The sequence below is a fragment of the Streptomyces sp. NPDC054770 genome (assembly GCF_053611985.1).
The window spans coordinates 1-54,831 of the sequence record NZ_JBSHBL010000070.1 but is presented as its reverse complement, the minus strand read 5'-3'; the positions used below and the strand labels follow the sequence as shown (position 1 = coordinate 54,831).

The window sequence follows — 54,831 nt, the reverse complement described above, 5'->3', positions numbered from 1 at the left end:
CGACGAATCCGCGGCGGGCCCCGGGGCGTCGGCCGGTGCGGGCCGGTGTCCGGTCAGGCCTCGTTCGGGACCTCCGGGGCCAGCAGGATCGCCGTGTTGGTGCGGTGCGCGACGGCGTCGCTGACCCGCGGGTCGAACAGTGCCTCGACGGAGCTGCGGTGGTGAGGGCTCAGGACGATGAGGTCGGCCCCGAACTCCTCGGCGGTCTCGGCGATGGCGGACGCGACCTGAGTGGTCAGCCCCCTGACGAGGGTCCCCTCGGCCTTGACGCCCTGGTCGCGCAGCACCGTCAGCGCCTCGTCGAGGACGGCCTTGGCCTCGGCGTCCTCCTCCAGGGGCACGACCGCGGCGATGGAGGCGGCGGTGGCGATGACGTGTACGACGCGGACCTCGGCGTTCGTCAGCTGCGCCAGCTCGCCGGCCAGCCGCACTGCGGAGCCGCGGGCGGGGCCGGGATCGACGGCGACGAGGATGCGCTGGAACACGGACACGGTGTTTCCCCTTCCGGGGGCCTGGAAGGCGTACTCGGTGGTCAGGGACGCCGGATCACGGCGTGACGGGTCGGCGCGTCCGGCGCCGAACGAGTTCTTCCAGCCCCACCCTATGATCATCGCACCGGTCGTCGTCGGGTCGGACGGCGGCCCGTGTAACGGCCACTGAACTGCCGCGACCCGGACGGTATCGACCGGGCGGCCGGGCCCGCGGCCTCCTCACCGCATGACGTCGACGAGGTGCGGGACCACGCGGGTCAGCCGGGTCACGCCCCACAGGATCAGACCGGCACCGGCCACCTCGGGCAGCAGCCACCACCCGGTGCGGACCGACTCGTCGAACAGGGCGACGCCCAGCAGCAGACTCACCGCCGCGTCGCCGATCGTCAGCGCGGGCTGGGAGGCGACGAGCGGGCCGGCCTGCAACGCGTTCTCCAGGAGCAGCAGTGCCGCGATCCCGGTGACCGCGAAACCGTAGGTCTGCCAGGTGGTGAGGAACGCGGTCAGGCCCCCGTCGGCGAGGCGGCCGGTGGCCGACTTCATGAGGGCGGCGGTCAGCGCGTTGCCGACCGCCGCTCCCGCGGCCAGGGCCGCCGCACGGAACAGCGGCGACGAGGACGACCGTACGAGCAGCACGGCGACGGCGATGGCGCCCAGGGTGAGGGCGAGAACCGGGATCCAGCGCTGCATGGACGCCTGCTGCCGGCCGCCGGACGGGGCCGCCGAGGCGAGCAGCAGGGCCAGCCCGGCCACCACCACCCCGATCGTCCGCCAGCCCTCCGGGCTCGGCCGGCGATGCATCAGCGGTACGGCGATCAGCAGCGCGAACGGCAGTTCCAGCATGAACAGGGGCTGGACGAGCGCCATCGGCCCGTTGACCAGGGCGAGCGCCTGGAAGACCGCGGCTCCCGTCACCCCGGCGATACCGATGGCCCAGGCGGGCCGCCGTACCAGGGTCAGCAGCAGGCGCAGTCCGCTGCGGCCGGGCACCGTGGACGCGGCCTTGCGCTGGAAGGCCGTGCCCGCCGCATTGCTGACGGCGCCCAGGACGGCGAAGAGCACGGCGAGCACCATGGTTCCAGCATGCCCTCTGCGCTCCGACCGCTCAGCCGGGACTACGGCCGGAGCACGATCTTGCCGTGGGCATGCCCCTGTTCCAGCTCACGGAACGCGTCCCGCACCTGTTCCAGCGGGTAGACGCGGGCGATCGGCACGTCCAGCTCGCTCCGGGCGGCGAGCCGCGCGAGTTCACCGACCACGACCGCGCTCGCGGCCGAGCCCTCGCCGTAGGTCCGGGCGCCGACCCTGGCCGCGGCCTGCCAGTCGCGGATGGTGTTGATCCGGTCGGGCCGTACGCCCAGGTCCACGCCCAGGTCCACATAACCGTCGCCGAAGGTGTCGATGAACGCGTCGATCCCCGCGCCCCCGGCGGCCTTCCGGATCCGTTCGGCCGCGCCCTCCCCGTAGGCGACCGGGACGACGCCGTGGGCCGCCAGCCACGCGTGGTTCGGCTCGCTCGCCAGCCCGATGACAGTGGCACCGCGCCGCCGTGCGAGCTGCACGGCCAGTGACCCCACGCCGCCGGCCGCGCCGGACACCACGACGGTCTCGTCCGGCCGGGGGTCCACCGCGAACACGGTCGCGTACGCCGTGGTCCCGGCCACGTACAGCGATCCGGCCACCTCCCAGGGCAGTCCGTCCGGACGGAACACCAGGTTCACATCCTCGGCCACCACGTACTCCGCGTGGCTCGCCCTGCCATGGGTGAACCCGAGCACCTCGTCGCCCACCGCGAAGCCGCGCACCTCGGGTCCGGCTGCCACCACGACGCCGGCCAGATCGCTGCCCTGCCCGGAGGGGAACGTCGCGGGCCAGCGGCCGTGCCGGGCACCTCTGCGTATCATCACCTCGCCGGGCTGGATCCCGGCCGCGCGAACCTCGACCAGCACCTGCCCGGGCCCGGGCACCGGCCGCTCGACCTCCTCCACCCGCAGCACGTCGATCTCGCCGTACGCGTGGAACCGCACCGCCTTCATCGCGTGATCACCGCTCTTCCTCGCTGGGACAAGCCTTCGCCGACGAGCCTTCGAGCCGGTAACACACCGACCGTGGCTAGGCGTTCAACGACCGGGCGGCGCAACTCTCTTCCCCTCTGCGGGATCGACGGCCATCGAGGCACGACCGCCTCAGGAGAGCCGCTCGGCGAGGGGGTCGCCGGCCAGGAACGCGGCCAGTTCCGCCCGGTCGGGCGCCGTGGCCGGACCGCGCCGGGTCACCGCACAGGCCGCCGCCGCGTTGGCGCCCCGCGCGGCCGTCAGCGGGTCCAGTGCCTCGCCGAGCAAGGCGAGGAACGCACCGACGTGCGCGTCGCCCGCGCCGTTGCTGTCCACGGCGGTGACCGGGAAACCCGGGACGTGCACGGGCGGTCGACCGGCGGTGGCCAGCCAGCAGCCGTCCTTGTCGGCCCGTACGAGCACACCCGCCCCGGGGGCCAGCCGCTGCCCGAGCACCGCCGCCGCGCTGCGGGGATCCTCGTAGCCGGTCATGAGGCGGGCCTCGCGGGCGTTGGCGCTCAACCAGTCGGTGCGGGCCAGGACGGGGGCGAGGACGCGCTCGGGGATGTCGGCGACCAGCGGGCCCGGATCGAGGCAGAGGGTGCTGCCGGCGGGCAGTCCGGCGGCGAGGCCGGACAGCAGCGGGCCGTTGCCCGGCAGCGCCAGCCCGTAGCCGGAGAGCTGGACGAGGTCGTCGGGACGCAACTGGGCCCGGACCGCGGCCACATCGGCCGCCGCCAGCGTGGCCTCGGCTCCGAAGCTGGTCACGAAGGTGCGTTCGCCGCCGGAGTCGACCAGGGCCACCGTGAAGCCGGTGTCGCCCTCCGCGCGGGCCGGCAGCATCGTCCCGACGTCCTCGGCGGCCAGTGCCGCGCGGACCAGATCGCCGTGCGGCCCGGTGCCGTGCAGACCGGCGTAGACGGCCTCCGCGCCCAGCCGGCGGGCCGCCACCAGCGTGTTGAAACCGCCGCCGGCGGTCGTCTCGGTGCGGGTGCCGACGACGTCGCCGCCGCGTTCGGGCAGCGCGGGGATCTCGATCACCACGTCGGCGATCACGTTCCCGGCGAGCACGATCCGCCGGCTCATCGCTCGGCTCCCTGGAGGCGGGCGCCGACGGGTTCGCCGCTGTCGTCCGGGGCGGGCGGGACACTCCGGCCGCACAGCGCGTACACCGCGGCGGCCACGGCCATCGAGACGGCCCAGCCGAGGCCGTTGACGCCGAACCAGGTGTCCGAGAGCGGTCCGGCGAACCAGACGTCGTCCGCGCTGGTCGACGCCTTGGTGAAGAGCAGACCGGCGACGATGGCGAGCGCCCAGCCGAGCACCGCGGGCAGCCGGAAGCCGCCCGAGTACCAGTAGGCGCTGGAACGCGTGGTGTCCATCAGGGCCCGCGGGTCGTAGGTGCGGCCGCGCAGCGAGTCCACCGCGATCACCCCGATCCAGGCCGAGATGGGCACGGCCAGCAGCGTCAGGAAGGTCGAGAACGGCCCGTAGAAATCGTCGGCGACCAGCATGAAGTAGATGCCGCCCGCGAACATCAGCACGACGTCGAGGGCGACGGCGTACGCGCGCGGGACCCGCAGCCCGAGGGTGATCATGGTGAGACCCGCGGAGTAGGTGGAGAGGTGGTTCGACATCAGCAGTCCGCCGAACGCGGCGACGAGGTACGGGATCGCCATCCACGACGGCAGCATCGCGTTGACCGCCGCGACCGGGTCGGAGGCGGTGGCCAGCGTCCGGTCGCCCGCGGAGAGCAGCGAGCCGAGCGAGATCAGCAGCACCAGCGGGATGCCCGCGCCGAACGCCGAGGCCACCACCAGCCGGCGGCCCGGGATCGCGCGCGGCAGGTAACGGGCGTAGTCCGCACCGGCGTTGGCCCAGCCGATGCCCGTGCCGGAGGCGATGAAGCCCACCCCGGCGACCACCGCGCTGACCGGCCCCGCCGGGGCGTCGAGCACCTTGGACCAGTCGACGGTCGAGATCAGGAAGCCCATGACGACCAGGTTCAGGACGCCGAAGACCACCGTGGCCCACTTGTTGATCCACATGATGGTGGCGTGCCCGAGCCCGCTGATGAGCAGCGTGCAGGCGATGAAGACCAGCAGGCAGACCAGGGTGAGCACGGTGTTCTGCCGGACCCCGAACGCCGTGTCGAGCAGCGCCAGCAGCGCGTAGGCCGCGGTGGTCGTGGAGATGGTCTCCCAGCCGACCCGGCTCAGCCAGGTGATCAGGGTCGGCCCCGCGTTGCCCCGTTGTCCGAAGACCGCACGGGACAGGGTGAGAGCCGGCGCGCCGCCCTTCTTGCCCGCCAGGCTCAGGGCGCCGACGAGAGCGAAGGAGCCGAAGGATCCGAGGACGGCCACGAGGACCGCCTGCCAGATGTCGAGGCCGCGGAACGCCACCAGGGTGGCACCGAGCGGCAGCCCGAGGATGCTGATGTTGGCGGCGAACCAGGTCCAGAACATCTGGCCGGCATGACCGCGCCGTTCACTGTCGGGGACCGGTTCGATCCCTCGGGTCTCGACGGTACCGACGCGATCGTTCGTCTTCGAAACGGCCATGGCGGAACCTCCTTGCAGGGTGCGGAAGGGCGGGTGGCGGGGCGGAACGTCGGTGGGCCGACGAGGGTGACGAGGGTGACGAGGAAGGATGGGACGGTTCAGCGGTAGGTGAGCAGGTGGGCCGTCAGGGGTTCCAGCTCCAGGGAGTTGACGGTGCGCAGCGTGCGGACGGCATCGGCGGGCAGCGCGGAGAGTCCGGCGACCGAGCCGGCGACGGCGCCGGCGATCGCCCCGATGGTGTCGCTGTCCCCGCCGAGGTTGGCGGCGAGCAGCGCGGTCCGCCACGGGTCGCCGTCGGCAAGGGCGAGCACCGCGAACGCGGCCGGCACCGACTCCTGGCTCGCCACGCTGGTGCCGACGAGCGCCACGACCCGGTCCAGGGCCTCGGCCTCGGGAAGGCCTCGCACCAGCTCCCGGGCCCACTCGATCCGGGCGGCGATGTCCGCCCCGGCGATCCAGTGCCCGCGCCGCGCACCGGCGCGGGCGGCGGACACGGCGGCGGTGACGGCGTCGTCGAGCGAGCCGCCGCCGACTCCCGTGCTGACGGCCGCGGCCACGGCGGCCGCACCGGCGATGCCGATGGTCGTGTCATGGGTGACCTGGCACGACTCCACGACCCGGTCGACGAACGGGTCGAGCGGGTCGGCGGCGAAGGCGATCCCCACCGGGGTGACGCGCATCGCGGCGCCGTTCGTCGTACCGTTGCGGCCCGCCTCGCGCGGCGGGACACCACGGGCCACCGCGTCCAGCGCGGCCTTGGTGGACGGACCGAGGAGGTCGAAGGACCCCTTGGCCTTCATCTCCTTCTCCCAGTCGAGCAGTTCATGGGCCAGCCGCAGCGGATCGATCCGGCCGTGCCCCTCGACGAGGAGCCGGCCGACGATGACGGCCTGGTCGGTGTCGTCGGTGACGGACCCGGCGGGCATGCCCGCGCTGACCGGGTTGTCGGGACGGGCGGCCTCGAAGCCGGTGACGGCGCCGTACACCCGTACGACGTCCGGCCGGGACATCACCTGGGTGGGCATCCCGAGGGCGTCACCCAGGGCGAGTCCGTAGAAGGCGCCCAGGGCGCGGTCGAGTCGGTCGGTCACGAGCGGCCTCCGTTGCCCGAGCGGACGTGCAGTTCGAAGCGGGCGGGGTCGAGCAGACTGCCGACCTGCTCGACCACCGAGCCGTCGGCGGCCCGGTACACCTGGTCGAGGCGGAGGAAGAACTCGCCGGGGGAGCGGTGCAGTACGGCGGCCTCGGCCTCCGCCAGTCCGCGTACCGAGACGACACCCTCGCCGGAGTCGGTGACCCGGCCGGCCGCGATCAGCGTCCGGCTCAGCGAACCGCCGTCGAGGCCGCGCTCCGGCAGCCCGGCCAGGCCCTCGGTGACCGGCACCCGGCTGCGCTCCAGCGACACGCCCCGTCCGTCGGGCAGTCGCCGGACCCGGTCCAGGGCGATGAACGCGTCGGACGCGAGCGCGAGCCGGCCGGCCAGCTCCGGATCGGTGATCTCCTCGAAGCGGAGGACCTCCGCCGTCAGCTCGGTGCCCTGCGCGGCCAGCGCCCGGGTCCAGCCCAGGCGGTGGTCGAGCGGCGCCCCGTCGAAGGTGACGAACGAGCCGATGCCCGCGTGGGTGGAGATGAGGCCCTCCTCGCCGAGCACCTGAAGGGCCTGCCGAAGGGTGGTGCGGCTGACGCCGAACCGCTCCCTGAGCGCGTGCTCCCCGGGGAGCCGGCTGCCGTCGGCGTGGACCCCTGCTCGGATCTCCTCGGCGAGAACACGGGCGATGCGATGGTGTTTGTGAACCTGTCCAGGCATGTCTAGACAGTAGGTGAACAAGTCCCGGCGGTCCAGAGTTTCCGACCGGGTCTCTAAAGTTGACTCTGTCAAAACTAGCGGGTTATGTTCGATGTGTGCCGAGGTGGCGAGAGCCGGTCGGCGCACGGCCACCGGACATCACGCACCCCACCGCACAGGCGAGTGGGCCCTCTCATCGGGAATCGAAATGCACTGCTACGACTGCGCCCAGGCCGGGCGCCACGACAGCAACGGGATCGGCGCCTGCACCCGCTGCGGCCTCTTCACCTGCGCCGACCACTCACGGGTCGTACAGGCCACCGTCCAGCGACCCGTCGGGGTGATCCCCATGACGAGCCCCCTCCCGTCCCGGCGCCTGGTCTGCGGCACCTGCCGTACGGCGGAGGCCGCTTAGAACTGACTGAGTCAACTCTGGTTGTATCGTGCCCTCACGGGGGCGGAACGGTCGGTATGCCGTAGGAGAACGAAATGACCACGGAGCAGCTTGCGGGTGACCTGCTCAAGCGCAAAGGACTGCGCAGCACGGCCCAGCGCAGGGCCGTGCTGGCCGCGCTGCAGGGTCATCCGCACTCCACGGCGGCCGACCTCGAGACGCGCATCGGCACGGACCGGGCCAAGGCCGGCGGCCTCTCCCGGCAAGGCCTGTACAACGTGCTGGAGGACCTGACGAAGGCACAGCTCGTCCGCTGCATCGAGCCCGCCGGCTCGCCCGCCCGGTACGAACTGCGCGTCGGCGACAACCACCACCATCTCGTCTGCCGCCGGTGCGGTCTGATCGAGGACGTCGACTGCACCATCGGCGCCGCACCGTGCCTCACCCCCGACGACGACCGGGGCTTCGCCGTCGACGAGGCCGAGATCACCTGGTGGGGACTGTGCGCGGCATGCCGTCAGGCCACCGCACAGCAGTAGCCCCCACCGACCCCGCCCCACGTGACGCAGCTCACCCCGCCGCGTGGGCCGATCCAGGAATGCGCGCTCGCCGCATCCCGCTGCAACGTTCTCGGGGCTGGACTGGGCAAGGGTGCTCGGTGCGGCCGGCCACGGAGGGTGGGGACATCCTTCGGCGCCGTCCCGCTTCCCCCTTCCCCGGACCCGTCGTCCCCGAAAGGTCTTCCCGCTCACCATGCCTCTGGCTCTGCTGGCCCTTGCCGTCGTCACGTTCGGCATCGGCACCACCGAGTTCGCCACCATGGGCCTGCTGCCCCAGATCGCCGACGGCGTCGGGGTGTCGGTGCCGCATGCGGGCAACCTCGTCTCGGCCTACGCCCTCGGCGTCGTCGTCGGCGCCCCCCTGCTGACCGGCATCGGCGCGCGCGTTCCCCACAAGCGGCTGCTGCTCCTGCTGACCGGGCTGTTCGTGGTGGGCAACACGGCGTCCGCGCTCGCCCCGAACTTCGGCCTGCTGTTCGCCGCCCGCTTCCTGGCCGGACTGCCGCACGGCGCCCTGTTCGGCGTGGGCGCCGTCGTCGCCTCCCGGCTGGTGGCCCCCGACCGCGCGGCACGCGCCGTCTCCCGCATCTTCCTCGGCCTCACCATCGCGAACATCGTCGGCGTCCCCGCCGGCACCGCCCTCGGCCAGCACCTGGGCTGGCGGTACGCCTACTGCGCGGTCGCCGTCATCGGCCTCGTGGCGCTCCTCGCCCTCGCCCTCCTCGTGCCCGACCAGCCGCGCGGTCCGCAGGCGGGCATCCGGCGGGAACTCCGGGCGATGGGCAACCGGCAGGTCTTCATCGGCCTGGCCACCGCCGTCGTCGGGTTCGGGGGCTTCTTCGCCGTCTACAGCTACCTCGTCCCCATGCTCACGCACCTGACGGGCATCTCCGACGCCTCGACCACCTGGGTCCTCGCCCTCTACGGCGTCGGCATGACCCTCGGTACCCTGCTCGCCGGCCCCCTCACCGACCGTGCCCTGCGGCCGACCCTGTACGCCGGGATCGTCCTGCTGGGGGCCGCACTGGTGACGTTCTACTTCACCGTCCACAGCACGGTGCCGGCCCTGGTGACGGTCACCTTCATCGGTGCGATGGGCGCGCTCATCACCACGCCCGTCCAGATGCTCCTGATGATCAACGCGAAGGACGCCCCGACGATGGCGGCGGCCTCCAACCACTCCGCCTTCAACATGGCCAACGCGGCCGGCGCCTGGCTCGGCGGCCTGGTCATCTCGGCGGGCTGGGGCTGGGCCGCGCCCAACCTGGTCGGCGCGGTCCTCGCGGCGGCCGGTCTGGGACTGGCCGTCACCGGCGGCCTCCTGGACCGCGGCAACCGCTCCTCGAAGGTGGTCACCGGACAGGACATCGCAGAGCCGGGGCAGATCGCCGCGGAGCCGGAGCCGGGGCAGGCCGCCACGGCCGCACCGGGTCCGACCGAGCAGAACCGAGGCTGAACCGCCGCCCGCCGTTCACCATGTTCCAGCCCCCGGATCAGGCCGGCCGCTCCCGCAGTTCGACAAGCGTCGACGCGGTCAGCCGCAGCGGGGCGTCGGCCGGGTCGACCAGGACGACCGTGCAGGTCGCGGCGTGGGCGAGTGCGGTGGTGAGGCTGCCGTCGGCGAACTGGGCGAGCGGTCCGCGCGGGGAGCGTCCGACGGCGACGGCACGGGCGTGGACCTCGGCGGCGTGCCGGGCCAGTACCCGGCCGGCGGCGGCATGGTCGCCGACGCTGTCCAGGATCTGACCGGTGGCGGCGAACCCCTGGGCGGCGAGCCGGTCGAGATGGGCGACGACGGCGGCGCGGGCCTCGGCGCCGCTCTCGGTGTCCGCCGCCGACTCCTCCACGACGGCGGTCCGCTGGACGTGGACCACCTCCAACGGGCTGCCGGTGTCCCGCGCGAGCCGGGCGGCGGTGTCCACGACGGCGGCGGCCCGCTCGTGGGCGCCGACGGCCACCCCGAGCGGACCCGACCCGGCCGCGACCCGCCGCCCGACTGGGGTGAGTGTCGGGACGACCGGCTCGCCGTCGGCCAGCCGGGCCTCCGCGTCCCGCAGCAGCCGGTGCCCGCTCGCCAGCACCGGGATCGCCAGCAGGAAGGTACCGGCGCCCAGGTAGAACGGCACGCTCAGGTCGGTCGCGTCGGCCAGCTTCCCGGCGACGTACGGGGCCAGGCCGCCGCCGATGAACCGCAGGAAGCCGTAGGCGGAGGAGGCCACGGGACGCTCGACCGGCGAGACCACCATCACCGCCTGCGTGGTCAATGTGTTGTTGACGCCGATGAAGATGCCGCTCACGATGACGGCGACGATCACGACCGAGGGCGTACCGACCCCCGCGGCGATGACGGCCATCACCGCGCCGAGGCCGACGAGGTTGGCGTAGAGCACGGGCGCGGTGCCGAAGCGGGCCTGCAGACGCGGCGCGAAGAGGACGCTGAACGCGGCCACGAGCAGACCCCAGCCGGTGAAGACCAGACCCAGTTGATGGGCGTTCAGCTCCATCGGGTAGGGCGCGTAGCCGAGCATCGTGAAGAAGCCCCAGTTGTACAGGAGGGCCATGATGCCCATGGTCAGCAGTCCGCGGTGGCGCAGCGCCGCGATCGGCGCCAGCGGCGAGGTACGGCGCTCCGGCTTGGGCAGCGCGGGGACGAAGGCCAGCGTCGCGACGAGCGCGATCGCCATCAGGACGGCGACACCGAAGAACGGCCCCCGCCAGCTGACGGCGCCCAACTCGCCGCCCAGCAGCGGGCCGACGGCTATGCCGAGGCCGAGGGCGGTCTCGTACAGGATGATCGCGCCGGCGAAACCGCCGCTCGCCGAGGCGACGATGACGGCCAGCGAGGTGGCGATGAACAGGGCGTTGCCCAGTCCCCACCCGGCGCGGAAGCCGACGATGCCGTTGATCGAGCCGGAGGCGCCGGCGAGAGCGGCGAACACGACGATGATCGCGAGCCCCGTGACGAGGGTGCGCTTGGCGCCGATCCGGCTGGACACCCAGCCGACGATCAGCATGGCGACCGCGGTCACGATCAGATAGCTGCTGAACAGGAGCGAGACCTGACTGGGCGAGGCGTGCAGGCTCTTGGCCAGCGCGGGCAGGATCGGGTCCACGAGACCGATGCCCATGAACGAGATAACACAGGCGAACGCCACGGCCCACACGGCCTTCGGCTGCCTGAAAGGGCTCGCGGCCCTCGGGTGCGGAGCACTCATCGACGGTCCTCTTTCCGGGTGCGGACGGGGTGGTTTCTCCAGGGGGCCAGCGGGCCAGGGGGCCAGGGGTTCAGAGGGTTCAGTCGCGGGCCCGGCGGTCCTCGATCGCGCGGGCCAGGGCGGGGAGGGCGAGCCGTACGGCCCGCTGTTCGGGCTCGGTCAGCTCCTCGATCAGTTCGTGCAGGGCATGGGCGCGTTCGGCGCGCCGCTGCCGGAAGACGTCGAGGCCGGTCGGGGTGATCTCCACGCGGACCCCCCGGCCGTCGGTGCTGTCCGCGCTGCGCGCCACCAGCCCCGCGCGCTCCAGCCGGCCGACGAGCTGGGTCATCCCCGGCTGCGAGACGCCCTCGGCACGGGCCAGTTCGGTCAGCCGCAGCGGCCCCTCCCGGCCCAGCCGGGCCAGCGTCGCGGAGGCGGCGGTGCTCAGACCGCCGGCGGTGGCGCTCTGCCGCACATGCCGCACCAACTGCTCTACCGCGATCATCAACTGCTCGGGCGCCCCCGTGGCGCCCTCCACACCTGACCTGCCGACGACCCGCTCATCCATAATGACATTATGCATATAGCTGTACTGTGAAACAAAGAGCCCGGTGTCCGGGGGTTGGTTGGTTCACTGTCCCGCACCGGCCGGGGCGGCAGCCCATCCGCCGCCCCGGCCGGCGGGTGCTCACTGGCCCGGCGTGAGGATGTACGTGTTCAGGGTGCCCACCTGGGCCAGCGGGGTGGGCGACCCGGTGTCGTACCGGTCCACGGCTATGTAGTTGGGCTTCTTCCGGGCGGCCGGAGTGCAGAAGTTCTGCGCCCGGTTGAGGACCTTGCCGTTGTCGGTGGCGGCGGTGCCGGCGATGGGATAGTCCCGGAACTGGTTCATCACGAACAGCGGGTGGAAGGCGGACGAGTCCGTGGTGAGCGGTCTGTCGGTGCCCCAACGGCTGTAGCAGGACCAGTCGGAGTCCCCGAGGCCGCCGCCCATCGACCAGTAGTTCTCCACGGTCCACTCACGCTGGTACATCACCCCGAAGGTGTCCCGGGTGGTCCAGCCGTTGGCGGTGTCGCTCGCCCGGGTCCGGTCGCTGAAGATCAGCAACTGCTTGCCGCGGGCCGCGAGATCGGCCATGGTGGGCCAGCCCTTGGCGGCCACACCGTCCTGGTCGGGCCGGTACAGCACGTCGGACAGGCCGTTGACGGAGGCGAGGGAGGACTTGAGCACGTCGGAGGAGGCGTAGTCCTCCAGGAAGACGGTGGCGAACTGGCCGGGGTTGGCCTTGAGGAAGTCGACGATGCGCTGGAGGTCGGTGGCGAGCGGCACCGGGCTGCTGACGCCGTCGCAGCTGTTGTGGCAGAGCACGGCCTGGCCGGAGACCGTGTAGTCGTCCAGCATGAAGCCGCGCACCCCGTCGGACAGTTGCCTGCTGATGCCGTAGTTCTGGTTGGGGAAGAGGCTGACCGGGAAGGACGCGAAGTTGCCGTCGGAGCTGTTGGCGAAGGCGTTGTGGGCGGTCAGGAAGGTGACCTGGTCGAGGGTGCGGGTGTCGGCGGAGGGCATCGCCGTGGTGGCGTAGGAGACCGGGGTGAGGTACCAGCGGGCGAGGTCGCCGGAGGAGCCGATCTGTACGGCACCGGAGTCCGAGGAGGAGCCGGTGAGGTACTGGGAGGTGCCGGGAACGGTGACCGAGTAGGTGCTGCCGGCGCCGGCGCTGATCGTCCAGGTGGTGCCGTCCGCGCCGCAGGCGGCGGTGACCGCGGCGGTGCCGCTGCGTCCCAGGCAGGTGCCGGACTCGTCGGCGTTCTGGAGCTGGTAGCCACCGCTGACCGCGACGGCGGTCCACTGCTGGTGGTCTTCGTTGCCCTTGGGGTTGTGCGCGGCGACGGTGCCGCCGCTGTCGGCGGCGTTGAGGCCGGTGACGTAGTTCTGGAGGTAGACCGAGGAGGCGGGGACCGCGGCCGAGGCGGTGCCCTGGAGGAACACGGGCGCCGAGAGGGCGAGGGCGGCGGAACAGCACAGGACGCGCAAGGGGCGCAGACGCACGGGGAAATCCCTTCGCTGTGGCACGAGTTGCCGATGGTGACAGAGCCATGACTTACCCGCCGGTAGGTGCGCCGCGCCAGTCGTCCCACCTGAATTCCTCGTCACACAACAGGATTTGACTTGCCGTCATGGATCTCCGTCTCCTGCCTGCCGGAGATCCTCGGCCGCATCACGGACCTGTCCTGAGGGCCGCACCGGGCATCGCGGCCGACAGGGACTGGACGCGTCGCTCACCGGCACCGATCGTGGGAGCTATGAACGATCACGAGGAGACCGACGAGATCCGCCGTTTCCGGGAACGCCTCGGTCTGCCCGGACTGATCGACGTCCACACCCACTTCATGCCCGAACGCGTCCTGCACAAGGTCTGGAACTACTTCGACACGAACGGACCGCTGATCGGCGACCTCGAGTGGCCCATCACCTACCGGCGAGAGGAGGCGGAACGCACCGCTCTCCTCCGGGAGTTCGGCGTCCGGTCCTTCACCTCGATGCTCTACCCGCACAAACCCGGCATGGCGACCTGGCTGAACGCATGGGCCGCCGACTTCGCCGGCCGTACCCCCGACTGCCTGCACACCGCGACCCTCTTCCCCGAGCCCGGCGTCGAGACATACGTCCGGGCGGCCGTCGAGGCGGGCGCCCGGGTGTTCAAGGCACACGTGCAGGTGGGCGGATACGACCCCGGCGACGAACTCCTCGACCGGGCCTGGGGCCTGCTGGCCGACGCCGGGATCCCCGTGGTGATCCACTGCGGCTCCGGTCCCGCCCCCGGCAAGCACACCGGCCCCGGTCCGGTCGCGCGGGTACTGGCACGGCATCCGAGGCTGCGGCTGATCGTCGCGCACATGGGGATGCCCGAGTACGAGGAGTTCCTCGGCCTCGCCGAGCGGTACGCGGAGGTGCGGCTGGACACCACGATGGCGTTCACCGACTTCACCGAGCGGTTCATGCCGTTCCCGCCCCCGGCCCTGTCCCGGGTCGCCGCGCTGGGCGACCGTGTCCTGTTCGGCTCCGACTTCCCCAACATCCCGTACCCCTACATGCACCAGCTCCACGCCCTGGAGCGGCTGGATCTCGGCGAGGAGTGGCTGCGGGCGGTGTGTCACGACAACGCGGCACGCCTGTTCCGGCTGTGACCGGCACCCGCCCGCAGCGTGGCGGAACGCCGGGCCGGCACGGTCAGGCCGACGGCTCCTCGGGCGCGGCGACGACCACGATGCCCGCCTCCTCCCTCTCGAACAGACTCACCAGTTCAGTAAGGGCGACCGGCTCGTCGCCGTGGTCGACGTTGTGGTCGATCAGCACGACGGGCTGCTGGAAACCGTCCCGCTCCGCGGGCACGAAGTCGGTGACGGTCTCCCGGCGCACCAGGACGACACGGCCGTCGTGCAGGGGATCGCGGGGGAGCCGGTCGAGATGAGCGCGCAACGCGGCCGGACGGGAGGCCAGGTCCTGGGCGAGCACGTCCCGGCGGGCCAGCAGGGACACGGAGAGCCGGTTCCCGGTCCGCTCGTACCGGGCCGAGAGATCCTCCGGCAGCAGGTAGAACACTCCCGCCTCGCCTTCGTGCCCCCGGTTCAGCAGCAGGCAGGCCATCCGCTCGGCCGGATCGTCCAACGTGTGGTCGAGGTCGAGGATCACCTCCCGGGCGTCCGGGTCGAGTGAGGGGATCTCGCTGATCCACATGCGGGCGGAGCCGTCCATGCGCGGAATTCAAGCACACCGCCTCACCCGGGCTCGCAGGCCCGCTCACCCCCCGATGAACCGCACCGTCTCGGTCACTTCGGCCCGGCCGGTGCGGACCCGTGGCACACCCTCCCTCTCAAAGCCCACCGCGAGACCGCACAGCAGCACCAGGTGGTCGTCGGCCCCGACCAGCCGGCTGACGGACCCGCGGTACATCGTCCACATCACCTGGGGGCAGCTGTGCAGCCCTTCCGCCCTCAGCAGCAGCATGACCGTCTGGAGGTACATCCCGGCGTCCGCCCACTGCCCGGGACCCATGGCCCGGTCCAGGTAGCAGAACAGCACGACCGGCGCCCCGAACGCCTCCGTGTTCAACGCGGCGATCTTCACGGGCCGTTCCGGGTCCCGGCGCTCGATGCCCAGCGCCGCGTACCGCTGGGTGGCGGCCTCGGCGAACCGGTCGAGATACGGCGACGCCAGCTCGGCCGGGTACATCGGGTACTCCCGCTCGTCGCCCGGGTCTCCGGCCCGGGCCCTGGCTGTCGCCTCCCGCTTCAGTTCGGCCAACGGCTCGCCGGTGACGACGTACACCTGCCAGGGCTGGAGGTTCCCGCTCGACGGCGCCCGCCGTGCCGCGGCCAGCACCCGTTCGAGTACGTCCCGGGGTACCGGCTCGTCGCTGAACGCGCGCACCGCCCGCCGGCTGTCCACGGCCTCGTAGACGTCCACACTCACTCGTCCCCTCACCACAGCCCCGACGGGCGGCGGACTCAAGAAAGTTCAACGCTGATGAGGCCGCGCAGCAGTGTGCGCAGGTGCCCCGGCATGTCGATGGCGTCCGGGCTCAGCAGCCACTGGATCTGCAGCCCGTCGATGAACGCGATCAGATCCGCCGCCAGCCCCGACGCCTCCACGTGCGGACGCAGCAGCCCGCGACGTGCCAGGTCGTCGACGGCCGACTGCATCTGCCCGCGGGCGCGTTCGTAGCGGGTGACGAAGTACGGGCGCGCCGGGTGGTCGGCCGCGGTGGCCTCGCTCGACAGCACCGCGAACAGGCTCACGATCAGCGGGTTGGCCTGGTTGTGCGCGACGAGCCGGATCATGCTGGCGAAGTACTCCAGGCCGTCCTGGGTGACCGCACCGGACTGGAAGAAGTGCTCGTCGTCCTGGCGCTCGCGTTCTTCGAGGACCGCCTCCAGCAGCGACTCCTTGGTCGGGAAGTGATGCAGCAGGCCCGCGCGTGAGACACCGCAGGCGGCGGCGAGCTGCACCATGCTCGCGTTGCGGTACCCCACCTGCCCGAACGCGGTGAACGCGGCCTCGATGATCTGGGCGCGCCGCCGTTCCCCCTTGGGGTAGTTCCGCGGGGCCGTCGCCTGCCGAGCAGTGTCCCGTGCCATGAACGAAATGCTAACGACCTATAGAAACCATCACCCCTGTCGGTATTCTGTTTCCCGGCCGTCCGCCCCGAGAGGAGTCCCATGTCGACACCACAGTTGTCGGTTCAGCTCTACTCCGTACGCCACGCCCTGGAGGCCGACCAGGACGCGACCCTCGGCCGCCTGGCCGCTCTCGGCCTGAACAACGTCGAGGCCTTCGCCTTCGTGCACCGCGCCGACGAACTCGCCGACGCGCTCGCCCGGCACGGCCTGTCCGCGCGCACCGGCCACGCCGGCTTCCTGTCACCCGACGGCGCGGCCGCGGCCTCCCTGGACGACACGTTCCGGGCCGCCCGGCGACTGGGCGTGGAGATCCTCTTCGACCCGTTCGTCCCCGCGTCCCGGTGGGCCGACGAGGAGGAGATCGCCCGCACCGCCGCCCTCCTGAACGAGGCCGCCGAACGCGCCGCCGACCACGGGCTGCGCGTCGGCTACCACAACCATTCGCAGGAGTTCGTCCACACGGTCGCCGGCGTCAACGCCTTCGACTTCTTCGCCGACCGGCTGAATCCGGAAGTCGCCCTGGAGATCGACCTGTTCTGGGCCTCGGCCGGCGGCAACGACGTCGTCTCCCTGCTGGAGCGCCTCGGTCCGCGGGTGCGTGCCCTGCATGTGAAGGACGGTCCCGTCATCGACGACCCGTTCACCTCCGGCGCCCCCTTCGACCCGGCGGACACCGGCCAGGTCGCCGCCGGCCGCGGGCAGATAAGGCTGGACGAGTCGCTGGCCGCGGCCCCGCACGCCGAGTACGCCGTCATCGAGTTCGACCACTACGACGGCGACATCTTCGAGGGCGTCGCGGCGGGCGTCTCCTACCTGAACGGGAAGGGCATCGCCTGATGGCGGCACGGAACCCGGTCGGCGTCGGCGTCATCGGCGCCGGCAACATCAGCGACCAGTACCTGACCAACCTCACCGGCTTCCCCGACCTGCGGGTACTCGTCGTCGGCGACCTCGACACCGCGCGCGCCGAGAGCCAGGCCCGCAAGTACGGCGTCGAGGAGTGGGGAACGGCCGCGGACGTCCTCGCCCACCCGGACACCGAGATCGTGGTCAACCTGACCGTCCCCGCCGTCCACGCGGAGGTCAGCTCGGCGATCCTGGCCGCCGGCAAGCATGTCTGGTCCGAGAAGCCCATCGCCGCCGACCGGGCCGACGCACGGGCCCTGCTCGACCAGGCGGCCGCGGCCGGCCTCAGGATCGGCGTCGCCCCCGACACGATTCTGGGCCCCGGACTCCAGACGGCCCTGCGGGCGGTCGCCCGCGGCGACATCGGCACCCCGCTGTCCGCACAGACGGTCATGCAGTACGCGGGACCCGACCTGTGGCACCCCGCCCCCGAGTTCCTGTTCGCCAAGGGCGCCGGCCCCCTCTTCGACATGGGCCCCTACTACCTCACCGCCCTGGTCTGCCTGTTCGGCTCGGTCGCCCGGGTCGCCGCGCTGGGCTCCACCGCCCGCACGGTCCGCACCGTACGCAGCGGTGAACGGGCCGGCACCGACTTTGCCGTGGCCGTCCCCACCCACGTCTCCGCACTCGCCCAGTTCGCCGGCGGCGGGGTCGGCCAGAGCGTGTTCAGTTTCGACTCCCCGCTCACCCGCACCGGATTCGTCGAGGTCACCGGCACCGAGGGCACGCTGGTCCTGCCCGACCCCAACACCTTCGCCGGCCAGGTCAGGATCACCCGCATCCCGCGACAGGGCCGCGACCCGGAGTGGGAGACGGTCACCGCGGTGGGCATCGAGGCCGGCCGCGGCCTGGGCGTCCTGGACATGGCACGGGCCATCCGCGCCGACGGCCCCCACATCGCCACCGGAGACCTCGGCTACCACGTCCTGGACATCATGGCGTCCATCGACGAGGCCGTCACCTCCGGCGAGACCGTCCACGTCACCAGTACCGCCCCCGACATCCCCCTCGTCCCCGAGGACCGGGACCCCTACGGGGCGACCCTGTGAACCCCATGGCAGGACGGGCCGCCGCGGAGCCGGCCCCACGGTGCCCCGGCAGGGCGGACGAACCTGCCGGGGCATGGGGGCGGTGGTCGACTGCCCCTGGTACCAGAGCTGGTTGCTGACGGGGGCCCGCGCAGCAGGACCGGATGTCGTCACCCGCCCCCGCGACCGGGGCCGAGGCCGGGGCCCGGCGCCACGGCCTCGGCGAGCGCGTCGCCGAGCAGGGCCGCTCCGTGGGCGGTGGGGTGCACCCCGTCGATCATGCAGGGCTCCGTCTCCTGCTCGAACACCGTCGAGAGATCGAGGAAGACGGCGCTCGGGAACTCCTCCGCCAGCCGCTTCAGCCCGTCCCGGTACGTGCGGTACACCGAGTCGATCGTCTCCGCGTAGTCGTCGAAGACGGTGGCGCGGTCGGTGAACGGGTGGTCGTAGTGGCGCCGCACCCAGGCCCGGGTGAACTCCTCGCCCAGGGCCGGGTGGAGAAGGGAGTGCGGCTGCAGCGCGCACACGAACCGGATGCCGTCCCGGGCGCAGGCGGCCGCCATCAGCGCCTGGTTCTCCAGCCAGACCCCGGCGCGCAGTTCGGCGCCCGACGCGGGGAACGCCAGTGAGTCCAGGGGCAGACGGCGTACGACGGACGGTTTGCGGGCGAACGGCACGCCGACGTTCCGCGCCTCCCCGGGGGCGTGCAGGCGCAGGAAGTGCTGGTGGTCGTGGAAGGTCCAGTTCAGCATCTCCGCGCCGGGCCCGTTCACCAGACGCATGGCGAAGAGGTTGTTGAAGTCGTTCCAGCCGGAGAGGCTGACGGCCACATCGGGCCGGCAGTACCGCAGCCGGTAGAGCAGCAGCGCGGACTCACCGCGCGACCACTCGCCGGGAGCGGCGAAGCAGAGCACCTCGCTGTCCGGCATCCGCCGGTGCAACGCGGCCGGAATGGTACGGGAGTTGTCCGGCTGCCCGAGTCCGTACAGGACGCTCCCGCCGAGCAGTACGACCCGGTGCCGGGTGCCCGGCTCCAACGACGTCGGCTCCACCATGCCGGGGATGCGCAGGAAGCCCAGCGGGCCGACGTCGAGTGTGCCGAGGGCGTCCACTCCCGCGAAGGCGCCGCCGCGGGGCAGAGCGCGCCCGGTCACCGGGTCGAACAGCTCCGGGGGCCGGGTCACGGGCCCGGTCCGGCCCAGCAGTGCGGCCAGCAACGCCCCGCGCCCGACGCGCCGCCCGTCCGGCAACAGCAGCTCGCGGGCTCCGGCACGGGCCGCGGCGCGTACGGCCGCGGCCCGGTCGAGCCTGGTGCCGTCCCCCCGGAACGCGACGAACCCGGTGACGCCCGCGGCCCGGATCCCGCGCACCGACCGTGCCGACAGCGCACCGGTGTCCAGCTCGGACCACGGCACCCCGAGCACGGCCCGGCCGGCGGCCGGGTTCTGCTCCTGCCAGCGCCCGGCCAGTTCGCCGGGCAGCACCAAGGGTCCCGGCTCCCGCCCCGCCGCGCGGACCTTCCGTACCACCGCGTCGAGGCCGCGCGGCCAGCCCTGGCACAGGAACGCCGTGGTCATCGTGGCTCCTGCGCGACGAGGGCGCGGGCCTGGCCGGGCACCGCGGCCAGCAGCCCGAACTCCCGCACCCGCGCAGCAAGTTCGGCGGCCCGCTCGCCGGTGACGGGGGTCGCCAGGCCGCCCGGGTCGTACAGGGCCGCCAGCGTCGCCCGCACGCCGAAACCCGGGTCGTCGGTGCCGAGCAGGCGGGCGAGGAAGACCGCGATGTCGTCGAAGGCGATCTCCCAGCGGGCGGGCACGGTGATCCGCAGTCCGGCCGCCCGGGGCCAGGGCGACCAGGCGGCCGGGCGGGCCCGGCCGCGCTCGGCCGCCTCCGCCCACACCCCGTCCAGGGCTCGCTCGCAGCCGGCCACCGACCAGCCGCGCCACCGTGCGGTCGTCGGCCGGAAACCGCCGCCGCGACCGTCACCGGAGAAGACCTCGATCTGCCGCTCGGCCTCCTCGACGCTGTCGGGGCAGTGCACGAAATTGCCGTAGATGAACGCACCGAGCCGGGCACGGGCGGCCGCCTTGTACTCCAGCAGGCGGGCCAGTGCCTCCGGTCCCTCGACCACCGCCGTCTCGACCGGCCGGCCGACCAGGTAGCGGCGCAGCAGACCGGCGGTGAGCGCACGCTCGTCGGGAAAGATCCGGTAGTACATGCCGGCCAGCTGGGCCTCGGTCATCTCGAACCGGCGGCGGCCGACGACCCGCAGCCCGGCCGCACACACGTCGGCGATCCCCTGATCGGCCATGCCGTGCGCGACCGCGTCCGGTTTGAACAGCAGCAACGACCGCTCCCGGGCACTCATTCGGCCGCCTCCCGGGCCAGGGCGTGGTCGGCGTAGGCGGGATCGCCGGTGACCTCCGCTCCGCACCACGCGGGTACGGCCAACTCCGAGTCCGGTGCGGGCAGTTCGACCTCGGCGAGAACGAGGCCGGCCCGGTGCACGTCGACGAACCAGACCCGGCCGGCGTACGGCACCCGGTGACGGTGTTTGACCGAGCGGCGGACCGATGACGACGCGAACAGGGCCGCGCCGAATTCCGCGGGCAGCTCGGCGTGGTACTCCCGGCGCACCAGCCCGCTGCCGCTGTCCTTGACGGTCAGCCGCCAGCCGCCGTGCCTGCGGCCCACCCGCAGCACGGTGTGCCCGTCGGCGAACAGGTAGGCCTGGACGATCTCGATGCCTTCGGTGCCCTCCACGACCGAGGGCTCGCGGACCAGGAACCTGCGCTCGACCTCCAGATGCGCCCTCACGCGGCCGCCTTCGCGGTCTGCCGGGATCCGCCGTGGGTTGTCATCGGGCGTGACTGCCTTTCTCCTGGTCGAAACGGTCGAAACGATTGACCAGGTCGAACTGGTCGGACTGGTCGAGTGCGGTCAGTTCGGTCAGGGCCGCGCGGTAGAGCGCGGCGTAGCGCTCGCCGCCGCCGGACAGGGCGAGGAAGAACCGGAGGCCCAGCAACAGCCGGACCCGCACCAGGTACCGCAGCTCGCGCGCGTGGTCGGAACCGCCGCCCAGGATCCGGGTGTGCGGGCGGTCGGCCGCATCGCCGGGACCGGCGGGATAGAGAGCGGAGGCACCGACGAGCGCACAGGCCCGCCCCCACAGGCGGGGGCCGGGGCACAGCGAGTCGAGGTCGATCCGCACCAGCCGACCGTCCCCGGTGCGCAGGGTGTTGTCGCGGTGCAGGTCGAAGTCGGTGACATCGGTGCGCTCGTGGAACAGCGCGTCGAGCCTGCTGTCGGAGGCGAGCGCGCGCAGTTGTCGTACCGCCTCGTTGTCCGGTCCGCGCAGCGCGAGGTCGACGCGGTCGCCGAGGGAACGCAGACCCGTGAACGGGTCGGCGGCGAGCCCCTCGGCGAGCCGGGCGTTGAAGTCGTCGTAGCAGCGCAGGAGTTCCCATTCCGCATCGGGGCCGAGGCGGTGCCCGAGTGCGGTACCGGGGACGAACTCGCGGACCGTGACGGCCGAGCCGTCGGCGCGGGCGGCGGCGGCCATGGGCGGGGGAGTGCCGGTCGCGGCGCAGACGGCCCGCTGGAGGGCGAGATAGCCGCGCAGCCTACCGCCGGTCGCCAGGCCGGGCATCACCTTGACGACGTACCCGGTGCCGTCCACCGTGTCGATGCGGTGGACGGCGGGCCGCCAGGTCTGCCCGAGCCGGCCGGGCCGCAACGCCCCCCAGGGGTCGTCCAGTTGATGGACGTCGTCGTGGGCGACGGCCACGGGCGTGGAACGCGGGCGTCGGTAGACGGTGTTGACCAGGCAGCGCAGGAACGCGGCATGGGTGATGACCAGTTGGCTGGTGCCGTAGAGGTCCGCGCCGCCGGGGCCGGTCGCGGCGGCGAGGAAGGCGACCGTCCTGGCCTGCAGCCGGTCGCCCGGTTCGGCTCCGGGGATGGCGTCGAGGTCGCCGCGGGCCGTCCACACCCGGTGGTGTCCGGGAAACCGGACGGCCGCCTCGGCATGGGTGAGGCCCTCCAGGACTCCGGCACCGGCCTCCGCGAGCAGGGCCGAGGTGACCACGGGCAGACCGAACCGGCGGGCGACGGCGCCCGCGGTCGCGTGGGCGCGCACCGCGTCGCTGCTCCAGATGGTCCGCGGCCCGGCGTCGTCCGGGAGCCCGGCGGCCCAGCGGGCGGCCTCGGCGGCACCGGCCTCGGTGAGCGGGGGAGCGGCGTTGTCCCCCTGGATGCGGGCCTGGGCGTTCCACTCGGACTCGGCGTGCCGGCGCACCAGCAGCCGTACCGGAGAGTGGGCGGGCGCGCCGCCCGGATGCGCGTGCACGAACGCCGTCCCTCCTCAGCTCGCCGCGGCGCGCGCGGTGTCCGTGGCGCCGTAGGCGGCCCAGACCGCGCGCCCGGCGTCCTGCCCCATGCGCAGGAAGGTGGAGCGGGCGGTGCGGTTCTCGGGATCGGACAGGATGCGGGCGACCCGGTCGTCCAGCTCCTCGAACGGCGTGTCGAAGACGCCCTGTTCGCGCAGATGGGCGTGGAGGGAGGTGACGGCACCGGCATAGACCAGCATGTCGCGCAGCTCGCGCTCGTTGTAGCTGCTGGCGGAGACGACGCGGAGCTTGTCGTCGGCCTTGATCCAGATGTCGTCGTCGGTGCGGTCGAGCAGGTCGAAGAGTTTGGTCTCCGGGATCGCCGTGAGGTGGTAGGAGTGCACCGACCAGGGGCGCAGCTCCTCGACGGTGAAGCGCAGCGACTCGCGCAGGCCGGCCATGTCGTCGCCGGGCAGCCCGACGATCAGCTCGGCGCGCCACGGGATGCCCCGGGCGGTGAGATACGGGACGTACTTCATGATCTTGCCGAAGTGGTTGCCGCGCACGTGCTTGGGCACGCTCGGGTTGGTGGTCTGCAGACCCATCAGGAGTTCCTCGATGTGGGACTCCACGAGCAGGTCGACGAACTCGTCGTCGAGGAACTCCGGGCGCATGTAGGCATTGAGCGCGATCTCGGGGGCGAAGTCACGGAACATGCGCAGGATCTCCTTGCCCCGGGCCGCCTTGCCGCCGAGGATCGGGTCGATCAGGAAGAGGCGGCGGATACCGCGGTCGCGCATGTTGGTGATCTCGTTGCGGACGAACTCGGTGTCGAAGGTGGCGAAGAACGGCAGGGTGTTGTGCCCGCAGAAGCTGCAGTCGTAGATGCAGCCGCGTGCCGTCTCGTACCAGGTGAAGTCGGTGTCCACCGGGTCGCCGGCCAGCATCTCGTCGAAGGCCGGGCCGAACAGCTCGACGCCGTGCGGGAGCCGCCGGTCGCGCCGGTCCGGGACGGCGTGCCGGTAGGCGTCCCGGCGTTCACGGCTGGCCGAGTAGAGGGGCTGGGCGAGACCGTTCGCCAGGTTCAGGCCGGTGAAGGACGAGTCGGCGGCGCGTTGTTCGCACAGCCAGGTCAGGGGTTCCTCGCCCTGGCCCATGGCGAAGACGGTCTGCTCGGGCCAGCCCTCCGGGTAGCGCATGGCGCGGGTCTCGGGGCCGCCGACGACCACCAGCGGGGGGCTCGGGGCGCCCGACAGCTCGGCGGTGAGCTGCCGGGTCCGCTCCAGCGTCCAGATGTACGCCGGCAGGCCCACCACGTCGAACCCCTCGGCCCGCAGCGCGGCCGCGGCCGTCGGCGCCGACCAGTCCCGCTCGTCGAAGGCCCGCAGCCGGACCTGCCACTCGGGGTGCCGGTGCCGCAGAAAGGCGCCGAGCCGCATGGCGCTGAGGGCATGGGTGATGGGGAACTCGGCGAAGCGCGACGAGTCGAAGAAACTGACGAGCGCGACTCTCACGGGGGTTCCTCCGGGTACGTCTTCGGGTCCGTCTGCCGGTGCCTCGTCCAGGGCGGCTGCGGCGGTCACAGCGAGTGCCGTACGGCGATCTCGCGGAAGTGCCGCAGTTCCGACGGGTCTTCGGGGAGTTCCGGCAGCTTCTTCTCGGGGTGCCGGGCGAGATAGTCGCGGGTGCACAGCGGGTCCTTGACCGCGCTGAACTCCCCGGTGGAGCGCTCCGGGTCGAAGCGGCCTATCTGGACGATGCGTCGCGTGGTGCTGCCCGAGCGGCAGGAACTGTAGATGTCGCAGCCGTCGCAGCCGGCCGGCTTCTGAAGGGCCTTCCAGAAGTCGGTGAGCTGTGTCGAGCCGTTCCAGAAGTCCCGCAGCCCGCTGAACTGGTCGTCGATGTTGCCGAGTTTGCGCGGATGCATCAGGCACGGCGTGACGCTGCCGTCCGGGTTGAGCGCGATCAGCTCCTGGCCGCCGATGCAGCCGGTCAGCCCCGGGATGCCGATGTCGCCGCAACCGGCCATCGGATTGCTGACGTTGGTGATGGCGATCTGCGAGCCGTAGGTGCGCTGCAGGGTGCGGATGTACTCGATGGTCGCGTAGTAGTCGTCGACCTGCTTGGCGTAGAAGCCCTGCTCGTGGTGGAGGCAGCGCTCGGGGTTGGCGAACTTCACCACGTCGGCGCCCGCGTCGATGGCCAGCTCGACCAGCGCCTCCAACTCCGAGTACGGCGTGGCGGGTTCGTACGTCGGCTTGACGCACACCCGCATGTCGGAGCCGACCTCGCGCTTGCGCCGCACGGTGTACCGCAGGGCGGCGACGACCTTGTCGAAGAGACCGGGACCGCGCACCGCCGCGAACGTCTCCTCGGAGGCGCCGTCGATGCTGAAGCTCACGGACTTGAGCTCGTTGCGGAAGATGATGTCCAGGGTCTCGTCGTTGATGAGGAGGCCGTTGGTGGCCATCGAGGTGTAGAGGCCCTGTTCGCTGGCGCTGTCCAGGTAGTTGGCCAGGGCACGCTTGTTGATCGTCGGCTCGCCGCCGGCCAGGTGGACCCGCATGACGCCCCACTGGGCGAGTTCCGCCATGAGTTCCCGCACCCGCTGTTCGCGCATGGTGGTGGGACCGAGGAACTCGGCCGCATAGCAGAAGGAATCCTGGCCGCATTTGTGTTTCGCGAGATTGCACAGCCAAGTGTAGTCGAAATAGATTTCCAGCGGTCCGCTGAGCCGGTCCTGGTAGGGGGAGTGGATCTCCCGGACCCGGCCGTCGAGCCCGAGGGCGCGCAGGTCGTCGGCGAGACTCTCCGGCAGTGTCCCGTCGTCCCAGTCGAGTCCTTCCCGTTTGCGCTCCACGACCCTGGTGACCAGGGCGTTCTCATGGCTCTCGCGGGGCAGGAAGAAGGCGTGCCGCCGATTGCTCCACAGGAGCGGTCCACAGAACTCGTGGCGCACGACGACATCCACGGGATCCAGCGGATCGATGACGGCCGGACTCGACCGGCGGACTACGGGCTCCGCAAGCGGGATGCGAGCGTTCACGTTGCTCCTGACGTGGCGTCGATGCGTCGGGGAGTTTCATCATGACAGAGCATTGACTGACCAATCAAGGGGTGGTGACTGGAGAGTCACATTTACTTGTCACAAACGTTGTTGGGGGTTAGCTTCGACTCATGGAATCCGAACTTCAGGCAGGCGCGGTCCTGCGCACCCCGCTCGACTCCCCGGCCGCCTGGCGCGGCGACCGGATGGCCTCCCGTCCCGGGGACTGGCAGGTCCGCCTCGCCGACGAGGACATCGCCGAACTCGCCGCCCTGGCCGACCGGCTGGCCGGCGCACCCGGCAACTCCCGCCCGCTGCACACGATCCCCGCCGGCGAGCTCGGGCTGCCCGGACTCGCCGAGAAGGCGGCGGCCTGGCGGGCCCACCTGGAGGACGGGCCGGGCGTGCTGCTGGTGCGCGGTATGCCGGTGGCCGGGCTGCCGCAGGACCGGGTGGCACTCATGTACTGGGCGCTGTCCAGCGCGATCGGTCTGCCGACCCCGCAGGACAAGCGGGAGCTGTACCTCGCCCACGTCCGCGAGGACGGCGCCCCCCGGCCCGACCGCTTCGCCTACCAGACCAACGTGGAGCTCCCCTTCCACACCGACTGGTGCGACATCGTCTCCCTGCTGTGCGTCACCACCTCCCGCACCGGCGGAGCCTCGCGCGTGGCCGGCTCGGGCACCCTCTACAACGAACTGCTCGACCGCCGCCCCGACCTGGTCGAGGCGCTGTACGAACCGTTCTGGATGAACAACCGGGACGAGAAGGACGGCGACCGCGTCCCCTACTACGCCGCCTCGCACGTCTCCTGGCTCGACGGCAAGCTCTCCTTCCGCCGCCGCCCCTCCTGGCGCCGCCGGGCCGCCGCGGGCGGTCAGCGCGCCTACCTCCAGCAGACCGACGGCACCGCCCCGCCCGAACCGAGCGAGGCCCAACTGGCCGCCCTGGAAATGATGGACGCCATCGCCGCCGAACCCGGTGTCGCCCTCTCCATGGACCTGGCCCCCGGCGACATCCAGTACGTCAACAACCACACCGTGCTGCACGCCCGCGACGGCTTCGAGAACGGCACCGCCCCGGACGAACAGCGACACCTGATGCGCATGTGGCTCACCGTCCCCGACGGGCGCCGCCTCACCCCCGCCTACGCCCGGGGCATCGCCCGCCGCCTCGAACCGCCCCGGCAGCCCGCCCATGTCTGAACCGCGCGGCCCCCGGCCCACCGACCCGCCCGAGGCCATCCTGTCCGGGACCGACTGGCAGGACCCCGGGCACACCGCCCGCGCCCTGCCCGAGGCGCTGCGCCGCTTCGCCCGCCCGGGCCGCCTCGCCGAACTGCTGCGCACCGCCCGCACCGACCCCCGGCTGCTCGGCCTCTCGGAGGTCCGCCCCTGGGGCAACCGCATGGTGCTCCACGAGGACCCGAAGTCCGGCGCCCGGCTGCGGCTCCAGCACTGGGCGGGCGGCGACCAGGACCCGCACGGCCGCCCGCACAACCACCGCTGGGCCTTCGCCTCCACCATCCTGCACGGCAGCTATGAACACCGGCTCTACGGCGACGTCTCCGACGTGGAGCGGCGGCTGGCGCACGGCCCCGCCCTGCCGCTGACGGAACGGACCGAGTCGGTCGGCAGCCTCTACGTCCTGGCCCCGGAGGCCGTGCACTCCGCGACGGCCGCGGCCGGCACCGTGTCGCTCCTGCTCCGGGGCCCGTCCGTCGGGGCGTACGCGGTGCGCCTCAACCGCACGCTGACGGCGTTCGCGGAGCGCAAGAGCGGCATCGCCCACGAGCGCCGCGACGACCTGCCCGCCCGCCCGTTCACCACCGCCGACGCGGACGCCATGGCGGCGCTCCTCAGCGGTCTGAGCGTGCTGGCCTGAGGTCCGCGAGCGCGGCGAGGGCCGCGTCGTACCGCCCGGGATGGACCAGCTCCCCGGTCACCAGCAGGAAGTCGGCGACCGGGGTCAGCAACAGAGTGCCGCCCTCGAAGGCACGCAGTTCGGCGGCGTCCCGGGCCCGGTCCGGGCGCCCGACGCCGGTCAGGGGGGTGAGCCGCATACCGAAGAACAGGCTGCGCGGATCCTCCGGACCGGTCGGCCCGGTGTCCTCCCGCAGCCACTGCGCACGCCGTGCCGACTCCCGTTCCGCGGCCGCGCCGAGACCCGCGGGCGGCGCGCCGAGGTCACGAGCCCGCTCCGGGTCCACGCCCGCCCACAGCCCGAGCAGCTCCAGAAGCTCGGGGGCCAGCTGGAACTCCTCGGCGTACCGGGCAAGTCGCGGCAGATCGACGTCGCGCCCCGGGGCCAGCGCCATCATCACGTCGACCACGTCCTTGCCGTTGAACGGACGCTGGAACCGCTCCTCGGCCACGGCCAGCAGACCGGCGGCCAGCGGGTCGTCCGGCAGCCGGGGCCGGAGCGGGACCGCGCCCTGGTCGCCGGTGAGCGCACAGGTGAGGATCTCCACCCGGGACTCGTAGTCGAGGAGCGGATCCGGCCCCGGCCAGCCCAGGGTCACCAGGAAGTGACGGCCCTCGGCCCCGAACATCGTCACGTCCATCTCGCTCGGGCCGTACTCGGCGGCGAGCGCGCCGACCACCCGCCACAGCGCCGCGGGATCCGGGACCACCAGGTCGAGGTCGTTCATCGGGCGGGGCAGGTCCTCGGGATACCGGGCGGCGAGCGTGAACCCCTTCATCGGCCGCGCGCCCAGCGGCTCGGCCGTGCGCTGGACGCGGGCGTAGAACGCGAGCCGCCCGGCCCGCCGGCGCAACTCGTCGGCGGAGCCGGTGCCGACCACGCCGTCCCGGGCGGCCGCCGTCATCACCAGCACCCGCAGAGCCTGCGAGACGCGGCCGGCCGCGGCCACCACGTGGTACGGCGACGCGTCCTCGTCGAGGCCGAGCAGGCCCCGGAAGAAGGCAAGGTCGACAGCGGGTGTGGTCATGTCGCGCTCCTCAGCGGTCGGTCGGGGCATGCCAGTAGACGTGGTCGGTCCGCCAGCCCCGCCGGTGCAGGGAGGAGACGACGCGGGCTCCGTGGTCCGGGCCCGGCCCCGCCGTGCGGTGCACGACATTGCCGAGCAGCGGCAGCCCGGCCCGCTCTGCCCGCGCCAGCGCGGCGTCAGCCAGCAGCCCGGTGAGGGCCCGGGTCCCGAAGGGGACGGGGACCAGGATGTCGAAGAGTTCGAGGTACTCGGTGCCGGTCACCTCGTCGGTGAAGGGCAGCAGCGTCGCGTGCCCGGCGGGCTCGCCGTCCGCCGTGAGCGCCACCAGGGTGTGCCGCCCGGGAGCGGCCAGCACCAGGTCGGCCTGCGCCTCGGCATCCCCGCGCGGCACCGCGAGGCCCCCCTCGGCGGCCCCGGTCTGGAACGCGTCGGCGATCCAGCCGCGGACCCGCTCCCCGTGCTCGGGCCCGGCCGGCACCACGGCAACGCCCTCGGGGCGGTCCCCGGACGCGATGCCGCCGGCGCCGTGGCGCAGATAGGTGAGGTGCTCCGTCCAGGGCGACCCCAGCCGTACCTCGGGCCCGGTGCGCAGCAGCACGCCGGAGACCCCGGGGTGGGCGGCGACGGCGTGCGTGCGCAGCGCCTCGGCCGCGTCCTGGGAATCGGGGGCGGGATCGGCGTACTCGACGAGACAGAAGTCCCGTCCGGTGAGCGCGTCCTCGGTACGGCCCAGCACACACTCCACCGCGCCGACGCGCACCAGCAGCCCGGCGTCGCGGCAGGCGGCGAGGTACGCGGGGTCGGCGTGCGGGCCGGTCATGCCGCGTCCGCCGCCGGGCGCACCACGGTGGTCTGGTGCTCGGCGATCGCGGCGGCGGCCAGCCGGACCTCCTCGGCCGTCACCTGCTCCAGGGCGCGGATGCCGTCCGCCACACTCCAGGGCCGGGTTCCCAGTGCGGTCTCCTGGCTGAGCGTCAACGCGTGGTCCCAGGGCCGCTCGGCCCGCGTCACCAGGTCCATGACCGCCTGGCGCCGGGCCACCGCGAGATCCTCCGGACCCGGACCGCGGCCCGCGACCGCCAGCAGCAGCTCCCGCACCACTTCCTGGGCCCGGACCAGATTGCCGTCCTCGACCCCGGCCAGCACCCGCCACGCCCCGCTCTCGGCGTAGCCGCGCGACCAGGTGGCGAAGGCGTAGACGAGCCCTTCCCGACCCCGCAGGGTGCGGTACAGCATGGAGGCCGGGGAAGGGCCCAGCAGATGGGCGAGCACGGTGTAGGCGTGCCGGCGGGGATCGTCCACGGAGGGGGCGCGGCCGCCGGTCGCGAACCACGAGAACCCGTCGGAGCCACCGGTCCTCGGCCGCCAGGGCTCGACGGCGGGCTCGGGCAACGGCACCGCGGCCGGTACGGCGACGGCCCTCGGGGCGGGGCCGGCGACATGCTTCGCGACCTCGTCCGGCCCGGTGCCGCCCGTGCACACCAGGGCCGTACGGCGGTTGAGGAACACCTCCCGGTGGACGGCGAGCACGTCCGGCAGCCGCAGCCGCCGTATCTCCTCGGCCGTACCGCCGACCGGCCGGCCGAGCGGATGCCCCGGGAAGAGGGCCGACAGGAAGGCGTCCTGCGCGGTGTCGCTCGGATCGGCGTCGGCCGCGGCCAGTTCCTGGAGGACGGCCTGCCGCTCGGTGTCGAGCACGTCGTCGTCGAGCCGCGGTTCCAGCACGGCCCGGGTCAGCAGCCCGGCGACCTCGGGGACATGGGCGCCCAGCACCTGCACCTGGAAGAACATCCGGTCGAGCCCCGTGATGGCATTGGCCTGGCCGCCCAGTCGCTCGACCCGCTCGCTCAGCGAACTCCCGCCGTCCAGCGGCGCCGACATCAGCAGATGTTCCAGCAGGTGCGCGACCCCGCCCTGCCCCTCCGGGTCGTCACGTGACCCGAAGCCGACGGCCAGACACAGCACGCTGGTCCGCCACCGTTCGTCCCCGTCGCCGTCACCGACCATCTCGACCGGCAGATCACTGGTCATCGCGCTCCATACACCTTCGCTCGGAAAGGACCCGCGTTGATGGGGTACCGCTGTTCCCCGTTGCTGCCGCGCGACGGCGGGTCGTCCCGCGAGCGCGTCGCTGCCGGGAAGCAGTCGTGTCGCTTCCCGGCAGCGGGGCGGTCGTTACTTGACCGGCTTCACCTTGACCTTGTCCAGGCGGGGACGAAGACCGGTGGCGTGGTTGCGCTCCATGGTGGTGCACCTCCTTCCGAGGTTCGGGGCCGAGGGACGGCCGTCCGGAGGCACGGGCCTCCGGGGCCGGCCACCGGTGACGCTCCATGGCGAGCACGGTCGCGCACCGGCAGTTCAGGGGGCGGGGCGGCTTCAGGTGCCGAACTCGATCGCTCCGGTCCGCCGCCCCCGCCGGGCGACCCACCCGAAGCCGAGCACCGCCACGGCCAGCCAGCCGGCGCCGGTGACCGCGCCGAGCAGGGCCTGGAGGAGCACCCGGTCCGGCGGGGCGCCGTCGAGGACACCGCGCAGCGCGTCGAGTTCATGGGTGAGCGGAAGAACCTGGGCGACGGCTTGGACCGGCGGCGGCCAGTAGTGGACGGGCACCTGGACTCCGCAGACGGCCATCATGCCGAGGTAGGCCACGTTGGAGACGACGTTGCGCAGGCCCGGCCGGTCGGCGACGACCGCTGCGAGGGCGAGCCCGACGCAGTAGGTGCCGAGCGAGGTGAGCAGCACCAGCGGTACCGCGGCGCAGGCACTGACCACCGTCCAGCGCAGGCCGAAGACGGGGCCCAGGGCGAACAGCGCGACGAGTGAGGTCGCCGTGCCGCTGATCACCCACTGGAGGCTGCGCACCACGAACGTCCAGGCGAGCCGGGCGGGCGCGGCGACGAGCAGGGGCAGGGTGCCGAGCGACCGTTCCCAGGCGCTGGAGGCGACGACCATGGTGGCCTCGACGGCGCAGACCATCAGTGCGTTGCCGGTGACGAGGAACCGCTCGTCGCCGCCGGCGCCGGTGAGGCGGCCGGCGAGGGTGAAGAACACGACCTGGCTGAGCATCCGGACGAGCCAGCCGAACAGCCAGGTCCGCCAGGTGTAGACGGCGGCGAGGTCGGCCACGGCGATGGCGCTGCCGTGCCGCAGGAGGGTGAGCGCCTCGGGGCGCGGACGGGCGGTCACGCGTGCCCCAGGGTGCCGAGGACCCGGACCCGGGCCAGCACCCGGCGCAGCAGCAGTCCGGCGCAGCCCAGACCGGCCGCGGCGAGCAGCCCCAGGGCCAGCAGCTGCACCGGCAGGTCACGGGGCGGCTCGGCACGGAAGGCGGAGCGCAGCAGATCGGCCGACCAGGACAGGTAGACGAGCCGGCTGACCGGGTGCAACCAGTGCGGCAGCACCCCGGTGGGCACCACGATCCCGGACAGCAGATAGAGCGGAAAGCTCAGCGAGTTCTGGTACGGCCGCCCGCCCCGGGTCAGCACCAGCAGCGCGGCGATCACGGCCGCCGTACAGGCGGTGGTGAGGGAGGTCGCGAGGATGCCGAGGACCAGCGGGAGCGGATGACGCATGGTCAGGTGGACACCGAAGCAACGGCCGACCGCCCAGGCCTCGGCGAAGGCGAGCAGACCGGTCGCGGTCACCGCGCAGATACGACCGGCCACCACCTGGGCGAGGGGAGCGGGGGCCGCGACCGTGGGCTCCAGGGTGCCGTTGTAGCGGTCGCGGTCGATCAGGTCCCCGGCGGTGAACAGAGCCGTCGACCACAGGGCCATCAGCGTCGGCGCGATGATCGCGTCGGGGGCGAGGTCGGGCCGGTGCGGGGCGTCGGTCATGGCCAGCAGCACGAGCGTGTACAGCGGCACGGTCGCCAGCATGTGCAGGTCGCCGGGCGAACGGCGCAGCAGGGCGGCCTGGAGGCTCAGGCCGGCGCGGAAGGCGTTCACCGGACGACCTCCATGCCACGGTCGCCGATCAGCCGGAGGTAGACCTCTTCGAGGCCGGGCCGGGCGGTGGCAAGTTCCGTGACCCCGGCGTCGAGGAGCAGCCGCAGCACAGGCGCGAGTGCCTCCCGGTCCGTGACCTCGATCAGGGTGCCGGTGCCGTCGGCGCCGTCTCGTACGGAGGTGACGTCGGGCCGGGTGCGGAGCGCGGCGGCGAGCCGCGCGGGCACCCCGTTCGCCTCGATGCGTTCGTGCCGGGACAGCAGGGCGCCGAGCTCCCTCGGGGTGGCGGTGTGCAGGATGCGGCCGCCGTCGATGAGGGTGGCGCGGTCGCAGACCGTCTCGGCCTCCGCCATGTCGTGGGTGGTGAGCAGGACGGACCGGCCCTCGCCGCGCAGTTCGCCGATCAGGGTGCGGAAGCCGCGCGCGGAGACGGGGTCCATCCCGGTGGTCGGTTCGTCCAGCAGCAGGACCCGCGGGTTGTGCATGAGTCCGCGGGCGAGGTGCAGGCGCTGCTTCATGCCCCGGGAGAAGGTCTCCACCCGTTCGTCGGCGTGCCCGGAGAGCCCGAACCGGTCCAGCAACCCGGCTGCCCGGCCGCGGAGTTCACGGCCCGGCACGCCGTACAGGGCGCCCCAGTAGAGGAGGTTGCGGCGCGCGGAGAGCCGGCCGTACAGTCCCCGGTCGCCGCCGAAGACGCAGCCGATCAACGGGCGGACGGCGGTGAGTTCGGTGACGACGTCGTGGCCGAGGACCCGCGCGGTGCCGGCGCTGGGTACCAGGACGGTGGCCAGGATCTTGCAGAGGGTGGTCTTGCCGGCTCCGTTGGGGCCGAGCAGGGCGTGCACCTCGCCCGGGCCCACGGTGAGGTCGATGCCGTCGAGGGCGGTGCGCGGGGTGGTGCGGCCGCCGCGTGACGACGAGGGGAAGTGGCGGCGCAGTCCGAGGACGTCCACGGCGTTCATCGCGGCACCTCCGCGAGGGGCGGTGCGTCGAGCAGCCGGGTCAGGCCCGATTCCGCGACGCTGCCGGCGCGGTATTCGCACATCACGTCGAGTCGCTCCGGTGATCCGTCGTATCCGGTGGGAGCAGGCGTCTCGGCGATCCGGGCGAGGACGGGCAGCCCGGTGGCCGCGGTGAGCCGGACGGCGAGGGCATCGGCGGCGGGGCCGGTGGCTACCCGGTTGAGGACGAGGCCGAGCAGCAGCCGTCGCAGGCCGGGGGTCAGGCGGTCCCGTAACCGGGTCAGGGCGGCCGGATCGGCGGTGCGGGCGTCGGCGACGACCAGCACCGGCAGCCCGGCCCGCTCGGGCAGGAGCTGGTTGGCGAGGTCGGCCGCGGCCGGCAGGTCACCGGCTCCGGCGGCGCCCTCCACCAGCAGCCACGGTCCGGGCCGGCGGGCGGTGAGCCGCTGGAAGCCGTCCTCGACCGCATCCTGGCAGACGCGCCGCAGCCGGTCCGGCAGGCTCGTGAGATCGAGGCTGTCCGCCCCGGTCACCGCGGCCCGCCCCAACCGCCGTCCCCGTACGTAGAGTTCGCCGTCGGGAGCGCCGGGGGCGGCCAGGTCGACCAGGACCGGGTTGTGCCACCACTCGGGGACCACGCCGGCGGCCGCACAGCTCTGCACGACACCGCGCCGCCAGGGTGGCAGCGACCTTCCGGCGGGTTCGTCCGGGGCGACGACGGCGACAGCCTTGAACGGGGCACAAGCTGTCCCGCGCCTCTGGAGAATGCGCAGAATTCCGATCGAAACACCGGTCTTGCCCACCCCGGCGCCCATTCCGAGGACCGTGAGACCACGCCCGCCGAATGATATGGATTCCGCACTCTCCACGCCGGGCCCGTCCTTCCTCGTGCGATGCTGGCGTCTGCCTGCCGAACCATGGTCACATGTTCGTGACTTGAGAGTCAATAATGGAGTCACATTTCTTTCGGTGGGATGCGGGCTGCGACATGCGGGGTGCGGCGGCGCCATGTGGGGGAGTGTGTTCCACGAAAATGCGAGAGCCCCGTGGACCTGTCGGTCCACGGGGCGGATGAAGGTGGTGACAAAGGTGGTGATGAAGGCGATGAGGGGCAGCAGCGGCGCCGGTCAGCCGTCGGCGGCCGTGCCTCCGCGCGGCTCCGCCGCGGTCGCGGGGACTCCGCCGGAGCGGTATCCGAGGCAGCGCAGGCTCTCCCGGTAGGCCTCCAGGCTGCCCCGGACATCGCCCGCGTCCTGCTGGATCTCCGCCAGTTCCGCCCAGGCGAACCCGGCCTGGCGGGTGGCCTCCGACGCCTCCAGGGTGAGCGCGGCCCGCTCGCACGCCTCCCTGGCCCGCTCCGGCCTGCCCTGCCGCAGCTCGGCCCGGGCCAGCACCAGCAGCGTCCGCGCGGTCTGCAGCCGGTGACCGGCTCCCAGCAGCGTGAGGGCGGACCGGGCCCGGTCCGCGGCGGCGGCGCTGTCGTCCAGGGCGAGATCGGCGCGGGCCAGCGCGGTCTGGCAGTAGGCCTGGTCGACGGTGCTGCCGTGCCGGCTCAACTCCCGCTCGGCAAGCGTCAGCTGTTCCCGCGCGGCGACGGCGTCCGGGGTCTCCGCGTCCAGCAGGACGACCGCGTAGGCATTGCGCAGCCGGGCCATGGCGCGCTGGTCCTCGCCCTCCGAGTAGAGGGCGAGCGCCCGCCGGATGAAGGCCAGGGCGTCGGCCGCGCGCCCGGCCCGGTGTGCGACCAGGCTGGCGTTCCAGTAGGCGGCGCCGCGGGCCCGGTCGTCGGTCAGCAGCTCGGCCTGCTCGATCGCGCGCGAGGCGAGGTATCCGGCGCGGTGCAGGTCACCGCGCTCGGTGTAGAGGCCCACCAGGGTCGAGGTCAGTTCGACGGCGGTGACGGACACCGCGATGCCGAGCCGCTGGAGGTCGGCCAGTTTCGACTCGGCCAGCTCCACGGCGTGCGCGAGGTCGCCCAGTTCGCGGTAGCAGCGGCACAGGGCGATGACGACGGCCAGGTCGGAAACCGCTCCGGGAGCCTCGGTGTCGCCGTCGCGCAGCCGCTCGTACTCGACCAGGGCCTCCTCCAGGCGGCCCAGCGCCTCCAGCGAGCGCGCGACGCCGAAGCCCGCGGCGGAGCGGACCTCGGCGGGCCCCTCCTCGCCGATCCGCTCCCTGACCGCGACGAAGGCGTCCAGCGCCGCCTGCGGCGCGCCGTCGGCCAGCGACATCTCCGCGAACGACAGCTCCATCTCAAGGCTGCCGGAGGGGTCGGGGGCGAGACACTCCAGCAGATACGCGGGCTCGCACGCCAGACGCACGGCGATACGGCGCAGCACATCCTCGGAGGGAGTGCGCTTTCCGCTCTCCAGCAGGGAGATATAGCTGTGCGACAGATCGTCGCCCGCGAGATCGCTCTGCGACAATTTCTTGAGTCTGCGCTGCTTTCGAATACGCGAACCCAGTTCCGCCATGTCGGACACAGAGGTCAACCTTCCCATATGTCACTGGGAAGGTAACCAGACTGTCCAACGCCTAGTCAAGTGAGTTCAGCAGCAGGGCGGGAAGTCCGCGCGCTGCGCCGCCGCGGCCGTGGCCGGCGTCGCGGTGCGGTGGGTTTCCCCGATGCCGGGCAGCAGGGCCAGCAGCGCCAGCAGGGCGGCGATCGCGAGCCCGAACCCGGACGCGGATCGGGCGGAACGGAACCGGGACGTGTTCATGAGGAGCCTCCTGGTGTTCGACCGCCGGGCGGCGGCCGAAGTGCGGTTACGGACCGATCGTGCGGTGTCCCGGTCTACGGGCGATCTACACCCGCTGTACGGCCGGGAGGCACGACGTCCGCCGCCGTAGAGACAGAGTTGAATGCACACCGTCACGATCACCGGCATGGATCTCGTCACGGCGCGCCGGTTCCAGGCGGCGTACGCGGGGCTCGGCGGCCGAGGCTCGCTCACCGAAGTGCTGTTCCGGCTCGCGGCCCTGACGGCGCTGCACGGCCCCGACGCACCGAGGGAGTTGCTCACCGCGCTGGCGGCCGAGCCCGGAGCCGCCGTCGGTACAGCCCGCTCGTTCCTGGCGACCGGCGGGCCGGCCGCCCACGGCGCCGGCGGCCTGCTCCGCGAACTGCGCACCCACCGCCCGGCGGCCCCGCCGTACGACATCGCCCACCCGCCCCGGCTGCCGCCCGCGCTGGAGTCACTGCGCGACCTGATCGTCCTCACCCGCGCCCGGTTGCCCGGCGGCAGCCGGGCCGTCCCGGGGCCCGTCGTCGGCGCGGGCCGTCCGATCGAGCAGGCGGCAGGCGGCTCGACGGTCCTGGTCAGCCCACCCGACCGCGGCTACGCACTGGTCCTGGCCCGCGGCCGGCCCCGCCACGTCCGCGAGATCGCCGCCCTGCTGCACCGCCTGCGGCCGCGCCTCACCCCGTCGGAGGCGGCCTGGGCGCTGTGGGCGTACCTCCATCACCAACGGCCCCCGCAGCCGGTCGACTTCCTGCTGGTCACCCACGACCTGGTCACCCACGACGACAGCTACGCCGACACGGTACTGAGCCTGCGATGGCGCTACCGCCCCTGGGCGGGGCGGGCCGATCCGCTACGACTGTGCCGGGACCGGCTGCCCGCCGTGGAACCGGTCCACCCGGGCGGCGAGATCCTGCTGGGCGGCGACGACAACCTGATCACCGTACGAGCCGCCGCCCCGACCGTCACCGAGGTCACCGTCGAGCACCGGGCCGCCCGGCCCGTGAGCGCGCTCGTGTGCGCCGCCCCCTCCCGGCACCGGCCACCCGCGCTCCGCCGGCCGGCGGCGCAGGCCCTCACCCTCCTCGGCGGATACCGGGGACCGGCCGTCACGAGCATCGCCTGCGGCCAGGTACGCCTGGACCGGGCGCTCGGCCCGGAGCAGGAGACCGGCGTCGCGATCGGCGCCTCCGTACTGCGCCGGCTGCTCGCCGAACAGCGGACCGCACCCGTGATCACGGCACCGATGGACGACGACTGCGCACTGGTACGCCTGTCACCCCGGGACTACCGGGCCTACCTGCGGCTACGACTGCCCCGCTCCCCCCGGTCGCCACTGCACGTCGTCCCCCGGTCCAGCCCCCTGCTGTACGCGATCGCGGCGGTTCTCTACGCGCGGCTGCTCACCCTGGGGCTCGGCGAACGGGTGCAGCGGCACGGCGGCAGCCTCTTCATCGACCTCGGCAACGGAGCCCTGCCGGAACTGGTGACGGAGACCGGCGGTGCGGCCCGCGGCGGCGGACTCCTCCTGGAGGCGGCCCTGCTGACGTACCGTACGGCCCCCGCCCGCTTCGACGCCTGCCTCCGCGACCGCCTCGGACCGTCCACCGACCTCCACCGGGCCATCGCCGACGCCCTGGACGAGAGCGGCGGCCACCTGGCGGGAACCGGCCCGGCAGAGAGATTCGCCGCACTCACCGACCTGGCCTCCGCCGACCACAGGGTCCGCACGCTCGTCGAGGAGGTGCTCGCGGACGCCGCCGCCGGCGCGGTCCACCTCGACGTCCTCGACACCTACTACACGGCCCAGCGGCAGCGCGTCCGAGAGCTGGCGACGCTGTTGCGGCTGCCCTTCCGGCTGCTCACCCTGCACTTCTCCACGCAGACCGGAGAGGTGACCTTCCACGACACGGGAGCCCGTCCGGTGCCGTAGATCCGGAAGATCCGAAACGTATATCCGCCGTAGACCGTCTCCTGTCACGGTGGTGATCGGCCCAAGGCCGCACCCAGGCACACCACGGCGCCCCGGGACACCCAGGGGACACGGAGAGGATTTCTGAATGCACACCAGATACGCGTTCCTCGCGGTCGTACGGCGACCGGCACAGCGTTCGGTCCGGGCGGTGGCCCTGGCCGGCGCGGCCGTCACGCTGCTGCTCGGGGCGGCCTGGGCACTGTCGGCCCCGGCGCACGCGGGCGGCGCCCCGGGAACCAGCCAGATCCAGTCCCACGCCACGCCCGGCTCGGACGACTGGAACAACACCGGGTCGGTCCTGCCATCGGGGAGCTGATCCACCGAACCGGCCGGCGGACAGCCCCTAACGGACCCCCAGTCCGTCCAGGAGCAGCCGGGCGTCGGCCGCGTCGGGCAGGCCCAGGCCGGAGAAGACGGCGACGGCCTCGCCGAGCCGGAGCGCGGCCTCCTCGGCGCGGCCGGCATCGGCCAGGGCCCGGCCGAGCGCGACCAGGGCATGACCGCGGTCCCGCTCGGACCGGCCGTCCGCGCTCCGGGCCACCGCCCGTTCCGCGATCGCCACCGCCTCGGCGGCCCGGCCCATCGCCCGCAGGGTGTCGGCCAGCCGGTAGTGCGCCTGCGCCTCCCGGCCGTGCAGCTCCATCGCCCGGCACACGCTGAGGCACTCCGTATACCGGATCACCGCGTCCTCGTACCGGCCGAGTTCGTGCATGCCCTGGCCCAGCACGGACAGCGCGTACGCCACGCCCTGGTGATCGGCGGTGGCACGCAGCATCTCCAGTGCGGTCTCGCAGGCCACCACGGCCTCCTCGGCCCGTCCGCCGCGCAGCCGGGCCAGCGCCGCGTTCACCGTCGTCACCAGTTCGCCGGAACGCTGGCCCAGCTCACCGGCGAGCGCGGCCGCCTCGTCCAGCCGCTCGACGGCCTCCGCGTAGCGGTGCTCGAACAATGCGATCAGACCGAGGTCGTTGAGCGTCTGGCAGAGGATCGCCGCGTCCCCCGTCTCCCGGCAGTGGCTCTCGGCCACCCGCAGATGCTCCCGGGCGTTCGCCAGCCGGGTGCTCTGCACCGCGATGTTGCCGCACAGGAAGCGGGCCCGGCCCACGGTACGGCGGTCCCCGTGCGCCTCGGCCGCCTCGGCCACCGCGACGGCGGCCTGCACCAGTTGCTCCCGCTGCACGTACGGCCCGAAGGCGGTCAGGGCGATCAGCAGGTCGACGGCGGTCGGCAGCAGCAGGGCGGCGCCCTGCCCGGCCTCGGGCGTGGAACGCGCTTCCCGGGCCGCCGCCAGTACGGCGGAGAAGGCACCCTCCGACTCGGCGGCCACCCAGACCCGCGCCGCTCGCACGTCCTCGAGCCGGATGCCGGCCGACCGGGTGGCACTGAGCGTGGCCGCGACCGCGTCGCCCGGTACCGCCCGCTGGAACGCCCCCGCCGCGGTGGCGAGCAGGAAGTCGAGCAGCCGGTCCAGGGCGAGCAGCCGTTCGGCGGGGGAGGTCTGCTGCTGTCCGAAGGCACGCAGCAGGTCGTGGAAGCGGTAGCGGCCCGGGTGGGAGGTCTCCAGCAGGGACGCGTCCACCAGGGACTCCAGCAGCTCCTCCACGGCGTCCTCGGCGAGCCCCAGCACGGCGGCCGCGGCGGGCACCCCGATCTCCGGGTCGCAGACCATCGCGACCAGCCGGAACGCCCTGGCGTGTGTCTCGGCCAGCTGCTGGTAGCCCATCTCGAACACGGCCGCCACGGTGAGGTCACCGGCCCGCAGTTCGGCGATCCGGCGGCGCTCGTCCCGCAGCCGTGACGTCAGCGAGGCCGCACCCCAGGTGGGGCGGGACGCCAGCCGGGCCGCCACGATCCGCACGGCGAGCGGCAGCAGACCGCAGCTGTGCACCAACTCCCGTGCGGCCGCCGGATCCTCGGCCAGCCGCGCGCGGCCGACGATCCGCTCCAGCAGGTCGACGGCCTCGTCCGCCTCGAATCCCGGCAGGTCGACCCGGACCGAGGTGGGCAGCCCCCACAGCCGGGACCTGCTGGTGACGAGGACCGCGCAGGTCGCCGAGCCGGGGAGCAGCGGAGCGAGCTGAGCCGGGTCCCGGACGTTGTCCAGGAGCATCAGCACCCGGCGGCCGTTCAGCAGGGAACGCAGCAGGGCGGCCCGGTTGTCGAGGCTGTCCGGCACGAACTGCGCCGCCACGCCGAGTGCCGTGATGAAGCCGGCGAGGACCACAGCGGGGTCGGCCGGGTCGTGCTGGGTGCCGCGCATGTCGGCGTAGAGCTGGCCGTCCGGGAAGCCGGCCCGTACCCGGTGCGCGGCCCGAACCGCCAGTGCGGTCTTGCCGACCCCGCCCATGCCGGTGACCACGGCGACCGGCGGCGCCTCGTGCCGGCGCGCCCCGCCCGCCGGGCCCGGCGGCTCCGCCCGGTCCGGGTCCAGGGTGTCCAGGAGCCGGTCGAGGGCGGCGACGCGGCCGGTGAAGTCCGCGATGTCGGGCGGGAGCTGGGCCGGGACGGGGGGCGTGCCGACCGGCCCGCTGCCGGTCTCACGGGGTGGCGCGGGCCGATGACGGTCTTCGGCGGTACGGGTGGGAGCCGCCGCCGGGAGCACCGGCGGCACCGGGGGTGCCGGCGCGGGCGCCGGGACGGTCAGGGCCCGGGGACGGCGCGTACCGGCGTGCGAAGGGCTCGCGGCGGCTGCGGACGGCGCGGCCGATAAGTGCACGGCGCCACCGACGCCCGTCCGCGCCTGGGCCGCGCCCTGGACTCGGCTCGGCTGGTGCGGGCTGTGAGCGAGATCGTCGGCGAGCAGCTGCTGATGGAGGTCACGCAGCTCACGGCTGGGTTCGACGCCGAGTTCGTCGGCGAGGTGGCGGCGCAGCCGGTGATAGGCGGCCAGCGCGTCGGCCTGGCGGCTGGCGGCGTGCAGGGCGCGCATGTACAGCGCGTGGAAGCGTTCGCGCAACGGATGGGCGCTGACCAGGGCGCCGAGCTCGGGTACCGCCAGCAGATGCATCCCTTGCCGTATCAATACGTCGAAATGCTCCTCCAGCAACGTCAGCCGCAGCTCGTCGAGCCGGTGGCGCTGCTGCTCCGCGTGCGGCCCCGGCACACCGGCCAGCGGCTCGCCCCGCCACAGCGCCAGGGCCTGCCCGATCCGCTCACCCGCGGCCTCCAGCCGCCCGGCGCTGCGGTGCTCGACCGCCTGGACGGCCAGTTGCTCGGCCCACACCGCGTCCACGGCTCCGGCCGGCAGTGCCATCCGGTAGCCGTCCCCGACGGAGAGCAGGGTGCGCTGCTGCGCCCGCGACTCCGTGAAGGTCTGCCGCAGCCGCCAGGCGTACGTCCGGATCGTGGCCGCGGCCGAGTGGGGCGGTTCCTCGCCCCACACGGCGTCGACGAGTTCCTGCATCGAGGCGGACCGCCCGGCGCGCAGCAGCAGGACCGCGAGCATCGCCTGTTGCTGGGGCGAGCCGACCCTGACCGGCTGCTCCGCCCGGACGGCCCGAATCTGCCCCAGGACGGCGAACCGAATGCGCTCGGACATGGCAGCCCCCCACCCCCCACACCCTCACCGATGAAGCCACCGACCGTACCAACCCCCACGCCCCACCTGGCCAGACGCCCCACCACGACCCACGCAACTGTGACCGCGCACACACCTCATCCGGACATACGGGCTCGCTCGTCCCGTGGTGCGAGGTCCGGCACCGGCGCCGGGGCTGCCCGAGGTCTCCGGCGCGGTCCGCACCGCCTGGCCCTGCGGGTGGGGGTTGCCGTCTCTCAGGCGGTGGCGAGGGGCTTGACGATCGGTGCCGGCATGGACCGGCCGGGATGGAGCTGGCGGGTGACCTCCGTGAGGTCGGCGATGAACATGGCCGCGAGTTCGGTGGTGAATCCGGTGCGGACCACCAGGCGCAGGACACAGACGTCCTGGCAGGGGGCGGGGAGGGGATAGGCGGGCAGATGCCAGCCACGTGCCCGCATGGCGTGGGAGACGTCGAAGACGGTGAATCCGGGGGTGCCGGGGGCGAGCCGGAAGGCGAAGGCCGGGAGTTCGGATCCGTCGGTGACCAGCTCGTAGGGCTGGATGGACCGGATGCGGGTGGCGAGGGCCCGGGCCGTGGTGCGGCTCTGGACCGCGAGGCTGCGCAGGCCCTCGAAGCCGTACCGCAGGAAGCTGTAGTACTGCGCGACGACGTGGGCGCCCGGACGGGAGAAGTTCAGGGTGAAGCTGGGGGAGCGGCCGCCGAGGTAGTCGACCTCGAAGACCAGTTCGTCCGGGAGAGCTTCGGCGTCGCGCCACAGGGCCCAGCCGAGGCCGGGGAAGACGTGCCCGTACTTGTGGCCCGAGGTGTTGACGGAGGCGACGCGTTCGAGCTGGAAGTCCCACATGAGGTGGGGGTCGAGGAAGGGGGCCACCATCGCGCCGGACGCCCCGTCGACGTGTACCGGGATGTCGGTGCCGGTGGCGGCCTGGTAGCCGTCCAGGGCCATGCAGATGTCGGCGACGGGGTCGTAGGAGCCGTCGAAGGTGGAGCCGAGGACGGTGACGACGCCGATGGTGTTGTCGTCGCAGTAGGCGGTGAGGGTGTCGGGGGTGAGGTGGTAGCAGCCGGGTTCCGTGGGGACGTAACGCGGCTCGACCTCGAAGTAGTTGGCGAACTTCTTCCAGCAGACCTGGACGTTGGCGCCCATCACCAGGTTGGGGCGGGCGGTGTCCTTGCCCTGTGCGCGCCGGCGTGCCTGCCAGCGGCGCTTGAGCGCGAGGCCGCCGAGCATGGCGGCCTCGCTGGAGCCGGTGGTGGAGCAGCCGCGGACCTGCTCCGGGTGCGGTGCGTGCCACAGCCGGGCGAGCATCCGCACGCAGCGCTCCTCCATGGCGGTGATCTGCGGGTACTCGGCACGGTCGGCGAGGTTCTTCTCCGCGGTGTCGGCCATCAGCTGCCGTGCCTGCGGTTCCATCCAGGTCGTCACGAAGGTGGCGAGGTTGAGCCGGGCGTTGCCGTCGAGCATCAGCTCGTCGCGCACCCGCCGCAGCACCGCATCGGGCGACGACGCCGACTGGGGCAGTTCGTCGACCGGTACGAGGAGGTCGGTGGCGGCGGGCGGGGTGAGGGTGTCGAAGTCGGTCGCGGAGATGACGTCGGTATCCGGGATGGGCATGTGTGCCTCGGTGCTTTCTGGTCCGTGTGGCCCCCGTGCGCTCTTGACGCTAGATCGCCGCGCGGTGCGACATGTGTGCCGATTACACCGATTCAGTGATCGGTTTGCGCACCGATGAACTGAATTTTCCCTTGCGTATACGGGTGGGTGGGCGGTTGCGGGGATTCGCGGGCTGATGACGGGCGCCTCGCTGCCGTCCCGGCGGGTGAACCGCGGACGGACCGGCGAACCAGTGAGGGCCGTCCCCGGCACAGCACCGGATCCGGCGTCACAGCAGTACTGCTCCCACGACGGCCGCCGTCGCGACGACGAGAAGGGCCACGACGTTGACCGGGATGTCCGTTCTCAGGGAACGCTGTTCGGCCGCGCGGTCCAGGGTGAAGACGGCCGGGTCGCCGGGCGTGTAATGGACCGTGACGTCCCCGCCCTGCGCAGCGGCGGCATCCGGTACCCCCGACATGCAGAAGGCGGTGACGGCCGCTCCCTCGCGGGTGGCGAACGCCACGACCGGTGTGAGGGTGGTGGAGGTGCTGCCCTCCGCGTCGGTGCTTACGTCCTTGAGCACCGCGACGAAACGGCCCCGGACGGCGGCCATGGCGGCCAGCGTCTCGCGACGGCGGCGCGTGTCGCGCACGTTCCCGGGCAGGTGCAGGGCGCCGACGACGGCCCACGGCCCGCAGAAGCCGATCAGCGCCCATGGCCAGCCCCGGTCGAGCGCGGCGACGACCACCAGCCCGGCGTAGATCAGGAAGACCGCGGCGTTCGGCAGGCCGAGTCCACGGCCGCCGTCCTCGGGGTGGCTCGTGAACCGGAAGGCGTGCGGTCTGCCACGCGGGTAGTGGACGCCGATCTCCCGCCCCTCCCACGCGACGCTGATCATCTCGCCTCGATCGCCGTCGTTCGTCACGGTGACGTCCCGCCCGGTATCCGGGTCCTGGTAGGAGACGACCACCGGAATCCCGCCCCGGCGGGAACCGCCGTGCCTGGGCTCCCGCACCCGCTCGATCCGCCCCGTGACCCGGACCGTGCGCCGGGCCCGGGTCATTCGGGCCAGCGACCGCACATAGCCGAACAGCGCCACCGTCCCGAACACCGCACACCACAGCGCCAGATACCCATGCCGGCCCATGCGCCTTCTCCTCCTGTTCCAGGTCACGGTGACGCCCCGCCGGGTGGCGGGGTCAGCTTGCCGGGTCGCGCCGCACCACCGTGCCGTGCCCGTCCGCCTCCAGCGACGCCATGCCGTCGGGGCCGGTCACGGTGACCCTGATGGTGAGGGACCCGGTGAGGCGCTCGGCGGTGAGCTGCCAGGTCCGCGGGGAGCCGGCCCCGAGGGTGGTACCGGCCTTCTCGACGAGGTCGGGGATCCGGTCGTAGGGCAGCGAACGCAGGTCGAACCGCCCGGTTTGGATGCCGGTGGGGGCGAACACGACCGACAGACGGCGTTCCTGCACCACGACGGTGAGTGCCTGGCGCCCGGTCTCGTCCCCGGTGAGCGAGGCGACGGCCCGGCGCAGTTCACCCTTGTCGAGCATCGACTGACCCGGACCCAGGCTGACCGTGCCGGTCGCGGACGTCACGACGGTGGTGGAGGACGTGGACGAGCTGGAGACGGACGGCTCTGACGAGGGCGGCCGCGCACTGTCGCCCCCGGCGGACAGGTCGGTGCGGAAGAGCAGGACCACGACGGCAGCACCGAGCAGCAGGCCGAGAAGGGTGAGGAATGCACCGCCACCGCCGTCGGACGGCTTGCGGACCAGAGTCGACCCGGGAGCCGAGTCGAGGCGCGCCCCGGCCGCCCGCACCTCCCACTCCGGCGTCGGCCGCTTGACGATCCGTACGCGCCACGGCCGGTCCGGCGGGTACTGGACCACCAGGACGCCGCGCGGCCGGTAGTCGGGCAGTTCGACCAGATTGATGCCCTCCGCGATCACCACACGGAACGCCGGTCCGTCGTCCGGTGCGACCGTGAGGTCGAACCGCACCGTTACGTCACTCGACTCGTCCCCGATGGCACGCAGGCTCTCGATCATCGCGAGTGCCGTGACGGGCGCGACGGCCGCCTCCCGAGCACGCCGCGGCGCACCCGCGAGGAGCACCAGCAGGCCGTACCCCACGGGGAGCGCCACACCCGTGACGACCAGCGGCGCGCTCTCGATGACGATGCCGACGACCAAGGCGGCCAGGGACGCCCCGATCACACCGCCCGTCAGGAATCTCCGGACCAGGGCGAGGGGAGCGCTGCGTACGGGCAGCGGTGCGCCCTCGATGATCGTCATGGCCCGATTGTGCCCGTCCGGGGTGACGACCGGTAGATCAGGACGATATCGGCTTGATCGTCCCCCAACTGCTCCACCATGGAACCGGGTTGTGGGAGTGTCCGGGTGCTAGTCGGCCTGGAGGACGAAGAAGAGGAAGCACAGGAAGCGCGGCTTGGCCGCGATGACCTCGGGGAACAGCTCGCGGGCGGCTGGATCAGGTTCTGGCTCGCTGATGACCGTTATCCGGAAGCCGGCCCCGGTGAAGGCCTCGATCGTCGCGTGCAGCGGCCTGTGCCAGATACTCATCAGCGCGGTCTGGCCGCCCATGGTCCACTCTTCGGTCCAGTTGGTGGTGTCGAAATACTTGTACTCGTCCTCGCGGCCGGCCTGGCGGTGCATGAGGTTGATGGCGAAGGGATGGTCGACAGACGCGATCAGCCGACCGCCGGGCTTGAGTACGCGTCGCAGCTCGGCCAGCGCCGGCCCCCAGTCCTCCAGGTAGTGCAGCACCAGGGACGCGACCACATCGTCGAACGTGTCATCAGAGTAGGGAAGCGGGCCGCCCAGGTCGGCCACCCGCAGGTCCGCACCGTCGCCGAGCCGCCGCCGGGCCAGTTCCAGCATCCCGGCACTCGCGTCGAAGCCGCTCACGATGGCGCCACGGTCGCGCAGCGCCGCGAACAGGGGCCCGGAGCCGCAGCCGGCGTCGAGGATCCGCCGACCGGCCACGTCTCCCGCGAGGGCCAGCATCGCGGGCCGCTCGTAGTGGGCATTGATGAGGTTGGTTTCGTTCTCGGCCGTGTACGCCTCGGCGAAGCTGTTGTAGTCGTTGACCTTCGGCGGATGCACAGCCACCGCGGACGGCGAGGTGGACTCGATGGAACTCGCGTGCTCCTGGTGGTCCTCAGAAATCATGGTGAGGGAGACGTACGGCTGCAGCGATTCGGTTCCTGCGTCCCGAACCGTGCGCAACTTCCCTGCACCATCAGGTAATTGACGCGGTGGTCGGGGGCTGCTTCACTGAGGCAGTGGCTGAGCCACTGGACCAGCAAGTCGCTGAACCAGCGAACCATCAGACCGGTGGGCCGCTGAACCACTGACCGAAGCCTGGGAGATCCTCCGTGGCCGTCGAGAGCATTCCGCGCCGAACCGTGGTCGACCTGCTTGAAGCACGGCTGCGTGACGACATCCTGAGCGGCGCGCACGAACCAGGATCCCTGCTGCCCCCCGAGAGGGAGCTGGCCGCCGGGTACGGAGTCACCCGTACGACGTTGAAGCACGCGCTGACCCGGTTGGAGCAGGCGGGACTGCTGAGCACCCGGCACGGCATCGGCACACGCATCCGGGACTACCTGCGGGTCGGTGGCGCCGACCTGCTTCCGATGCTGGCCGCACAGGACCCCGCGTGGCTGCGGGAGATCTTCGAGGTACGGCGGCAGATCGGCACCCTGATCGCCGGCCGTGCGGCCGACCGGCGCACGGAACCACAGGCCCGGCGGCTGGAACACCTGCTGGATCAGGTCGCGGACGGCCCGGACGCCGACGCCGTCCAGCTCGCCGACGCGGAAGTGCATCGCGAACTGGCGCGGGCCACGGGGAACCGGGTCTATCTGCTCCTCACCAACACACTGTTCAACGCCTACCTTCCGGTCCGGGCCTCGCTGCGGACTCCGTTCGAGGACGCGGCGCGAGCGACGGACCGGCTCACGCCGGTGGTACGGGCCGTGGTCGACCGGGACGTCGAGGAGGCGCGGCGCGCGGCGGAGACGTATCTGGCCGGCACAGAGAAGATCATGCTCGGTTCGCTGAGCAGTCCCCGTGGACGGACGACCGCCGACAGCCCCCGGTAGCCGCGCGTCCAGGCCCGGCCCGGCCTCGGCCAGGCCCCGATCACGCGCGGGCACCCGTCGACTTCCTTCATCTGTCATGGACACGACATGTCCACGGGCTTATCACCCCCAGGACGGCCGCACGCTCACCGTGTACGTGGCGGCGACCGACAACACGAGGAGCATGGTGAGCAGATCAAGCAAGAGACGCGCAGTCCTCATCGGCGTGATGCTGTCCGCTGTCATCGGCGGCACCGTCCAGCCGGCGATCGCCGCGCCGGTGCGGGACGCGGGGGACCGGGCCCCGGCGTTGCGGCGGTCCCCGGTGCGGTCGGCCGAGCAGGAGATCGCGCGGGCGCTGTCCGCCTCGCTGCGCGACCCGCAGTGGCGCGAGCGGGTCCGTGCGGCCGTGCTCGGCACCGAGGAAGTGGACCTCCAGGCGCTCGCGGGCAGGACCGCCGCTCCGGAGGGCAGGAACCTGTTCGCCTCCGTCTCTGCCGCGGACCGTCGCATCGCGGTCCAGAAGGGCCTGCCCGTGTCGACCGGCTCGCTGCTGCGCGTTCGGCTGGGCGCGCCGTCGATGCGGTCGCACCTGAACGCCGGAGCCACTCCCTGGATCGCCGTCGCCGCGGCCGACGACGGTGCCAAGAACATCACGGCGTACGACAGCAGGGGCCACGCCCACGCCGTCGCCACCGCGCGCGTCCCCGACCGCCCGCTGTACATCCTGGACATCGACGTCACCAAGGCTCACCGGGCCGGCCTGAAAGTGCTTCAGAAGACTTTCACCGACAAGGGGCTGACCTCCCTCCCGAAGGCGGCGGACAGCGCCGACGCGACGAGCGCGGCGGGTTGGTGGGCGACCAAGGTCACCGCAGTCGAGGTGAACGACGACCAGGAGCCCTGGTTCAAGGGCGCCGCCGAGATGTTCTCGCTGGTGACCGGCTTCGGCCAGGACGGCACGGCGCGCGTCGACTCGGTGGACATGCCCTACCTGGACTACGACGGCACCGTCTACTACCCGAACCAGATCCTGGTCAACTGGTCGAACTACAAGTACAACCTGGCCGACGTCGTCATGATGGAGGACGACGACGGCACGAACTACCGTGCGCTGGCCCAGGCGATCACCACGGCCCTGCTCACCGTGACCGACCAGGGCACTTACATCCCGTTGGTGAACGCGGTCCTGAGCGCGATCCCCGACAGCTGGTTCACCGACGATCCCGACTACGTGGAGTCCTGGTACACGCTCGCCCAGAACTCCACGGGCCGGCTGAACGGCGCCTCGGGCAACGGCTGGATGACCGTCGAGCCCTATTTCGTCGAGGAGTTCTAGACCTCGCGCGCAAGCGCGCAAGCGCGCACAAGTGCGGACCAGCCGCGGCATGCTGCCGCCCTCCGCCTTCAGGTCCGGACGCGGAACGCTTCGGGCGGGGCGCAGGGCGGTGTCACACGGAATCCTCTTCATGGCCGGTGTTCTGGTCGTGGGCCAGGGCGTGGGTGACCGCGCTGGTGCTCTCGTACAGGACCCGGTACTGGGTGAACCGGCGGTCGTAGACAGCCGAGGTGGCGGGATCGGGGCGGACCACCGATTCCGCCGGGTTCCAGGCCGTGATGTCCGGTCGGCCGATCAGCCCGGCGGCGAGGAAGGCGGCGCCGTAGCTGGCACCGATGGTCGTGCGGGCGACGATCTGTTCGAGACCGGTGACATCGCTGACGATCTGAGGCCACAGCCCGCCCCGGGTACCGCCGCCGACCGCGACGATCCGCCGGATGTCGGCGCCGGCCGCGAGCATCGTCTCGACGTTGTGCCGGACGCCATAGGCGGTGGCCTCCAGCGCCGCCCGCATCAGGTCCCCCCGGGTGTGACCCAGCGTCAGGCCCGCGATCACACCCCGGGCGTCGGGGTCCATGACGGGGGTGCGTTCCCCGGCGAAGTACGGCAGCATCACCAGGCCGTTCGCACCCGGGGGCGAGGCGGCCGCCTCGCCGAACAGCACGCGGGGGCCGACGCCGCCGAAGAGGTGCCCCAGCCAGTCGGTGACGGCTCCGGAGGTGGCCATGCCGCCGGCCAGGCAACGGGTGCCGGGCAGGGCGCCGACCGTGGACCACATCGACGGGCTGGTCAGGAGCCGGTCGACGGTGTTCACCAGGAACATCGTGGTGCCGTACATCAGCATCAGGTCGCCGACGCCGTGGCCGCCGACACTGACTGCCTCGCTCCAGGCGTCGATCGTCCCCACGATGACGGGTGTCCCGGCCGGGATGCCCGCGACCGGTGTGGTCACCCGGCCTGCCTCCTCGCCCGGCCAGTGCAGCGGGGGGAGTTCGATGCCGGGTGCGATGTGCTCGGCCCATTCGGGGATCCAGTGCTGCCGGTGGATGTCGAACAGCGGGGTGCACTGGCTGGCGGAGTGCAGGTCCAGCACATAGGCGCCGGTCAGCCGGTGGGCGAGCCACGACGCGGGCATGAGGAGGCGGCGGGCGCGCGTCCACACTTCGGGCTCCCGCTCGCGGATCCAGGCGAGTTTCGGCCCGACGGCCTGGGACGACAGCGCCGACCCGCACCTGCGGAAGATCGTGTCCGGCCCCAACTCCCGGTTCAGCCGCGTGATCTGTTCCTCGGCGCGGGTGTCCACGCCGTACAGCACCGCGGGACGCACCGGTTCTCCCGCGTCGTCGACCAGGAGGGTGCACGGGCCCATGCCGCTGACTCCGACGGCCCGGACGGTGATGTCGTCGCGGTCGAGCAGTTCCGTCGCGAGCGAGACGAACTCGTCCCACCACGCATGTGCGTCCATCTCGACGTGCCCCGGCCGGGGACGGTCGACCACGTGACTGCGTACGGCCTCGCCCAGGATGCGGCCGGCAGTGTCGACCACCACGCCCTTGGTGCTGGAGGTGCCGACGTCAACTCCGAGGACAACGTCGATCATGTACTGCCTCCCGGGATCTGTTCCTCGGACGAGCGCGGCGGCGTTCCTCCGGTCTCCATGGCATCACCCAACACCTGATCCGTGCCCAGCAGGCGAATCCCACGGACTGCTCAGCTCGTGTCGCCCTCAAGGGACCGGCTTGCGGCAGTCGTTGACATGCCCCTGCCTTGTGGCTAGCTTCACGAAGAGTTCCCGCTCTGCTCCTGGGGCACCCACGGCCCAGGGTCCCATCGAAGCGTTCGCATCTCAGGCACCTCATCTCCACGGTTGGACAACGTTGTCACCCTCTGGTGATCACACCATCTCGGCGCGTCGTTCATCATCACGGGTCGCGTTCTCGGCGCGGAGACAACGTTGTCGGACCTCCACGTCCGAGTAGAGGAGCAAACCCCGTGATCACACGACTGTCGAGACCTCCCGGAACCATGGCGATCGGTCTCCTCGCCGCCGCGGCACTGGCCGCGGCCGGGCTGTGCACGCCTGCGTGGGCGGCCGGGAAGGCCGCGCTCGTCACCTCGCCGGCGACGCTCGTCAATCCGTTCATCGGAACGTCGAACCAGGCCGACGACTTCCCGGGGGCCGACGTCCCGTTCGGCATGGTGCAGTGGAGCCCGGACACGCCGTCGCGTCCCGACGGCGGGGGCTACGAGTACAACGACTCGTCGATCACCGGTTTCAGCCTGACCCACATCGCCGGACCCGGCTGCGGCGCGGCCGGTGACATACCGGTGCTGCCCACGGTGGGGGCCGTGAACACCGGTGCCACGGACGCGTTCTCGCACGCCGACGAGGCGGCGTCCGCCGGGTCGTACAAGGTCACGCTCGCCAACCAAGTGTCCACCGAGCTGACCACCACGACCCGCAGCGGCATGGCCCGCTTCACCTTCCCCTCCACCAGCCAGGCCAACCTGATCTTCAAGCTGACGGGCAGTCAGAACGGTGCCAGCTCGACCCAGTTCACCAAGGTGTCGAACACGGAGGTGAGCGGTCAGGTCACCAGCGGCCGCTTCTGCGGCGCGGGGAACACGTACACCGTGTACTTCGACATGGTCTTCGACCAGCCGTTCGCCTCGCAGGGCAGCTCGCTCGCCAAGACGTCGACGGCCACCTCCACGGCGCCGTCCAAGGCGTCGAAGAACGCCGCCGAGAAGCCCAACAAGCCGGTACTGCACGGCAAGAACCCGAGCACTGCGGACTCGAAGTCCACGAAGTCCACCAACTCGCCGAAGTCCACCAAGTCCGCCAAGGGCAGCGCTGCCCCTGACGCCGCCGCCTCGAACGGCTACGTCACCTTCAACACCACGAGCAACCCGGTCGTGCAGGCCAAGGTGGGCATCTCCTACGTGTCGGTCGCCGGCGCGGTCGCCAACCGGACCTCGGAGAACACCGGGTGGGACTTCGACGCGACCCGCACCGCCGCACAGAACGCGTGGAACAGCACGCTGGGCAAGGTGCAGATCGCCGGCGGGACGGCCGCGCAGCAGCAGAGCTTCTACACCGCGCTCTACCACTCGCTGCTGCACCCCAACGTGATCAGCGACAGCAACGGCCAGTACTACGGCTTCGACGGGAAGACGCACACCGTGGACGCCGGTCACAGCGCGGTGTACGCGAACTACTCCGGCTGGGACATCTACCGCTCACAGGCCCAACTCGAAGCCCTCCTCGCTCCCCAGGTCGCCTCGGACACCGCGCAGTCGATGGTCGACGACTACGCGCAGACCGGGATCTTCCCCAAGTGGTCGGAGAACAACGGCGAGTCGTACGTCATGGTCGGTGACCCGGCGGACGCCATCCTCGCCGACTACTACGCCTTCGGTGCCCGGAACTTCGACACCGCGACCGCCCTGGCCGACATGGTCAAGCAGGCCAGCACCACCAACAACGACCGGCCCGGTCTCGGCTACTTGAACTCGCCGGGATACATGCCGCACGACGGCAGCTACGGCTGCTGCAACTTCTACGGCCCGGTGGCCACCACCCTGGAGTACGACACGGCCGACTTCGCGCTCTCCACGATGGCCGGAGCGCTCGGCGACACCGCCGACCAGAAGACCTACGCCAACCGCGCACAGGACTGGCGCAACGTGCTCAACCCCGCCTCCGGCTTCGTGGAACCCCGGAACGTGGGCGGCTCGTGGACCGGAGGCTTCGACCCCACCAGCGGCACCGACATGGTCGAGGCCGACTCGTGGATCTACACCGGTATGGTGCCCTTCGACATCGGCGGCCTGACGCGCGCCAAGGGCGGCAACACGGCGATGAACCACTACCTGGACACCGTGCTGCGCAGCTACACCGGTGCCAACGGCTACGCCTGGGTCGGCAACGAGCCGAGCATCGAGCTCCCATGGGAGTACGACTACACAGGCCAGCCCTACACAACGCAGGGCACGGTGCGGGCGATCCAGGACCAGATCTGGTCCAACACCCCTGGCGGCCTGGCCGACGGGAACGACGATCTCGGTGCGATGAGTGCCTGGTACGTGTGGTCGGCGCTCGGCATGTTCCCCGAGACGCCCGGAACCTCCGACCTCGCCCTCGGCTCACCGCTGTTCACGCAGGCCGTGGTCACCCTTCCCTCGGGCAAGACGCTGACGGTCAACGGCAACGGCGCCGCCGACAACGCCCCCTACGTCCAGTCCGCGGCATGGAACGGGACGGCGTGGAACAACGCCTACGCCCCCACCACGGCGATCACGGCCGGCGGCACCCTGGACTTCACACTCGGCACCGGCGCCAACACGTCCTGGGCGACGGCGGCCACCGCGGCTCCGCCCTCGTACGCGGGGGACACCACGGCGCCCACCGCACCTCGGATCGGTCCGCTCACCTCGGCGGTGGCTTCCGCCCTGTGCGTGGACGACGCGTCCTCCGGCACCTCCGACGGCACCCACGTCCAGATCTGGGGCTGCGACAACACGTACGCCCAGGACTGGATCATCGCCGGCGACGGTACAGTCCGGACCCTCGGCAAGTGCCTGGACGCCGATCACAGCGGGACCACCAACGGCACGCTGATCCAGCTGTGGACCTGCAACGGCACCGGCGCGCAGCAGTGGACCGCCGGCACCAACGGGTCGCTGGTCAACCCCGAGTCCAAGCTGTGCCTGGACGACCCCAACTCCTCGACGACGAACGGCACCCAGCTCCAGCTGTACACCTGCAACGGCACGGCGGCCCAGAACTGGAAACTGCCGAGCTGAGCCGTCGGCGGGGGAGATGAGTGCCCCGACACCCACGGAGCCGGCCGGGCGGCTGCACGCCCGGCCGGCTCCACGCACACGCAGAGGCGCTCAGCAGTAGAGGTTGGCGCCGGGGGAGACGCCGAGGATCGAGGTGAAGCGCTGGTAGGCGTCCACGCGGCTCTGGACCTGGGCCGGGTTGCGGCCGTCACATTCCAGGGAGCCGTTGATGGAGCGGATCGTCTGGCCGAAGCCGGCACCGTTGACCATGGCGTTGTGGGGGGTCATCGTCCCGGGGCCGCTCTGGGTGTTCCAGTACCACAGGCCGGTCTTCCAGGCGACGGCCGAGTCGTTCTGCACGAGCCAGGGGTTGTCGAGCAGGTCGATGCCGAGCGCGTCACCGGCCGCCTTGTAGTTGAAGTTCCAGCTGAGCTGGATGGGCCCGCGCCCGTAGTAGGCGGCCTGACCGGCCGGGCAGCCGTACGACTGGCTCCAGTCGCAGTACGTCGGGTAGTTGGCGGTGTTCTGCTCGACGACGTACACCAGCCCGCCGGTCTCGTGGCTGACGTTGGCGAGGAAGGCGGCGGCCTCCTGCTTCTTGACGGTGTCGCTGCCGGTGTTGGCGAAGCCGGGGTAGGCGCTGAGAGCTGCGGTCAGGCCCTGGTAGGTGTAGAAGGAATTCCGGCTCGGGAACATCTGGTTGAACTGCGCCTCGCTGACGACGAACCCGGACGGATTGCCGCCGCCACCGTCACTGACCGGGGCGTTCCACTTCTGGTTCGCACCGCCGGTGCAGGTCCATATCTGCAGGCGTGTGGCGTTGGCGCTGCTGTTGCCCTGTACGTCGAGGCACTTGTTCGCGGCGGGGTTGACGATGTCGTGGGCGCCGGTGACGACCCACTGCTGGTTCGCTCCGCCGGAACAGTCCCAGAGCTGGACGGCGGCTCCGTCGGCCGTGCCGCGGTCGACCACGTCGAGGCACTTGCCGAGGGCGCGCAGCGTCCCGTCGCCGTTGTTGGACCAGCTCTGCGCACCGGTGCCGTTGCAGTCGTAGAGCTGGACGGCGGTGCCGTTGGCGCTGCTCGCGCCGGCCACGTCGACGCACTTGCCGGCCAGCCCGGTGATCTGGCCCGTTGCCGCCTGGGCCGGAGCGACGGTGAACAGAGCGGACAGGACGGCGGCGAGGACGACGCCCAGCGTCAGCCGGCCGAGAGCGGTTCGCCCGCGGAGGCGGGACATGCGGAGGGAAAGGCGCATGGGAACTCCTCCTGACGTGAAACGAGGGGGGTGGTAGTGCATGACCGGCCTGCGGCCTGCGGCCTGCGGCCTGCGGCCTGCGGCCTGCGGCCTGCGGGC

Annotated in this window: 48 protein-coding genes; 13 read left to right on the top strand and 35 right to left on the bottom strand. The window is 72.2% G+C overall.

What is annotated here, in order from left to right; genetic code table 11:
- Positions 1-53: 53 nt before the first annotated feature.
- The 7 genes from ACWGKQ_RS40370 to ACWGKQ_RS40340 all read right to left on the bottom strand — a co-directional run bounded on the left by ACWGKQ_RS40370 (position 54) and on the right by ACWGKQ_RS40340 (position 6,913).
- Positions 54-611 carry a universal stress protein gene (locus tag ACWGKQ_RS40370; protein ID WP_453297045.1) on the bottom strand — a complete coding sequence of 186 codons (558 nt, stop codon included), beginning with the start codon at positions 609-611 and terminating at the stop codon, positions 54-56.
- A 99-nt stretch (positions 612-710) separates the two neighbouring features.
- Positions 711-1,565, bottom strand: a complete 855-nt coding sequence (locus tag ACWGKQ_RS40365) for a DMT family transporter (RefSeq protein ID WP_453297044.1) — start codon at positions 1,563-1,565, stop codon at positions 711-713.
- Positions 1,566-1,606: 41 nt separating this feature from the next.
- Positions 1,607-2,527, bottom strand: coding sequence for an NADP-dependent oxidoreductase (locus ACWGKQ_RS40360; RefSeq protein WP_453297043.1), 921 nt, complete (start codon positions 2,525-2,527; stop codon positions 1,607-1,609).
- Between the two features lie 150 nt (positions 2,528-2,677).
- Positions 2,678-3,631: a PfkB family carbohydrate kinase gene (locus ACWGKQ_RS40355; protein WP_453297042.1), complete on the bottom strand. Its 954-nt coding sequence runs from the start codon at positions 3,629-3,631 to the stop codon at positions 2,678-2,680.
- The gene (locus tag ACWGKQ_RS40350) at positions 3,628-5,106 is read right to left on the bottom strand and encodes a purine-cytosine permease family protein (RefSeq protein WP_453297041.1); all 1,479 of its coding nucleotides are present in this window, start codon (positions 5,104-5,106) and stop codon (positions 3,628-3,630) included. Before ACWGKQ_RS40350 ends, ACWGKQ_RS40355 begins: the two co-directional genes overlap by 4 nt.
- Before the next feature lie 98 nt (positions 5,107-5,204).
- Complete coding sequence (locus ACWGKQ_RS40345) at positions 5,205-6,197, bottom strand: ADP-ribosylglycohydrolase family protein (protein WP_453297040.1); 993 nt, start codon at positions 6,195-6,197, stop codon at positions 5,205-5,207.
- Positions 6,194-6,913, bottom strand: a complete 720-nt coding sequence (locus tag ACWGKQ_RS40340) for a GntR family transcriptional regulator (RefSeq protein WP_453297039.1) — start codon at positions 6,911-6,913, stop codon at positions 6,194-6,196. Before ACWGKQ_RS40340 ends, ACWGKQ_RS40345 begins: the two co-directional genes overlap by 4 nt.
- Before the next feature lie 187 nt (positions 6,914-7,100).
- Between ACWGKQ_RS40340 and ACWGKQ_RS40335 the strand changes: the two genes are divergently transcribed.
- The 3 genes from ACWGKQ_RS40335 (at position 7,101) to ACWGKQ_RS40325 (ending at position 9,302) form a co-directional block, all read left to right on the top strand.
- Complete coding sequence (locus tag ACWGKQ_RS40335) at positions 7,101-7,307, top strand: DUF2180 family protein (RefSeq protein WP_453297038.1); 207 nt, start codon at positions 7,101-7,103, stop codon at positions 7,305-7,307.
- 74 nt (positions 7,308-7,381) lie between these two features.
- Positions 7,382-7,825, top strand: a complete 444-nt coding sequence (locus tag ACWGKQ_RS40330) for a Fur family transcriptional regulator (RefSeq protein WP_453297037.1) — start codon at positions 7,382-7,384, stop codon at positions 7,823-7,825.
- Between the two features lie 214 nt (positions 7,826-8,039).
- Entirely contained in the window at positions 8,040-9,302 is a 1,263-nt protein-coding gene (locus tag ACWGKQ_RS40325; RefSeq protein WP_453297036.1) for an MFS transporter, read from the top strand.
- 37 nt (positions 9,303-9,339) lie between these two features.
- Here ACWGKQ_RS40325 and ACWGKQ_RS40320 read toward each other — a convergent pair whose 3' ends face one another.
- The 3 genes from ACWGKQ_RS40320 to ACWGKQ_RS40310 form a co-directional block, all read right to left on the bottom strand.
- Positions 9,340-11,061 (bottom strand): MFS transporter, encoded by a 1,722-nt coding sequence (locus tag ACWGKQ_RS40320; RefSeq protein WP_453297035.1) that lies wholly within the window; start codon positions 11,059-11,061, stop codon positions 9,340-9,342.
- A 79-nt stretch (positions 11,062-11,140) separates the two neighbouring features.
- Positions 11,141-11,608, bottom strand: coding sequence for a MarR family winged helix-turn-helix transcriptional regulator (locus tag ACWGKQ_RS40315; protein WP_453297034.1), 468 nt, complete (start codon positions 11,606-11,608; stop codon positions 11,141-11,143).
- 120 nt (positions 11,609-11,728) lie between these two features.
- Positions 11,729-13,084, bottom strand: coding sequence for an RICIN domain-containing protein (locus ACWGKQ_RS40310; protein ID WP_453297048.1), 1,356 nt, complete (start codon positions 13,082-13,084; stop codon positions 11,729-11,731).
- 260 nt (positions 13,085-13,344) lie between these two features.
- Here ACWGKQ_RS40310 and ACWGKQ_RS40305 point away from each other — a divergent pair, with 260 nt between their 5' ends.
- The gene (locus ACWGKQ_RS40305) at positions 13,345-14,229 is read left to right on the top strand and encodes an amidohydrolase family protein (RefSeq protein WP_453297033.1); all 885 of its coding nucleotides are present in this window, start codon (positions 13,345-13,347) and stop codon (positions 14,227-14,229) included.
- A 43-nt stretch (positions 14,230-14,272) separates the two neighbouring features.
- Here ACWGKQ_RS40305 and ACWGKQ_RS40300 read toward each other — a convergent pair whose 3' ends face one another.
- The 3 genes from ACWGKQ_RS40300 to ACWGKQ_RS40290 are packed head-to-tail and all read right to left on the bottom strand — an operon-like array spanning position 14,273 to position 16,179.
- Complete coding sequence (locus ACWGKQ_RS40300) at positions 14,273-14,797, bottom strand: hypothetical protein (protein ID WP_453297032.1); 525 nt, start codon at positions 14,795-14,797, stop codon at positions 14,273-14,275.
- 45 nt (positions 14,798-14,842) lie between these two features.
- The gene (locus ACWGKQ_RS40295; protein WP_453297047.1) at positions 14,843-15,508 is read right to left on the bottom strand and encodes a nitroreductase; all 666 of its coding nucleotides are present in this window, start codon (positions 15,506-15,508) and stop codon (positions 14,843-14,845) included.
- A gap of 41 nt (positions 15,509-15,549) precedes the next feature.
- Positions 15,550-16,179, bottom strand: coding sequence for a TetR/AcrR family transcriptional regulator (locus tag ACWGKQ_RS40290; protein ID WP_453297031.1), 630 nt, complete (start codon positions 16,177-16,179; stop codon positions 15,550-15,552).
- An 81-nt stretch (positions 16,180-16,260) separates the two neighbouring features.
- Here ACWGKQ_RS40290 and ACWGKQ_RS40285 point away from each other — a divergent pair, with 81 nt between their 5' ends.
- Entirely contained in the window at positions 16,261-17,058 is a 798-nt protein-coding gene (locus ACWGKQ_RS40285) for a sugar phosphate isomerase/epimerase family protein (protein ID WP_453297030.1), read from the top strand.
- On the top strand, positions 17,058-18,176 hold the full coding sequence (locus ACWGKQ_RS40280; protein WP_453297029.1) for a Gfo/Idh/MocA family protein: 1,119 nt from the start codon (positions 17,058-17,060) through the stop codon (positions 18,174-18,176). The genes ACWGKQ_RS40285 and ACWGKQ_RS40280 overlap by 1 nt, the downstream gene beginning before the upstream one ends.
- 149 nt (positions 18,177-18,325) lie before the next feature.
- On the opposite strand, the gene ACWGKQ_RS40275 is transcribed toward ACWGKQ_RS40280, so the two are convergent.
- The 6 genes from ACWGKQ_RS40275 to ACWGKQ_RS40250 form a co-directional block, all read right to left on the bottom strand.
- Positions 18,326-19,732, bottom strand: coding sequence for a hypothetical protein (locus tag ACWGKQ_RS40275; protein ID WP_453297028.1), 1,407 nt, complete (start codon positions 19,730-19,732; stop codon positions 18,326-18,328).
- Complete coding sequence (locus ACWGKQ_RS40270; protein WP_453297027.1) at positions 19,729-20,523, bottom strand: nucleoside-diphosphate kinase; 795 nt, start codon at positions 20,521-20,523, stop codon at positions 19,729-19,731. Before ACWGKQ_RS40270 ends, ACWGKQ_RS40275 begins: the two co-directional genes overlap by 4 nt.
- Entirely contained in the window at positions 20,520-20,972 is a 453-nt protein-coding gene (locus ACWGKQ_RS40265; protein WP_453297026.1) for a CYTH domain-containing protein, read from the bottom strand. Before ACWGKQ_RS40265 ends, ACWGKQ_RS40270 begins: the two co-directional genes overlap by 4 nt.
- 40 nt (positions 20,973-21,012) lie before the next feature.
- A complete protein-coding gene (locus ACWGKQ_RS40260; RefSeq protein ID WP_453297025.1) occupies positions 21,013-22,503 on the bottom strand; it encodes a histidine phosphatase family protein in 1,491 nt (496 codons plus the stop codon).
- 15 nt (positions 22,504-22,518) lie between these two features.
- Positions 22,519-23,997: a B12-binding domain-containing radical SAM protein gene (locus ACWGKQ_RS40255; protein ID WP_453297024.1), complete on the bottom strand. Its 1,479-nt coding sequence runs from the start codon at positions 23,995-23,997 to the stop codon at positions 22,519-22,521.
- A 65-nt stretch (positions 23,998-24,062) separates the two neighbouring features.
- Positions 24,063-25,529, bottom strand: coding sequence for a radical SAM/SPASM domain-containing protein (locus ACWGKQ_RS40250; RefSeq protein WP_453297023.1), 1,467 nt, complete (start codon positions 25,527-25,529; stop codon positions 24,063-24,065).
- Positions 25,530-25,660: 131 nt separating this feature from the next.
- Here ACWGKQ_RS40250 and ACWGKQ_RS40245 point away from each other — a divergent pair, with 131 nt between their 5' ends.
- On the top strand, positions 25,661-26,734 hold the full coding sequence (locus ACWGKQ_RS40245) for a TauD/TfdA family dioxygenase (protein WP_453297022.1): 1,074 nt from the start codon (positions 25,661-25,663) through the stop codon (positions 26,732-26,734).
- Entirely contained in the window at positions 26,727-27,413 is a 687-nt protein-coding gene (locus ACWGKQ_RS40240) for a hypothetical protein (protein WP_453297021.1), read from the top strand. The genes ACWGKQ_RS40245 and ACWGKQ_RS40240 overlap by 8 nt, the downstream gene beginning before the upstream one ends.
- On the opposite strand, the gene ACWGKQ_RS40235 is transcribed toward ACWGKQ_RS40240, so the two are convergent.
- The 9 genes from ACWGKQ_RS40235 to ACWGKQ_RS40195 form a co-directional block, all read right to left on the bottom strand.
- Positions 27,388-28,479: a hypothetical protein gene (locus ACWGKQ_RS40235; RefSeq protein WP_453297020.1), complete on the bottom strand. Its 1,092-nt coding sequence runs from the start codon at positions 28,477-28,479 to the stop codon at positions 27,388-27,390. The two genes, ACWGKQ_RS40240 and ACWGKQ_RS40235, sit on opposite strands and share 26 nt — an antisense overlap.
- Before the next feature lie 10 nt (positions 28,480-28,489).
- Positions 28,490-29,299, bottom strand: a complete 810-nt coding sequence (locus ACWGKQ_RS40230) for a hypothetical protein (RefSeq protein WP_453297019.1) — start codon at positions 29,297-29,299, stop codon at positions 28,490-28,492.
- On the bottom strand, positions 29,296-30,510 hold the full coding sequence (locus ACWGKQ_RS40225; protein ID WP_453297018.1) for a M16 family metallopeptidase: 1,215 nt from the start codon (positions 30,508-30,510) through the stop codon (positions 29,296-29,298). The genes ACWGKQ_RS40230 and ACWGKQ_RS40225 overlap by 4 nt, the downstream gene beginning before the upstream one ends.
- Positions 30,511-30,855: 345 nt before the next feature.
- On the bottom strand, positions 30,856-31,665 hold the full coding sequence (locus ACWGKQ_RS40220; RefSeq protein ID WP_453297017.1) for an ABC transporter permease: 810 nt from the start codon (positions 31,663-31,665) through the stop codon (positions 30,856-30,858).
- Entirely contained in the window at positions 31,662-32,426 is a 765-nt protein-coding gene (locus tag ACWGKQ_RS40215) for an ABC transporter permease (RefSeq protein WP_453297016.1), read from the bottom strand. The genes ACWGKQ_RS40220 and ACWGKQ_RS40215 overlap by 4 nt, the downstream gene beginning before the upstream one ends.
- A complete protein-coding gene (locus tag ACWGKQ_RS40210; protein WP_453297015.1) occupies positions 32,423-33,388 on the bottom strand; it encodes an ABC transporter ATP-binding protein in 966 nt (321 codons plus the stop codon). The genes ACWGKQ_RS40215 and ACWGKQ_RS40210 overlap by 4 nt, the downstream gene beginning before the upstream one ends.
- A complete protein-coding gene (locus ACWGKQ_RS40205) occupies positions 33,385-34,050 on the bottom strand; it encodes a hypothetical protein (protein WP_453297014.1) in 666 nt (221 codons plus the stop codon). The genes ACWGKQ_RS40210 and ACWGKQ_RS40205 overlap by 4 nt, the downstream gene beginning before the upstream one ends.
- 465 nt (positions 34,051-34,515) lie before the next feature.
- Positions 34,516-35,862, bottom strand: coding sequence for a helix-turn-helix domain-containing protein (locus tag ACWGKQ_RS40200; RefSeq protein ID WP_453297046.1), 1,347 nt, complete (start codon positions 35,860-35,862; stop codon positions 34,516-34,518).
- Between the two features lie 75 nt (positions 35,863-35,937).
- Positions 35,938-36,108 carry a hypothetical protein gene (locus ACWGKQ_RS40195; RefSeq protein ID WP_453297013.1) on the bottom strand — a complete coding sequence of 57 codons (171 nt, stop codon included), beginning with the start codon at positions 36,106-36,108 and terminating at the stop codon, positions 35,938-35,940.
- Between the two features lie 142 nt (positions 36,109-36,250).
- Here ACWGKQ_RS40195 and ACWGKQ_RS40190 point away from each other — a divergent pair, with 142 nt between their 5' ends.
- On the top strand, positions 36,251-38,062 hold the full coding sequence (locus ACWGKQ_RS40190; protein WP_453297012.1) for a hypothetical protein: 1,812 nt from the start codon (positions 36,251-36,253) through the stop codon (positions 38,060-38,062).
- Positions 38,063-38,189: 127 nt separating this feature from the next.
- Positions 38,190-38,420 carry a hypothetical protein gene (locus ACWGKQ_RS40185; protein WP_453297011.1) on the top strand — a complete coding sequence of 77 codons (231 nt, stop codon included), beginning with the start codon at positions 38,190-38,192 and terminating at the stop codon, positions 38,418-38,420.
- A gap of 27 nt (positions 38,421-38,447) precedes the next feature.
- On the opposite strand, the gene ACWGKQ_RS40180 is transcribed toward ACWGKQ_RS40185, so the two are convergent.
- The 5 genes from ACWGKQ_RS40180 to ACWGKQ_RS40160 form a co-directional block, all read right to left on the bottom strand.
- Positions 38,448-41,642 (bottom strand): AfsR/SARP family transcriptional regulator, encoded by a 3,195-nt coding sequence (locus tag ACWGKQ_RS40180; RefSeq protein WP_453297010.1) that lies wholly within the window; start codon positions 41,640-41,642, stop codon positions 38,448-38,450.
- Positions 41,643-41,878: 236 nt separating this feature from the next.
- On the bottom strand, positions 41,879-43,261 hold the full coding sequence (locus tag ACWGKQ_RS40175; RefSeq protein ID WP_453297009.1) for a glutamate decarboxylase: 1,383 nt from the start codon (positions 43,259-43,261) through the stop codon (positions 41,879-41,881).
- 268 nt (positions 43,262-43,529) lie between these two features.
- Entirely contained in the window at positions 43,530-44,390 is an 861-nt protein-coding gene (locus ACWGKQ_RS40170) for a DUF3592 domain-containing protein (protein WP_453297008.1), read from the bottom strand.
- Between the two features lie 52 nt (positions 44,391-44,442).
- On the bottom strand, positions 44,443-45,540 hold the full coding sequence (locus ACWGKQ_RS40165) for a hypothetical protein (protein WP_453297007.1): 1,098 nt from the start codon (positions 45,538-45,540) through the stop codon (positions 44,443-44,445).
- A 108-nt stretch (positions 45,541-45,648) separates the two neighbouring features.
- A complete protein-coding gene (locus tag ACWGKQ_RS40160; RefSeq protein WP_453297006.1) occupies positions 45,649-46,437 on the bottom strand; it encodes a class I SAM-dependent methyltransferase in 789 nt (262 codons plus the stop codon).
- A 206-nt stretch (positions 46,438-46,643) separates the two neighbouring features.
- On the opposite strand from ACWGKQ_RS40160, the gene ACWGKQ_RS40155 reads away from it, so the two are divergent.
- Together ACWGKQ_RS40155 and ACWGKQ_RS40150 are read left to right on the top strand one after the other, a co-directional pair.
- Complete coding sequence (locus tag ACWGKQ_RS40155; RefSeq protein WP_453297005.1) at positions 46,644-47,372, top strand: FadR/GntR family transcriptional regulator; 729 nt, start codon at positions 46,644-46,646, stop codon at positions 47,370-47,372.
- A gap of 208 nt (positions 47,373-47,580) precedes the next feature.
- Positions 47,581-48,690, top strand: a complete 1,110-nt coding sequence (locus tag ACWGKQ_RS40150) for a DUF3103 family protein (RefSeq protein WP_453297004.1) — start codon at positions 47,581-47,583, stop codon at positions 48,688-48,690.
- A gap of 112 nt (positions 48,691-48,802) precedes the next feature.
- Here ACWGKQ_RS40150 and ACWGKQ_RS40145 read toward each other — a convergent pair whose 3' ends face one another.
- Positions 48,803-50,290: an FGGY-family carbohydrate kinase gene (locus tag ACWGKQ_RS40145; RefSeq protein ID WP_453297003.1), complete on the bottom strand. Its 1,488-nt coding sequence runs from the start codon at positions 50,288-50,290 to the stop codon at positions 48,803-48,805.
- A gap of 392 nt (positions 50,291-50,682) precedes the next feature.
- On the opposite strand from ACWGKQ_RS40145, the gene ACWGKQ_RS40140 reads away from it, so the two are divergent.
- Entirely contained in the window at positions 50,683-53,496 is a 2,814-nt protein-coding gene (locus ACWGKQ_RS40140; RefSeq protein ID WP_453297002.1) for a lectin, read from the top strand.
- A 90-nt stretch (positions 53,497-53,586) separates the two neighbouring features.
- Here ACWGKQ_RS40140 and ACWGKQ_RS40135 read toward each other — a convergent pair whose 3' ends face one another.
- Positions 53,587-54,732: a glycoside hydrolase family 19 protein gene (locus ACWGKQ_RS40135; RefSeq protein ID WP_453297001.1), complete on the bottom strand. Its 1,146-nt coding sequence runs from the start codon at positions 54,730-54,732 to the stop codon at positions 53,587-53,589.
- Positions 54,733-54,831: the final 99 nt, after the last annotated feature.

Coding starts and splice junctions, on each gene's coding strand:
- ACWGKQ_RS40370 (WP_453297045.1), bottom strand. CDS start 611: ATGATCATAGGGTGGGGCTGGAAGAACTCGTTCGGCGCCGGACGCGCC.
- ACWGKQ_RS40365 (WP_453297044.1), bottom strand. CDS start 1,565: ATGGTGCTCGCCGTGCTCTTCGCCGTCCTGGGCGCCGTCAGCAATGCG.
- ACWGKQ_RS40360 (WP_453297043.1), bottom strand. CDS start 2,527: ATGAAGGCGGTGCGGTTCCACGCGTACGGCGAGATCGACGTGCTGCGG.
- ACWGKQ_RS40355 (WP_453297042.1), bottom strand. CDS start 3,631: ATGAGCCGGCGGATCGTGCTCGCCGGGAACGTGATCGCCGACGTGGTG.
- ACWGKQ_RS40350 (WP_453297041.1), bottom strand. CDS start 5,106: ATGGCCGTTTCGAAGACGAACGATCGCGTCGGTACCGTCGAGACCCGA.
- ACWGKQ_RS40340 (WP_453297039.1), bottom strand. CDS start 6,913: ATGCCTGGACAGGTTCACAAACACCATCGCATCGCCCGTGTTCTCGCC.
- ACWGKQ_RS40335 (WP_453297038.1), top strand. CDS start 7,101: ATGCACTGCTACGACTGCGCCCAGGCCGGGCGCCACGACAGCAACGGG.
- ACWGKQ_RS40330 (WP_453297037.1), top strand. CDS start 7,382: ATGACCACGGAGCAGCTTGCGGGTGACCTGCTCAAGCGCAAAGGACTG.
- ACWGKQ_RS40325 (WP_453297036.1), top strand. CDS start 8,040: ATGCCTCTGGCTCTGCTGGCCCTTGCCGTCGTCACGTTCGGCATCGGC.
- ACWGKQ_RS40320 (WP_453297035.1), bottom strand. CDS start 11,061: ATGAGTGCTCCGCACCCGAGGGCCGCGAGCCCTTTCAGGCAGCCGAAG.
- ACWGKQ_RS40315 (WP_453297034.1), bottom strand. CDS start 11,608: ATGGATGAGCGGGTCGTCGGCAGGTCAGGTGTGGAGGGCGCCACGGGG.
- ACWGKQ_RS40305 (WP_453297033.1), top strand. CDS start 13,345: ATGAACGATCACGAGGAGACCGACGAGATCCGCCGTTTCCGGGAACGC.
- ACWGKQ_RS40300 (WP_453297032.1), bottom strand. CDS start 14,797: ATGGACGGCTCCGCCCGCATGTGGATCAGCGAGATCCCCTCACTCGAC.
- ACWGKQ_RS40290 (WP_453297031.1), bottom strand. CDS start 16,179: ATGGCACGGGACACTGCTCGGCAGGCGACGGCCCCGCGGAACTACCCC.
- ACWGKQ_RS40285 (WP_453297030.1), top strand. CDS start 16,261: ATGTCGACACCACAGTTGTCGGTTCAGCTCTACTCCGTACGCCACGCC.
- ACWGKQ_RS40280 (WP_453297029.1), top strand. CDS start 17,058: ATGGCGGCACGGAACCCGGTCGGCGTCGGCGTCATCGGCGCCGGCAAC.
- ACWGKQ_RS40275 (WP_453297028.1), bottom strand. CDS start 19,732: ATGACCACGGCGTTCCTGTGCCAGGGCTGGCCGCGCGGCCTCGACGCG.
- ACWGKQ_RS40270 (WP_453297027.1), bottom strand. CDS start 20,523: ATGAGTGCCCGGGAGCGGTCGTTGCTGCTGTTCAAACCGGACGCGGTC.
- ACWGKQ_RS40245 (WP_453297022.1), top strand. CDS start 25,661: ATGGAATCCGAACTTCAGGCAGGCGCGGTCCTGCGCACCCCGCTCGAC.
- ACWGKQ_RS40240 (WP_453297021.1), top strand. CDS start 26,727: ATGTCTGAACCGCGCGGCCCCCGGCCCACCGACCCGCCCGAGGCCATC.
- ACWGKQ_RS40235 (WP_453297020.1), bottom strand. CDS start 28,479: ATGACCACACCCGCTGTCGACCTTGCCTTCTTCCGGGGCCTGCTCGGC.
- ACWGKQ_RS40230 (WP_453297019.1), bottom strand. CDS start 29,299: ATGACCGGCCCGCACGCCGACCCCGCGTACCTCGCCGCCTGCCGCGAC.
- ACWGKQ_RS40225 (WP_453297018.1), bottom strand. CDS start 30,510: ATGACCAGTGATCTGCCGGTCGAGATGGTCGGTGACGGCGACGGGGAC.
- ACWGKQ_RS40210 (WP_453297015.1), bottom strand. CDS start 33,388: ATGAACGCCGTGGACGTCCTCGGACTGCGCCGCCACTTCCCCTCGTCG.
- ACWGKQ_RS40200 (WP_453297046.1), bottom strand. CDS start 35,862: ATGGCGGAACTGGGTTCGCGTATTCGAAAGCAGCGCAGACTCAAGAAA.
- ACWGKQ_RS40195 (WP_453297013.1), bottom strand. CDS start 36,108: ATGAACACGTCCCGGTTCCGTTCCGCCCGATCCGCGTCCGGGTTCGGG.
- ACWGKQ_RS40190 (WP_453297012.1), top strand. CDS start 36,251: ATGCACACCGTCACGATCACCGGCATGGATCTCGTCACGGCGCGCCGG.
- ACWGKQ_RS40185 (WP_453297011.1), top strand. CDS start 38,190: ATGCACACCAGATACGCGTTCCTCGCGGTCGTACGGCGACCGGCACAG.
- ACWGKQ_RS40180 (WP_453297010.1), bottom strand. CDS start 41,642: ATGTCCGAGCGCATTCGGTTCGCCGTCCTGGGGCAGATTCGGGCCGTC.
- ACWGKQ_RS40175 (WP_453297009.1), bottom strand. CDS start 43,261: ATGCCCATCCCGGATACCGACGTCATCTCCGCGACCGACTTCGACACC.
- ACWGKQ_RS40170 (WP_453297008.1), bottom strand. CDS start 44,390: ATGGGCCGGCATGGGTATCTGGCGCTGTGGTGTGCGGTGTTCGGGACG.
- ACWGKQ_RS40165 (WP_453297007.1), bottom strand. CDS start 45,540: ATGACGATCATCGAGGGCGCACCGCTGCCCGTACGCAGCGCTCCCCTC.
- ACWGKQ_RS40160 (WP_453297006.1), bottom strand. CDS start 46,437: ATGATTTCTGAGGACCACCAGGAGCACGCGAGTTCCATCGAGTCCACC.
- ACWGKQ_RS40150 (WP_453297004.1), top strand. CDS start 47,581: ATGCTGTCCGCTGTCATCGGCGGCACCGTCCAGCCGGCGATCGCCGCG.
- ACWGKQ_RS40145 (WP_453297003.1), bottom strand. CDS start 50,290: ATGATCGACGTTGTCCTCGGAGTTGACGTCGGCACCTCCAGCACCAAG.
- ACWGKQ_RS40135 (WP_453297001.1), bottom strand. CDS start 54,732: ATGCGCCTTTCCCTCCGCATGTCCCGCCTCCGCGGGCGAACCGCTCTC.